The organism is Mesorhizobium sp. WSM4830, from assembly GCF_055811495.1.
The window spans coordinates 177,935-221,779 of record NZ_JBVVQI010000005.1 but is presented as its reverse complement, the minus strand read 5'-3'; the positions used below and the strand labels follow the sequence as shown (position 1 = coordinate 221,779).

The following is a 43,845-nucleotide window of genomic DNA, read 5'->3' as shown; positions in this document are numbered from 1 at the left end:
CTGGGTTATTTTTTCCTGCTTCACTTTCTATTCCCTTGATTTTTGGCGGGGTTTTTGTGTGTTTTACCCGGGCCCCCTACAAAATTTAGCGGGGGGGGGCGGGGGGTTACTCGGGGGCGCCCTTCGTGTATCGGAACGCCCAGTGTTTCGGGGCGCACCGAAACGCGTCACACGCACGATGACGAGGACCAGATGACGGTGAAGCCCCTCTACCGACGTGTCTTGCTGAAAGCATCGGGCGAAGCGTTGATGGGCGAGCAGCATTTCGGCATCGACGTATCGGTGGTCGACCGCATCGCCGCCGACATCGCCGAGGCCCGCGCACTGGGCATCGAAGTCGGTGTCGTCATCGGCGGCGGCAACATCTTCCGTGGCGTCGCGGTTGCCTCGAAGGGCGGCGACCGCGTTACCGGCGACCATATGGGCATGCTAGCCACTGTCATCAACTCGCTGGCGCTGCGCACCTCGCTCAACAAGATCGGCGTCGACGCCGTTGTGCTGTCGGCGATCGCCATGCCCGAGCTTTGCGAAAGTTTTTCGCAGCGTCAGGCGACCGCCTACATGAACCAGGGCAAGGTCGTTATCTTCGCCGGCGGCACCGGCAATCCGTTCTTCACCACCGATTCGGCTGCAGCCCTTCGCGCCGCCGAGATCGGGGCCGATGCTCTGTTCAAGGGCACCCAGGTCGACGGTGTCTATTCGGCTGATCCCAAGAAGGACCCGCACGCGACACGTTTCGAGCGGATCAGCCATGACGAAGTCATCAAACGCGGGCTTTCGATCATGGATACGGCGGCGATTGCACTTGCGCGCGAAAACAACATTCCGATAATCGTCTATTCGATCCACGAGAAGGGTGGTTTCGGCGATATCCTGAGGGGCGGCGGCCGTTGCACGGTTGTCGCAGACGATTGACCGAACCATGAACCCGAAAGGGACCGGTTGCGGATGAGGCTCGAACAGGGCCTAAGCAGTGAACCCGGGTTAACGGGTCGAGGAGACGATGATGAGTGGCGAATACGACGATCTCAAACGGCGCATGGACGGGGCGATCGCCGCGTTCAAGCATGATCTGGCTTCGCTGCGCACCGGCCGTGCGTCGAGCAACCTGCTCGATGCCGTCCAGGTGCAGGCCTATGGCACCACCATGCCGATCAACCAGGTGGCAACAGTGTCGGTGCCGGAACCGCGCATGATTTCGGTTTCGGTCTGGGACAAGTCGATGGTCAGCGCAGTCGACCGCGCCATCCGTGAAGCCAATCTCGGCTTCAATCCTATCGTCGACGGTACCAATCTCAGGATTCCGCTGCCCGAGCTCAACGAACAGCGCCGCAAGGAGCTGGTCAAGATCTCGCACGGTTATGCCGAGAATGCCCGCGTCGCCGCACGCCACGTTCGTCGGGACGGCATGGACTTTCTGAAAAAGGCGGAAAAGGACGGCGACATCAGTGAGGACGACCATCGCAAACGGGCCGACCAGGTTCAGAAACTGACCGACGAGACAATCAGCACCATCGACCACCTGCTTTCCGACAAGGAAGCGGAAATCATGCAGGTCTAGGGTCTGGCCACGCCTGGCCCGGAAGCGAGAATATGGCAACGCCCGCGCATGTCGCGATCATCATGGACGGAAACGGACGCTGGGCCAAGGCGCGCGGCTTGCCGCGGCTGGCCGGTCACCGCGCCGGCGTCGAGGCGCTGCGCAAGACAGTGCGGGCCGCCCCCGGCCTCGGCATCTCCTTCCTGACCGTCTACGCTTTTTCGTCGGAAAACTGGTCACGGCCGAAATCCGAAGTCAGCGACCTCATGGGCCTGCTGAAGCTTTTCATCCGACGTGACCTCGCCGAGCTGCACCAGAGTGGGGTGCGGATCAGGGTCATCGGTGACAGGGCAGGGCTGCAGCCCGACATAAGGGGGCTGCTCGAGGAAGCCGAAACGCTCACTCTCCGCAACGAGGCGCTGACACTGGTCATTGCCTTCAATTACGGCGGGCGCGATGAGATCGTGCGCACCGCGCGCAAGCTCGCAGCGGCGGTGGCGCGCGGTGAGATGGAGAGCGAGGCGATCACGGCCGATTCCTTTGCCAGCTCGCTCGATACAGAGGGCATTCCGGACCCGGAACTGGTCATCCGCACCAGCGGCGAGCTTCGGCTGTCCAACTTCCTGTTATGGCAGGCCGCCTATAGCGAACTCGTTTTCCTGCCTTGCTACTGGCCCGACTTCAGTCGCGAGCACCTGTCCGACGCACTGCGCGATTTCGCCGGCCGCGAGCGCCGCTTCGGCGGACTTGCCGCCCAAGATGTCGCCTCAGGCTGAGGAATGAGCAACCTCCAACTCCGGGTCATTTCGGCGGTCGTGCTTGGCATCGTCACGCTTGCCCTGACCTGGCTCGGCGGACTGTCCTTCCGGTTGCTTTGCGCCGCCATGGCGGCGGTGATCTTTTACGAGTGGACGCGGATGAGCCGCCCCGTTGCTCCGGCAGGTGCTAGTGCTACGGCAGGTCTCGGCTTTCTGCCGGAGGCGCTGATCGTGGTCTTTATTGGTGCCCTCGTCGCCGGCCTGCCTGCATCTTTGCTGCTGCCGCTCGTCGCGGCTCTGGTGGCTATCACTGCCGTCGCTTCCTCCATGCGCAGGGCAGGACCGTGGGAAGCATCCGGCCTTGCCTATGCGGCCGTGTCCGGCTTGTCGCTGGCCTTCTTGCGTGACGGCGACCATTCAGGGCTGCTGGCCATTCTGTTCCTATTCGCCGTGGTTTGGGCGACCGATATCTTTGCCTATTTCGTCGGCCGCTCCGTCGGCGGCCCAAGGCTGGCGCCGTCGATCTCGCCGGGCAAGACGCGGAGCGGGGCGCTCGGTGGGGTGGTCGGCGGCGTAGTGGCCGGGCTGCTTCTGGCCGCCGTAGCCGGAACGGGCAACCTCGTCGTGCTTGGCGTGGTCGCACTGGTGCTTTCGATCGTCGCGCAGGCCGGCGACCTGTTCGAATCATGGGTCAAGCGACGCCACGGCCGTAAAGATTCCGGCACGCTGATACCCGGCCATGGCGGCATCATGGATCGGGTCGACGGGCTTGTCGCGGCGGCTTTCGCCCTATACGTCATCGGCTGGATTTCCGCGACCGCCGATCATCCGGCACAGGGGCTGTTTCCGGTTTGAGCGGCATCGTCGGTGGGCCGGCGCGGGGCTGCGCCATGGATTCGCCCGGATTGATGTCACAGTCGCGGCGTGATCTGTGCCGTGAATGAATTTGAGGGCATGAGTTGAACGAGATTCTTCACGCGGTTTTCAGCACAGAGGGCTTTGTCCTCGGCACGCTGGTGCCTTTCCTGTTCGTGCTGACCGTGGTCGTTTTCGTCCACGAAATGGGCCACTACCTCGTCGGCCGCTGGTGCGGTATCGGCGCAAAAGCCTTTTCGATCGGTTTCGGCCCTGAGATCATAGGCTTCAACGACAGCCGCGGCACGCGCTGGAAGCTTTGCGCCATACCGCTTGGCGGCTACGTCAAGTTCGTCGGCGACATGAACGCGACGTCGAGCCAGCCCAGCTCGGAGGAGATCGAGGCGCTTAGCGACGAGGAACGCAAGGTCGCCTTCCACACGCAGCCGATCTGGAAGCGTGTGGCGACCGTCGTGGCGGGGCCGCTGTTCAACTTCCTGCTGACGATCGCCGTCTTTGCCGTGCTGTTTTCCGTCCATGGCCGGCCCGTGCTGGAGCCGATGGTGGCCGAGGTCACCGTCGGCAGTCCGGCCGCCGCGGCCGGCATCATGCCCGGCGACCGATTCGTCAGCGTCGACGGCAGCAAGGTCGAGACCTTTGCCGACGTCCAGCGTCTGGTCTCTGGCCGCGCCGGCGACAGCATCACCTTCGTCATGCTACGCGGCGGCAAGGAAATCACCGTCACGGCGACGCCGCGCTTGATGGAACAACAAGACGCGCTGGGCAACAAGGTCCAGGTGGCCGTGATCGGCGTCGTCAATAATAAGGAACTCGGCCAGCCGCGGCTGATCACCTACAGTCCGGCCGGGGCGGTCGGGGCAGCGGTCCAGGAAACCGGGCACGTCATCCAGCGCACCGGCCAGTTCCTGCAACGTTTCGTTGTCGGTCGCGAGGACAAGTGCCAGCTGGGCGGCCCCATCAAGATCGCCAAGATGTCGGGTCAGGCGGCAAAGCTCGGCTTTGAATGGCTCGTGCAGCTTGTTGCATTCCTGTCAGTCGGGATAGGGATTCTGAACCTATTGCCGATTCCCCCCCTCGACGGAGGGCATCTTCTGTTCTACGGCGTGGAGGCTGTCATCCGGCGGCCGGTGTCCGAACGGATGATGGAAATGGCTTACCGAAGCGGCCTCATATTGGTGCTCGGCTTCATGGGCTTTGTTTTCTGGAACGATCTGTTTGGGTGCTGAAATCATGAAGGAATTTGGCTTCGGCACAAGCAATGTTGAGACGCCGTTTACCATGCGTGGGGATATGCGTGACGCGAAAGCCACGCCGCAGGGTTAAGTAAATACAAATTAACCAGAAGCCTTGCGTGTAGGGAAAATCCGGTTAATACGGTAGGGGAAATTACCGCACGTCCGGTTTTCTCGCCGTGGGGACTTCGAGAAAAGGTACAAAAGCCCGATGAAGGCAGCATCCAAGTTTCTGAGCGCCGCGTCCGCGGTGGCTATGTCCGCCGCTCTGGTTGTACCAGGCGCGCTCGCAGTGCAGTTCGTTGCCACATCGGCCGCCGAGGCGGCTGTCGTCTCCAGAGTCGAAGTCACCGGCAATCAGCGCGTCGACGCGGACACCATCCGCAATTACGTGACGATCAAACCCGGCAAGGCGTTTTCAAGTTCGGATATCGACGATGCGGTCAAGGCGCTGTTTGGCACCGGGCTGTTTTCGGACGTGCAGATCAACCAGGTCGGATCGACGCTGGTCATCAAGGTTTCTGAATACCAGGTCGTCAACCAGGTCCTGTTCCAGGGCAACAAGAAGCTCAAGGACAACGCGCTTGAAGCCGCGGTGCAATTGAAGCCGCGCGGCACCTTCTCGCAACAGCAGCTCGACGCCGATGTCGAGGCGGTCAAGGCCGCATACCGGCGTATCGGCCGCGACGATGCCGCCGTGACCACCCAAATCATGGATCTCGGCGACAACCGCGTAAACGTGGTCTTCAACATCAACGAAGGCGGCCGCACCCAGATCGCAGCGATCAATTTCGTCGGCAACAGTGCCTATTCGAGCCGCCGGCTGTCGGACATCATCTCCACCAAACGCTCGTCCTTCCTTTCGTTCGTGCTGCGCGACGACGTCTATGACGAGGACAAGCTGCGCGCCGACCAGGAGCTGCTGCGCCGCTTCTATTACAATCACGGCTATGCCGACTTCCAGGTCGTCTCGGCTGTCGGCGAACTCGACGACACAACCAACAAATACACCGTCACCATCACGGTGCAGGAGGGCGAGCGTTATACGTTCGGGGATGTCAGCGTCGAAAGCACGATCCCCGAGGTCGACAGCAAGTCGCTTGAATCGGTGGTCGAGACGCACAAGGGCGATGTCTACAACGCCAAGAACGTCGAGGACACGATCATTGCGCTGACCGAGAAGGTGGCTGGATCCGGCTATGCCTTCGCCCAGGTGACGCCGCGTGGCGACCGCAACTTCGAGAACCACACGATCTCGGTCGTCTATACGGTCGACCAGGGTACCAAGGCCTATATCGAGCGCATCGAGATTCGCGGCAACGATCGGACGCGCGACTACGTCATTCGCCGCGAGTTCGATGTCAGCGAAGGCGACGCTTTCAATCAGGTCCTCATCCAGCGCGCGAAGAGGCGGCTGGAAGCGCTCGATTATTTTGAGAAAGTCGAAATCTCTACTGTTCCCGGTTCCGAGCCGGACCAGGTTGTGCTGGTGGTCGACGTGGTCGAGAAATCGACCGGTGAGTTCACCGTCGGCGCCGGTTATTCGAGCGGGGGTGAAACGTCAGGTCCGTCCGTCGAAGGCTCCATCAGTGAGCGCAACTTCCTCGGTCGCGGCCAATTCATCAAGGTGGCGGCGGGCGGTGGCAAGAACTCGCGCGACTACAGCTTCTCTTTCACCGAACCCTATTTCCTCGGACGCCGCATCGCGGCTGGCTTCGACATCTACAAGCAGAGCCGTAACTACGACCATTACGACAGCGACACGACAGGCGCGACCGTTCGCTTCGGCCTGCCGATCACCGACAACATCTCGACGCAGCTGGCGTATAACATTGCGCAAGAGAAGTACGAGTTCGACGAGGGCTGCGACCCAGCGGCCGGTTGCGACGTGTCCCAGGCGATCCAAAACGGCGTTAACGAGAGCCCATGGCTCAAGTCTTCGGTCAGTCTCGGCCTGGTCTACAATACAATCGACGACATGAAGAACCCGCATGATGGTATTTATGCCAATGTCGGCACCGAAGTCGCTGGCCTCGGCGGTGACGCCAAGTTCATCAAGGTAACGGCGCGCGGCAGCATTTATCAGACGCTGTCCGAACAATTGGATCTGGTGGGCCTCATTTCGGGCGGCGCCGGCCATGTGCAAGGGTATGGCAACGGCGATCTGCGCGTCTTCGACCATTTCCAGAGCAGCGACCGTATGATCCGCGGTTTCGAATACGGCGGCATCGGCCCGGTTGCTTCGGACAACAGCAATGACCATCTCGGCGGCACTACATACTTCAATGCCTCGGCAGAAGCGCAGTTCCCGCTGCCGGTCATCCCCGAAAGCTTCGGTTTGCGCGGCGCGGTGTTCGCCGATGCGGCAACGCTCTACGGCAGCAAAATCGCAAGTGGCCTTGTCAATTCTTCGACAACCGGCATGGAATGGCGCGCTTCCGTCGGTGTCGGTGTGATGTGGGCATCGCCTTTCGGGCCGATCCGCATCGACTATGCGATCCCGGTCAAGAAGGAAAAGACCGACGACGTGCAGGAATTCAACTTCGGCATATCGACCCGCTTCTGATGTGCGGGCAATGATGCTTCCGGCTCGTTTGGATCCGGATGGCAGTGATCCGACACTACAGCGCAGCGCGTCCTATCGGACGCGCAAAGGACGTTGTAGTACATTGATTTGCGCATGATCCTTTCCGAGGGTCGATTTCCGATTTCGGGGTCATGCGCCAGCTGGATATTGCTTCTGGAATGACCGATCCGGTGTTCTTCGCGCCCTCACGCCGGTATACGGCCGGCGAAGTCGCGAATCTGACCGGCTCGACACTTGTCGATTCCGGTCTCTCCGATGTATCGATCGAAGCTCTGGCGCCCGCCAACGAAGGCGGCGAGAACGCCCTTGTCTTCGTCGACGGCAGGCGCAATTTCGCCCTGATGCAGGCACTGCGGGCGGCGGCGGTTCTCTGCCCTGCCGAATTTGCCGGCAAGGCGCCGGCGGGCATCGCGGTGCTGGTGCATCCGCGCCCGCAGCAGGCTTTCGCAATGGTCGGGCGTCTGCTTTTCCCCGCGGCTGCGACGCCTGGACCGATGACCGGCGAAACCGGTATCTCGCCGCACGCCCATATCGATGCGACCGCCCATGTCGAGGCCGGTGCAATCATCGAAGCAGGTGCGGTCATCGGACCGCGCGCTGCCATCGGCAGCGGGACCGTCATTGCCCCGCATGCGGTCATCGGTCCATCCTCGCAGATCGGCCGCGACGGCTATGTCGGTCCAGGAGCCAGCGTGCAATATGCGTTGATTGGCAATCGCGTCATCATCCATGGCGGTGCCAGGATCGGGCAGGATGGCTTCGGTTTCGTGGCCGGCGCCAAAGGTCCGGAGCGGGTTCCGCAGATCGGCCGCGTCATCATCCAGGACGACGTCGAGATCGGGTCGAATACGACCGTCGATCGCGGCGCCATGTCCGACACGATCATCGGCCAGGGTACCAAGATCGACAATCTGGTACAGATCGCCCACAACGTTCGCATTGGCCGCAATTGCATAATAGCCGGGCTTTCGGGTATTTCCGGTTCCGTGACAGTAGGCGACAACGTCACCATGGGTGGCGGCGTCGGCCTTGCGGATCATCTGACCATCGGGTCCGGGGCCAAGCTTGCGGCAAGAAGCGGGTTTATGAGCAACGTGCCTGCCGGTGAGATTTGGGGAGGATATCCGGCGCAGCCGATGGCGGAAGCCATGCGCGAGATAGCGGCCTTGCGCAGACTTGCACGGACGCGCAAACAGGGTGAGGGGGGAAATGGCTGACATCGCAGCGGCGACGCTCGAAGCGGTTGACATAATGCGGCTGATGAAGCTCCTGCCGCACCGCTATCCGTTCTTGATGATCGACCGCATTGTCGACATAGATGGCGACGAATCCGCGATCGGCATCAAGAACGTCACCATAAACGAGCCGCATTTCCAGGGTCATTTCCCGGACCAGCCGGTCATGCCCGGCGTGCTGATCATCGAGGCGATGGCGCAGACGGCCGGCGCCATCTGCATCCGCAGCCTTGGTACGGAAAAGCCGTCGCTGGTTTATTTCCTGACCATCGACAATGCCAAGTTCCGCAAGCCGGTCGTTCCAGGCGACCAGTTGAAAATTCATGTGAAGAAAATCAAGAAACGCGGCAATCTTCTCAAATTCGCTTGCGAGGCCCTCGTCGATGGCGCCAAGGCGGCGGAAGCCGAGATCTCGGCGATGATGGTCGCAAGCGGCTGACAAACGAATGCTAATGAAAATCCAGACAGTCATCCATCCATCGTCGGTCATCGAGCCAGGCGCCCAAATCGGCGAAGGCGCCCGCATCGGGCCCTTCTGTCACGTCGGCCCCGACGCCGTGATCGGCGACCGCGTCGAACTGGTCAGCCATGTCTCGGTGATTGGCGCGACCACCATCGGTGCATCGACCAAGGTCTATCCGATGGCGATACTGGGCGGGCCGCCGCAGAACACCAAGCACAAGGGCGGCCGGACCACGCTGGTGATCGGCGAGAATTGCACGATCCGCGAAGGCGTCACCATGCATGTCGGCACCGATTCCAGCCGCGGCGAGACGACGATCGGCGACAACGGCAATTTCCTTGCCTATGCCCACATTGCCCATGACTGCGTGGTCGGCAAGAACGCCACCTTCGCCAATCAAGCGACGTTAGGCGGGCATTGCGAAGTCGGCGACAATGTCTACATCGGCGGCCTTACCGCGGTTCATCAGTTTGTCCGCATCGGCGATAACGCCTTTCTCGGCGGTTGCTCGGCGATCGTCGGCGACGTCATTCCTTACGCCATCGCTGTTGGCAACCGTGCCAGCCTTCGCGGCCTCAACATCATTGGCCTGAAGCGCGCCGGCCTGCCGCGTTCGGAGATCCACTTGCTGCGCAAAGCCTACAAGACGATCTTCGATCGCTCCCGGACCGTCGGCGAAAACATCGAATTCGCCAAGGCGGAATTCGCCTCGTCGCCGACTGCCATGAAGATCGTCGACTTCATCGCCGGTCGCGGCAAGCGGCACTACGCCGTGCCGTCGCTCAAGGGTACCGACGGCGACGATACCGATGATGAAGACTGAGGGCAGATGACGAAGATTGAGGCTGCCGGAAAGGGCCTTGATCTCGCGCCAGATGCCAAGGTCGGCATCATCGCCGGCGGCGGCAGCCTCCCGGTCGAAATTGCCCGAGCGCTCGCCCGGCAAGGCAAATCGCCCTTCGTCGTGATGGCGGCCGGCGAGGTCGATCGCATAGCCGATTTCGAGCCCTATGAGCAGGCAACCTTGAGGCTGGAAGACGTCGGCTCGCTGCTGCCGATCCTTAAGCGGCATCACGTTACGCATCTCGTAGCCGCGGGTCATATCACGCGGCGCCCCAGGCTGAGCGCCATGCGCCTCAATTTGGGCCTGCTCGCGTGGCTACCCAGCCTGTTCGTCGGTGTAAGCCGGGGGGACGACACGGTGCTGAAACTGTTCGTGCGCAGGATCGAGCGCAGCGGCATCAAGGTCGTCGGCGCTCACGAGATCGTGCCGGAGCTGGTCGCTGCCGAAGGCCTGCTGACCAAGGCGGCGCCACGCAAATCCGACTGGCGCGACATCGAGGCGGCGCACGCGGCGGCAAAAGCCATCGGCGAGCTGGACATCGGCCAAGCGGCTGTTGCGGTCGGCGGCCGCACCATTGCCTTGGAAGGCGTCGAAGGCACCGACGGGCTGCTCGAGCGGACAAAACAATTACGCGGGCACGGCAGGCTGGCTGGCAGGAGCCGTGGTGTTTTGGTCAAATGTGCCAAGCCCGGTCAGGAACTGCGTGCCGATCTGCCCTCCATCGGTCCGCTGACCGTCGAGGCGGCGCATGCCGCCGGACTGGCCGGCATTGCCGTCGAAGCCGGCCGCTCGCTGGTGCTCGAAGGTCCCGCCACCATCGGGCGTGCCAATGCGCTCGGCCTCTTCGTGATCGGGCTGCCTGCTGCGGAGCCGGTGCATGGCGAATGAGCGGCCGTTGAAGATAGCCGTCGTCGCAGGCGAGGAGTCCGGCGACCTGCTTGGCGCCGACCTTGTGCAGGCGCTCAAGCGCATGACCGGGTGCGACGTTCGGCTTGTCGGCATCGGCGGCCGCCATTTGCAGGCGCTCGGCCTAGCGCCATTGTTCGACGGCAGCGAGATCGCGCTGATGGGCCTTAGCGCCATCCTGCGCGACCTGCCGCGCCTGATGCGGCGGATCGGCCAGACGGCAAACGCGATTGCCGGTGAAAAGCCCGATTGCCTTATCACCATCGACAGTCCGGATTTCTCACTGCGCGTCGCCAAGAAGGTGCGTGCCGCCGATCCGACCATCCCGACCGTCCACTATGTCTGCCCGAGCGTGTGGGCTTGGCGGCCGGGCAGGGCGGCGGCGATGAAGCCATATGTCGATCACATCCTTTGCATCCTGCCGTTCGAGATGAAGGAACTCGCTCGCCTGGGCGGGCCGCCCGGCACCTATGTCGGGCATCGCCTTGTACATGATCCGGGCATAATCAGTGCCGCCAGGGCGCAGGCGCAGCCGCGTAACCTGTCCGCAGATCACGTCAAAACATTGCTTGTATTGCCCGGTTCGCGTCGCGGCGAGGTGCGACGCCTGGTTGGGCCGTTCGGCGAGACGGTGTCGATCCTGCGGGCGCGCGGGCACCGCCTGCGCCTGCTGTTGCCAACGGTCCCGCACGTCGCCGACCTGGTCAGGACCTCAGTCGCGAGCTGGGACGAGAAGCCGGAGATCATCCTTGATGCCGAACGCAAATGGCAGGCCTTCGGCAAGGCGGATGCGGCGCTGATCGCGTCGGGGACGGTATCGCTGGAACTGGCATTGGCGGGTGTGCCGATGATCTCCTGCTACCGGCTCGATCCGGTCATGCGCATGGCGCAGCCGCTGATCAAAGTATGGAGCGCAGCGTTGCCCAATCTCATTGCCGACCGGCCGGTTGTGCCGGAACACTACAATCAATATGTGCGGCCGCATTATCTGGCGCGGCAACTGGAGGCGCTGTTCTCCGATACCGCCTACCGCACCTGGCAGAAGCACGGTTTTGCCGACATTGCCGGGCGTATGGCAACCGCCAAGCCGTCAGGCGAGATGGCCGCGGGGGTGGTGATGGGGATGGTGAGTGAATAGTGAATAGTGAATAGTACTCTATAGACAGGAGCGACGCTTCGCTGCTCCAATTCACCATTCACCATTCACCATTCACCATTCACCATTCACCATTCACCATTCACCATTCACCACCTTCACCGCTTCGCGATCGGCACGTAATCCCGTTCCGGCGCGCCGGTATAGAGCTGGCGTGGGCGACCGATCTTCTGGTGCGGGTCCTCGATCATCTCCTTCCACTGCGCGATCCAGCCGACGGTACGGGCGACCGCGAACAGCACGGTGAACATGGTGGTGGGGAAGCCCAGCGCCTTCAGTGTGATTCCGGAATAGAAATCGACGTTCGGATAGAGCTTCTTCTCGATGAAATAGGAATCGGTCAGCGCAATCTTTTCCAGCTCCATGGCGATGTCGAGCAGCGGATCGTCCTTGATGCCGAGCTCGCCCAGGACCTCGTGCGCGGTCTTCTGCATGATCTTGGCGCGCGGATCGTAGTTCTTATAAACGCGGTGGCCAAATCCCATCAATCGGAACGGATCGTTCTTATCCTTGGCGCGCGCAATGAATTCCGGGATGTGATCGACATGGCCGATCTCGCCCAGCATGTTCAAGGCTGCCTCGTTGGCGCCTCCATGTGCAGGACCCCACAGGCAGGCGATGCCGGCAGCGATACAGGCAAAGGGATTGGCACCCGACGAGCCGGCCAGGCGGACGGTTGAAGTCGAGGCGTTCTGTTCGTGGTCGGCGTGCAGGATGAAGATGCGCTCCATCGCGCGGGCCAGCACCGGATTGATCTTGTATTCCTCGCAAGGCACGGCGAAGCACATATGCAGGAAGTTGGCTGCGAAATTCAGCTCGTTCTTCGGATAGATGAATGGCTGGCCGATGTGGTATTTATAGGCCATCGCCGCGATCGTCGGCATCTTGGCGATCAGCCGCATTGAGGCGACCATGCGTTGATAAGGGTCCGAGATGTCGGTGGAATCGTGATAGAAGGCCGACAGCGCGCCGACCACGCCGCACATCACCGCCATCGGATGCGCATCACGCCGGAAGCCGGTGAAAAAGCGCGACATCTGCTCATGCACCATGGTGTGGCGCGTCACCCGGTAGTCGAAATCGTCCTTCTGCGCCTTGGTCGGTAGTTCACCATAGAGCAAGAGATAGCAGACTTCGAGGAAGTCGCCGTGCTCGGCCAATTGGTCGATCGGGTAGCCGCGGTGCAAAAGAATGCCGGCATCGCCATCGATGAAGGTGATTTCCGATTCGCAGCTCGCCGTCGACGTAAAGCCGGGATCGTAGGTAAAGACGCCGGCGGTGTTGTACAGCGAACCGATGTCGATGACGTCAGGTCCTACCGAACCACTTCGTATCTTGAATTCATGAGTTTTGCCGCCGAGTTCCAGCTTTGCCGTCGATGCCTGGGTTTTGCCGCCAAATTCCATTTTTGTCGCAGGTTCGGTCATAGCAAACTCCTTTTTGTTTCCTCAGGCCGGCAAAGGCAAAATATCTGAACCCAACACATCAAAAGCATCGGAATACGCACATTTGCGCCCGCAATTGTATCTGCGCGCCAGATTAGGCCAAGACCCAATGTTGCACTGCGAAACACACCTTTCAATGCCAATCTTCTTGGGCCAGTTTGCTAATCGATTTGATCAGCGATCCGCGCCAGGCTTTCCTCGTGGCCAAGCACGGCTAGCACATCAAAGACACCTGGCGAGGTACTTTTGCCGGTGAGCGCGGCGCGCAAAGGTTGGGCCACGGCGCCGAGTTTATGGCCGCCCGCCTGCGCATAGTCGCGGATCGCGGCTTCCGCTGAAGCGGCAGACCAATCCGAAACCGTGGCTAGTGCCGCATGAGCGCCCCGCAGGATCGCGCGCGCCTCACCGCTGAGCAGCGCCGCCGCCTTCTCGTCCACCGGCAGCGGCCGCTCGACGAACAGGAATGCAGCCCCTTCGAGAAGTTCGACCAGCGTCTTGGCGCGCTCCTTCAGGCCCGGCAAAGCGGCAAGCAGTTGCGCCCTGCGTCTGTCGTCGAGGCGCGCGGCAATTGCCGGGCCGCCTTCCAAATAGGGCAGAGTGGCGATAAAGATGTCGAGCAGCGCCGCGTCGTTCATCCGGCGCATATGCACGCCATTGAGCGCCTCGAGTTTGGCGAAGTCGAAACGGGCGGCGCCCTTGTTGACGTCGCCAATGTCGAACCATGCGATCATGTCGGCGATCGACATGATCTCATCATCGCCGTGGCTCCAGCCAAGCCTCGCCAGATAGTTGAGCAGCGCCTCCGGCAGGTAGCCCATGGCGCGATAGGCCTCGACGCCAAGCGCACCGTGCCGCTTCGACAGCTTGGCGCCGTCGGCACCGTGGATCAGCGGGATATGCGACATCGACGGCACCTCCCAGCCCATGGCCTGATAGATTACGGTCTGGCGTGCGGCGTTGGTCAAATGATCGTCGCCGCGGATGATGTGGGTGATGCCCATGTCGTGATCGTCGACGACGACGGCATGCATGTAGGTGGGATTGCCGTCCGAGCGCAGAATAATGAAATCGTCGAGATCCTTGTTGGGAAAACGCACATCGCCCTGGACGCGGTCATGCACCACCGTCTCGCCGTCTGTCGGCGCCTTGATGCGGATCGCCCCCTTGGCGCCGGGCGGCGCCTCCGACGGGTCGCGGTCGCGCCAGCGTCCGTCATAGCGGGGAGGCAGCCCCTTGGCCCGTGCGCTCTCGCGCATTGTTTCCAGCTCGGCAGGCGTCGCATAACAATAATAGGCCTTGCCCATGCGAACGAGCTCCTCGGCCACCTCGTGGTGGCGCGGAGCACGCTCGAACTGCGACACCGGCTCGCCGTCCCATGTCAGGCCAAGCCAGGAAAGCCCGTCGAGAATGGCCGCGGTTGCCGCATCGGTGGAGCGCTCGCGGTCGGTGTCCTCGATGCGCAGCAGCATCGTGCCGCCTGTGTGCTTGGCATACAGCCAGTTGAACAGCGCCGTGCGGGCGCCGCCAATGTGCAGATAGCCGGTGGGCGAGGGGGCAAAACGGGTGACGACCTTATCGGGCATGGAACTCTCAGGCGGGCGAAGGAAGTGGGTTTGCGGACTTTCGCGCGTCGCGCGTTCATGTAGCATAGGAGGTTGAGGGCGCAAGGGGCAGACCCGATGGCTGTGCGAGGCCGTGGTGCGGGCGAGGGCGAGGACGCTGGCAGCGGCGTCAGCGAACGCTTGCTGTTTGCCGCTCCCCTGCCTGTCCTGCCGGCGCCGGCATTGCTGCCCACTCCACGCTTCGATTCCCGGTCCTTGCCGACAGGTGAATCAACAACGGTTCCGGTGCCCACGGCCGAACCCATCGTGCGCCTGCCCAGGCGTTTGCGCCTCCCGTCACCGTCCCGCATCCGCAACAGCGTAACCTTGGCAGCCGGCCTGGAACTCGACCGTGGCGTCGCCTTCCTGCTGGTGCCGGTGTTCCTCGCATGCGGGGTGGTCGTATATTTCGCGCTGGCGGTGGAGCCGCCCTTTCCACAGCCGATCGCAATCGTGCTCCTCGCGGCCCTTTGTGCCGTCGTCTCGCGGTCATGGCCCAGGACGCGCCTGTGTTTCATGGTGGCGTTACTCTGCGCGCTTGGCGTACTTGCCGCCAAGTTCGAGACCTGGCGTGTCGGAACGCATATGCTCGGTTCCGAAATCTCGACGCGGCTGACGGGTCGCGTTGTATCGTACGAGCCCATGGCGAGCGGCCGCATCAGGCTGACGATCGATGTGATCTCAACCGCCAGGCCGACACTGCGCTACATGCCGGAACGGGTCCGCGTTTCGGCGATGAAGATACCGGCTGAGCTCACCGCCGGTTCCGAGATCACCGGCTATGTGCGGCTGCTGCCGCCGACCGGCCCGGTGCGGCCCGACAGCTATGATTTCTCCTTCGACAGCTATTTCGCCGGTATCGGCGGCAGCGGCTTTTTTCTCGGCAATCCGAAAGTCGTGCCGTCGGGCAGCATGCCGCTTGCCGCGCAGCTTTCTTCCGCGATCGAAGACGCGCGCGAATCCATCGCCGACCATATCCGCAGCCGCATCGGCGGCGCCGAGGGCGAGATTGCCGCTGCGCTGATCGTCGGCGTGCGCGCCGGCATTCCCGAGGAGATCAACGAAGCGATGCGGCGTACAGGCATCTATCACATCATCTCTATCTCGGGGCTGCATATGGCGTTGGTCGCCGGCACCATCATGGCGCTGCTACGCGGCGCCTTTGCGCTGTTTCCCGATTTCTCATCGCGACGGCCGGTCAAGAAATATGCCGCGGCCGCCGCGCTTTTTTCGATTGCGGCCTACCTCGTCTTTTCCGGCATTGTGGTAGCGGCCGAACGCAGCTTCATCATGCTGGCGGTGATGCTTATCGCCGTGCTGTTCGACCGGGCCGCGCTCACCATGCGCAACCTGGCGATCTCGGCCATCGCGGTCATCCTGGTGTCGCCGCACGAGGTGGTCGGTCCGAGTTTCCAGATGTCCTTCGCCGCGACGGCGGCCCTTGTCGGCGCCTATGCAGGCTGGTCCGATTACCGCGCCGGCAGGGCCGCCACGCCGCCGCTGCGGCGGTCGCCGCTACGCTTTGCCACGCGAAAGGTCCTGCTGGGCATGGGCGGCCTAGCGATGACCTCGATCATTGCAGGGAGCGCCACGGCGCTTTTCGCCATATGGCACTTCCAGCGCGTGGCGCCGCTCAGCCTGTTCGCCAATCTGGCCATCATGCCCATCGTCTCACTGGTCGTCATGCCCTTCGCCGTTCTCAGCGCGCTGGCGATGCCGTTCGGTGCGGATGGGCCGTTCCTCTATGTGATGGGCAAGGGGCTAACGGCGATGATCGCCCTGTCCGGGTGGATCTCCGAGCGCTCGCCGATCGATGCGGTCGGGCTGATTTCGCTGAGATCCGTCCTTCTGGTGACGATCGCCCTCGTCATTGCCAGCATGGCGACGACCTGGTTGCGGCTCGCGGCACTTCCTTTTGCGCTCGCCGGCTTGCTGACGACAACGCAGACGCGCGTACCCGATGTATTGATCTCGGAGGACGCACGGCTGGTCGCGCTGCCGATTGGGAGCGGTGAACTCGCGATCAACCGGGCACGCCCGAATGAGTTCACCATCGACAACTGGAAACGCGCGCTCACATCAGAGGCTATCGTCGCGCCGGAAACACCTGGAAAGAACGACCCGCAATTCGACATTGCCGATCCGGCCGAACTACCGCCGGGCATGCCGTTCATTTGCACGGACGGCCTCTGCCTTGCCAGGCATCCATCCGGCGCGATCATCGCGCAAGCCAAGGACCGCAATACTGCGCGGCCAGCCTGCGCCTTTGCCAGTTTGATCGTCATCGACGACGCCACCGCCCATAACCCCTGCTACTACGACCGGCTGGTCCTCGTCGTCACCAAACGGCAACTGGCGCGCGCGGGAAGTGCCGCCGTCTATTTCGATCCACAAGCGGCAACACGCGCCGAAATCCGTTTCGCAGTCGAAAAATCATACCGGCCCTGGCACGTGCAGCGGAAATTTTCACGCGCGGCGCGGGGCCTGCCGCCATACCGCAGGGCCGACAAACCCAAAGCCGGCGCCAAGGGCGGAGCTCAGTAGCGGCGGATCAGTCCGACGAGCTTGCCTTGCACCTTGACCCTGTCTGGTCCGAAGATGCGCGTCTCGTAGGCCGGATTGGCGGCTTCCAGGGCGATCGAAGCGCCCTTGCGGCGGAACCGCTTCAGCGTCGCTTCCTCCTCGTCGACCAGTGCCACCACGATCTCACCGGGGCTCGCCGTATCGGCATTGCGGATGATCACCGTGTCGCCGTCGAAAATGCCAGCCTCGATCATCGAATCGCCTTTGACCTCGAGCGCATAATGCTCGCCGCCCATGATCATATCCGGCGGCACCGAAATCGAATGCGTCTGGTGCTGGATGGCGTCGATCGGCACACCGGCGGCGATGCGGCCCATCACCGGGATCGAAACGGCGGCGACGACATCGTCGTCATTTCCGGCCGCAGGGACGCGCGACGATGTCGGCTTGCCTTGCCGCGGACCGCCTTGCCCAAGACTGCCCTGGATGACACTCGGCGAGAACTTGCGTGCCGCATTGAGGCCGGGGGCGATCGAGTCAGGCAGGCGCAGCACCTCCAGCGCACGGGCCCGGTTGGGCAAACGGCGAATGAAGCCGCGCTCCTCCAGTGCCGTAATAAGCCGGTGGATTCCCGATTTGGAAGCCAGGTCGAGCGCTTCCTTCATCTCGTCGAAGGAAGGCGGGATACCGCTTTCCTTCAATCTTTCGTGGATGAACATAAGCAGTTCGTGTTGTTTGCGTGTCAGCATAGCGACCCCCAACAGAATCAGAAAAACAAACCCAGAACAAACACTATCTGTTCCAGTTGTGTTCCGCAACTGTTTAAAGTTTAATGAATGCGTTAAGGCTCGGGAAACAAACGACGTCCCCTAACCGGGGTACCGCACTTTCACCGTCGCGAGCCTCATCGCCTTGATTCTGCTTTCGTTTGCGCCCTTCTGGCTTCCCGGAAGGCCACATTGGCATCGGCCGTCGGTCGGCAAATGGCACGGAAGTGAACCCTATCGAGTGTGCGGTTTGGTCAATGCACCGTGAACGAAACGAACTCAAAACGCCAACCTCGGGTTAGGTCCTGGTTTCCATCGCCTGGTCAGGCTGCTTCTCGCCGGTGGAGTCTTGCTGCGCGCAACCAGGTAATGGAAGAACAGTCGATGCGTGTCCGGCGTTGCGTTGGATCTTGGGGGAGCAGGCAAATCATGACAGGAATTCCCGATCTCGTGGCCGTAAAGGCGATGGATGCCGCGGATCCGCTGCGCGCGATGCGCGACCGCTTTGTGTTGCCGCAAGGAGTGATCTATCTCGACGGCAATTCGCTAGGAGCTGCTTCACGTGCCGCTTTCGATGAATTGCGCAAGGCCGCGACCGAAGAATGGTCGCATGATCTTATCCGCGCCTGGAACGTGGCCGGCTGGTTCAACATGCCGCTCGAACTCGGCGACCAGCTCGGGCGCCTGATTGGCGCCGCGGCCGGCCAGACGGTGGTCTGCGACACGACGTCGGTCAACATCTACAAGCTGCTGCACGCCGCCATGGCTATGCGACCGGAGCGGCAGGTCATCGTCGCCGAGGGCGATAGCTTTCCGACGGACCTCTACATGGCTGAGGGTGTGGTTTCGACGCGAAAAGATACGCTGCTGCGCCTCTCGGGGGTCGACGCGCCGAGCATCGAGGAGCTGATCGACGCACGCACCGCCGTGGTGCTGGTCAACCACGTCAACTACAAGTCGGGCGAACTGCGCGACATGCCGGCGCTGACGCGCAGGGCCCAGGAAGCCGGGGCGATGATCGTCTGGGATCTCTGCCACACCGCCGGTGCGATGCCAGTCGAGCTCGACAAGGCAAAAGCCGATTTTGCCGTTGGCTGCACTTACAAATATCTGAATGGCGGACCGGGCGCGCCTGCCTTCATCTATGCGGCTGAGCGGCATCTTGCCGACATCCAGCAGCCGCTCACCGGCTGGTGGGGCCATGCACGGCCCTTCGCCTTCGAGCCAGGCTATGCGGCCGGCACCGGCATCCGCCGGTTTCTGTGCGGCACCCAGCCGATCCTGTCGATGCGCACGCTGAAGGGCGCGCTCGACATCTGGAACGATGTCGACATGACGGCGGTGCGCAAGAAGAGCATTGCGCTGGCCGATCTGTTCATCGAGCTTGTCGAGGCAAAGTGCGGCACTTACGGGCTCACGCTCGAAAGCACGCGCGACGGGGAAAAACGCGGCAGCCAGATTTCATTCATGCATGAGCATGGCTACCAGATCATGCGCGCGCTGATCGAACGTGGCGTGATCGGCGATTTTCGCGCGCCATCGACCATGCGCTTCGGCTTCACCCCGCTCTATGTCGGCTATGCCGATGTCTGGCAGGCCGTCGAAGTGCTTGAGGACATCCTGCGCACCGGTGCGTGGAAGGATGCGCGCTTCGCCATCAAGGCGGCTGTCACTTGAGATTGATGCGAGAGCTGGAGCCGTGAGGCTGGCGACGACGCGCCGCGCGATGCTTTGCGTTGCAAGGCCATATTGCCAGGGGAGGGCGCAGGGTGTTCGAACGTCACATTGCCGATTGGGATAACGCCTATGCCAACGGCGCCAATATAGCCGGCAGCGATCGCTGGCCGGCGGCCTGGATCGAGCCAGCGCGGGTTTTCCGCGACGTGCTTTCGACCGAGGGCAGGGCGCGGCTCGACTTGGCCTATGGCGATAAACCACGCAACCGTCTCGATCTTTTCCTGCCGGCCACCAAGCCCAAGGGGCTCGTGGTGTTCGTCCATGGCGGCTACTGGATGGCATTCGACAAGAGTTTCTGGTCGCATCTTGCCGCTGGCCCTGTTGATCGCGGCTATGCGGTTGCGATGCCGTCCTACACGCTCTGTCCGCAGATACGCATTGCCGGCATCGTCAAGGAAGTCGGCGCGGCGATCGGCACAGCGGCGGCGATGGTCGCAGGGCCGCTGATGCTGACCGGACACTCGGCCGGCGGCCATCTTGTTAGCCGGATGGTTACGGCGACGACGCCGCTGGCGCCCGAAGTGGTCCGGCGCGTTCGTCGCGTGGTGTCGATCTCGGGAGTGCACGATTTGCGCCCGATCATGTGCACCGGCATGAACGAGACGCTGGCGATCGATGAGGCCGAGGCGCAGGCCGAAAGCCCGGTGCTGCTGCGCCCGATGGACAAGGCCCGCCTGACCTGCTGGGCCGGCGGCGGCGAGCGCGCCGAATTCCTGCGCCAGAGCGCGGTGCTGGCCAACATCTGGATCGGCCTAGGTGCCTCGACCAGCTCTGTGGTCGAGCCTGACCGGCACCATTTCAACATCATCGACGGTTTGGCCGATCCAGACCATCGGCTGACCCAGGCCTTGATCTCGGAGTGAGGCAGGTTCAGCGTAGCATCAGCACGTCGCAGGGGGAGCCCGCCGCCGCGGCAGGCGCGAACGGCGCGCGGACGATCAATCCGTTGGCATCGGCCAGCATTTTCAGCATCGAGGAGTCCTGGATGCCGAACGGCGTCGCCGCGAGGGTGCCGGCGTCGTCTGTGACAACAGCCCGCACATAATCCTGCCTGAGATCGTTGGCCGGCATGGCAGCACCGAGCCGTGCCCGACGCATATCCTGCTGAAAGGCGCGGCCGCCGAGCCGCGCCAGCAGCGGCTTCAGGAAGAGCTGAGTGCAGACCAGGCTTGCCACCGGATTGCCGGGCAGGCCGATGCAGCGAATGTCGCCCAGCCGCCCGAACATCAGCGGCTTGCCCGGCCGCATGGCGATCTTCCAGAAATCGAGCGTCATGCCTTGCCCGGTCAGCACGTCATGGACGAAGTCGTGGTCACCGACCGAGGCACCGCCCAGCGTGACGATGACGTTCGCGCCAGCCTTCACGGCCTTTTCAACCAATGCGGCGATCGCCTCCCTGCGGTCCGGTGCGATGCCAAGGTCGAGCGCGCGCGCACCGACCGACTGTGTGGCAGCGGCGACACCATAGGCGTTGGAGGAGATGATCTGGTCGGGGCCAAGATTGCTGCCCGGCGGCAGCAATTCGTCGCCGGTTGCGATGATGGCGACCAGCGGCCGTTTGACCACGCGGACCTCGGGGTGGTTGGCCGACGCAGCCAGCGACAAGGCCGCCGGATCGAGCAGGCGGCCCTTGGGCAGCAGGACATCGCCCTTGGCGAAATCGAGCCCGAGGCGGCGGATGTTGCGCCCCTGCACCGTCGGCTCCGTCACTTCTACGACACCGCCGCCGAGATCGCGGACGTTCTCCTGGATGACGATGGTGTCGGCGCCTTCGGGAAGCGGCGCGCCGGTGAAGATACGCACGGCCTGCCCCTGCTGCACCGTTCCGGCAAAGCCGCGTCCGGCCGGCGCCACGCCGACCACCGAAAGCTTTGCCGGTACGGACGCGATATCGGCCGCCCGCACGGCATAGCCGTCCATGGCGGAAGCGTTGAACGGCGGCTGGGTGCGGAGCGCCACAACCGGCTCCGCCAGCACGCGGTCGGCGGCATCCAGCAGTGCGACGCGTTCGCCCGGCAGCGCTGCTGCGCCGTCCAGCAGGCGCTCGAGCGCCTCGGCAACCGGGACCAGCGCCATTATCGGCCTGCCCCGGTGGCCCCGCCTCCGGTGATCTTGTAGTCGCCGGATTTGCCGCCGGTCTTTTCAACCAGCCTGATGCCCGAGATGACCATGGCGCGGTCGACCGCCTTGGCCATGTCGTAGATGGTCAGGCAAGCGACCGAGACGGCACTCAGAGCCTCCATCTCAACGCCGGTCTTGCCGGTGACGCGGGTCAATGCTGTCACCTTCAGGCCGGGCAGCGCGGCGTCCGCCTCGATATCGACAGATATCCTGGTCAGCAGCAGCGGATGGCAAAGCGGGATCAGTTCGTGCGTCTTCTTGGCCGCCATGATGCCGGCAATGCGCGCGGTGCCGAGCACGTCGCCCTTCTTGGCATCGCCAGCGAGGATCATGTCCAGCGTCTCGGACCGCATCGACACGAAGCCCTCGGCGACTGCCGTCCGCACCGTCTCAGCCTTGTCACCGACATCGACCATGTTGGCTTCGCCCTGCGCGCCAAGATGGGTGAGGGCGGCCGCCATCGTCAGATCGCCTCTGCCGGCGCCTTGCCCGTCAACAGCAGGCGCGTTGCCGCGGCCACGTCCTGCTGGCGCATCAGGCTCTCGCCGACCAGGAAAGTCGCAATGCCGCTCTGCTCCAGCCGGCGGCAATCGTCGTGCGAAAAGATACCGCTCTCACTGACCAGATGGCGGTCGGCCGGCACCATCGCTACCAGCCGCTCCGAGGTCTCGAGGCTGGTTTCGAAGCTCCGGAGATTGCGGTTGTTGATTCCAATCAGCCGCGACGACAGCTGCAGCGCGCGTTCCATTTCAGCTTCGTCATGCACTTCGACCAGCGCGTCCATGCCGAGCCCGAAGGCTGTCGCTTCGAGTTCTCTTGCCAACGCGTCGTCGACGCTGGCCATGATGATCAGGATGGCATCGGCGCCCCAGGCCCTGGCCTCGTAGATCTGATAGGGGTCGAACAGGAAATCCTTGCGCAAGGCAGGCAGGTCGACGGCAGTGCGCGCAGCAGTGAGGAATTCGGGCGCGCCTTGGAAGGAGGGTGCGTCGGTCAGCACCGAAAGGCAGGCGGCACCGCCTTCCGCATAGGCCCTGGCCAGCGCCGGCGGATCGAAATCGGCGCGGATCAGGCCTTTCGATGGGCTAGCCTTCTTGATTTCGGCAATCAGCGCGAACCCGCCGGATTTGCGCTTTGCCTCAAGGGCGGAAAGAAAGCCGCGCGGCGCGTCGGCATCCGTCGCCTGTGCCTTGATTTCGGCAAACGGCACTTGCGCCTTGGCCGCCGCGATCTCGTCGCGCTTGTAAGCCTCGATGTTGCGCAGGATGTCGGACATAATTCTAACCGTTCGAAATCTCGACCAGCCTGTCGAGCACTTTCAGCGCGCGGCCGCTGTCGATGGCCTGCGCCGCCGTCACCATGCCGTCGGCAAGTGTCGTCACCTTGCCGGCCACCACCAGCCCGGCGCCGGCATTCATCAGCACCGTATCGCGAAAGGCGCCGGCAGCGCCGCCCAGCATGTCGCGCAGTGCCTGGGCGTTGTGGGCGGCGTCGCCGCCGCGCAACTCGTCCTTGGTGTGACGCTTCAGCCCGACGGCTTCCGGGGTCAGCGTAAAGCTGCGGATCTCGCCGCCGGCCAGTTCGGCGACAAGTGTCTCGCCGGTGGTGGTGATCTCGTCATATCCGTCGCCATGGACGATCCAGGCATGGTCGGCACCAAGTTCCTTCAACGTTTCTGCCACCGGCATGATCCATTCGGGCAGGAACACGCCGACCATCTGCCGTCTGACACTGGCCGGATTGGAAAGCGGGCCCAGCAGGTTGAAGATGGTGCGGGTTCCGAGCTCGACCCGGGTCGGGCCGACATGCTTCATCGCCGGGTGATGCGCCGGCGCGAACATGAAGCCAACGCCGGCCTCTTGGATGCAGCGGCCGATCGTCTCCGGAGGGATGTCGATCTTGACGCCCAATGCGATCAGCACATCGGCGGCGCCAGTCAGCGAGGACAGTCCGCGATTGCCGTGCTTGGCGACGGGCACGCCGCTGCCGGCGATGACGAAAGCGGATGCGGTCGAAATGTTGACGCTGTGCGAGTTGTCGCCGCCGGTGCCGACAATGTCGATGGCGCCCTCGGGAGCTTCGACGCGCAGCATCTTGGCGCGCATGGTGGCGACGGCGCCGGCGATCTCGCTGACGGTCTCACCGCGCACGCGCAATGCCATCAGGAAGCCGCCGATCTGGCCGGGGGTGGCATCGCCCGACATGATAATGTCGAAGGCCTCGCGCGCCTCCTCGAAAGAAAGGGCGCTGCCGGCGGCGACCTTGGCGATGTGGATCTTCAGCGCGCTCATCTGGCCAGGGCTTGGGTTACGGCCGCCTGATCGATGCGGACGTCATATTGCGTCTGCAGCTGCGCCACCAACTGGTCGAGCAGGTCGTCGGACATACCGGAGGTGAAGGATTTCTGAGCGTCCTCGGGTACTGAGCTGGCATCGGCCCCGGCAGGCTCGAACACCTCGGCAACCTTGAACAGGATCTGTCCGTCGCCTGTAGGTGAGGGGATCAGCCCGGTGCCTCCTTCGCCGACGCCGAACATCGCGGCAGCCCCTTCCTTGCCGAAATCGACGTCGTCAGCATCGCGCTTGACGCCGCGCTTGGTCTGCTTTTCGAGCTTGAGCTCACCGGCGATCACCTCGAGCGTGGCGCCGGCCTTGAGACGCTTCTCGAGCTCTTGTGCCTTTGCGCTAAGCCGTTTGGTAGTCTCAGCCGCGGTCCAGTCGGCCACGACCTTCTGGCGGACTTCGTCCAATGTGCGGTCACGGGCCGGCGTGATCGCGCTCACATCGTAGAAAACGAAGCCGTTATCGGCGGTGGTGAGGCCTTCATTGTCGGTTCCGGGTTCGGACTCGAACACCGCCTTGATGAGTGCCGGCGATTCCGGCAGGTCTTTGACGATGCTTTCATCCGGCCTTCGGCCGGTGCGGTCGATAGCGTCGATGGTGACGACCTTCAGCTTCAATTTGGCGGCGGCCTCGGCGAGCGAACTGCCCGAGGCGCGCGTATCCTCGTAATTGTCGTGCACGTCCAGCAAGATGCGGCTTGCCTCGCCCAGTGCCAGGTCCTTGCGGATCTGCTCGGACACTTCGGCCAGCGGCTTCACCACTTCGGGCTTGATCTCGGTGACGCGCAGCAGAACGGGGCCAAAGGCGCCTTGCACGACCGGGCTGACTTCATTGACGTTGAGCTTGAAGGCAGCATCGGCAACCGCCTTGTCGGCGATCTTGTCCTTGGCCAGCGTGCCGAGCAGCGTGTCGGCTGGTGTCTTGCCTTCAGCGGCGACGATCTTGTCGAAGGTCGCGCCGGTCCTGAGCGAATCGAGCGCCGCCTTTGCGGCATCAGGCGTCTTGAATACAAGCTGCTCGATGGTGCGCATCTCCGGCGTGGTGTAGCGCGCCTTGTTCTTGTTGTAGTCGTCGCTGACCTGTTGGTCGGTCACCGCGCTCAAATCCATGATGTCTTCCGGTTCGAGCCTAACATAGGAGAACTTGCGGTATTCGGGTGCGGCGTAGGTTTTCTTGTTTTCCTCGAAATAGGCCGAAAGCACGCTGTCGGACGGCGCTTCTATCGGCTCGACAAGCGATTTCGGCAAGGTCAGGTAGTCGATGGTGCGATCTTCGCCGCGATAGAGCGCGACCGCCTTGAAGAATGTATCCGGGGCCTTGAGGCCATCCGAAACCGCCTCGACGATCTGCTGGCGGACCGCGACCTGGGCTCGGTTCTTCAAATAGTCTTCCGGCCGCATGCCGATCTGCCGAAGCAGGTACTCGAAGGTTCTCCTGTCGAAGGTTCCGGCAGGCCCTTTGAACGCCGGGTCCTCACGCGTCAGTTCGGCAAGCCGGTCCTTTGACAGGCCGAGGCCGAGCTTGCGGGCCTGCTCGTCGAGGACAGCGCCTGACACGAGTTGCGCCAGCACCTGGTTGTCGATGCCGAGCGCCGTCGCCTGCTCACGGCTGATGCGCTGGCCGAATTGCTGCGACATGACACTCAACTGGCGATCGTAGGCGAGGCGGTATTCGTTGATCGAGACCTTGGTGCCTCCGGCCGTAATCACGGCGTCATGGCCGGCAAGACCGCCCATCAGCCGTCCCGAGATGCCCCAGATGGCGAAGCTCAACACCAACAATGACAGCAGCAGTTTCGCGACCCAGGTCCCCGCCGCGCTTCTCAACATACCAAGCATGAGTACTTCCGATTTTTGCGCATTTTCGCATGCGCCGAGTCTGAAACAAGCGCAATAGCGCCCTTCCTGCCCACTGTCGATTGCTTTGTGGCCTGATTTTGATAGTGAGGGCCAGCTTGAAATTGCCCGGAGAAACAAATCCCATGACGCCTGGAATCCGCCCGCTCGTCGCCGGCAACTGGAAAATGAACGGCACCAGCGCCTCGCTCAACGAGCTCAGGATGATCGGCAACGGCTTCATGAGTGGGCTCGACGCCGAGACCGAAGCGGTGGTCTGCGTGCCGGCGACCCTGCTTGCGCACGCCGCCGAGATTCTGTCGCGCACGCCGGTGCGGGCCGGCGGAGAGGATTGCCACACCGAGGAAAGCGGCGCCTATACCGGCTGCATTTCGGCCGAGATGCTGAAGGATGCAGGTGCCAGCCATGTCATCGTCGGCCATTCCGAATGCCGCGCCGATCGCAAGGAGGACGATGCCTTGGTGCAGGCCAAGGCCTCCGCCGCATGGCGCGCCGGGCTGGTGGCCATCGTCTGCATTGGTGAGACAAGAGCCGAACGCGAAGCAGGAGCCACGCTCGACGTGCTGTCGCGCCAGGTCGCTGGCTCGGTCCCGCCAAACGCCACGGCTTCCAACACCATTATCGCCTATGAGCCAATATGGGCGATCGGCACGGGCTTGACCCCAACCGCCGCCGACGTCGCCGAGGCACATGCGCATATCCGCGAAGAACTGGCGCGGAAGCTCGGCAATACGGCGGCCAAGATGCGCATTCTCTACGGCGGCTCGGTCAAGCCGTCCAACGCCGTCGAGTTGCTCGGCGTGAGGAATGTCGATGGCGCGCTGGTCGGCGGCGCCAGCCTGAAGGCGGCGGACTTCCTCGGCATCGCGGAAGCCTATCGAAACATCGCTTGATACAGGAGCTGCTTGCTGCATTTGAGCGGACGGCCGGCGCCGAAATCGTTGCAAAGGACGCATTGCTTCCCATATTCCGGCCACGGGCTTGGAAATGCCGTCAAAGCATTGTATTGAGCCGCCTCCAAATCAGCGGCCGCGCAAGGCCTTGCCAGGATAAATTATGGAAACCGTACTGATCGTCGTCCACCTCATGGTCGTGCTCGCGCTTGTCGGCGTGGTGCTGCTGCAGCGCTCCGAAGGCGGCGGCCTCGGCATCGGCGGCGGATCGGGCTTCATGACCGCGCGAGGCGCCGCCAATGCGCTGACGCGGGCGACGGCGATCCTGGCTGCCGCTTTCTTCGTCACTTCGCTGACACTGTCGATCGTAGCGCGCTATGGCGAGAAGCCGATCGACATTCTCGATCGCGTGCCAGCGACCTCGGACGGGGCAGGCAAGGGCGTACTCAACCAATTGCCCGGAACCACGACGCCGACGCCGCCTTCGGGCACCACGGCGCCGACCCCGCCGTCCGGCAATGGCGCGGCAACGACGCCGCCGGCAACCGCTCCGGCGACGCCGCCAGCGACAAACGGCGCCACCGCGCCGGCCACGCCGCAGGTCCCCAACCAGTAATCGGGCATCTTATGCCGCGATCTGTTGTCGTTTGAACACAGTCGCGGCAAATGCCGCACGATCACGAAGATTCGACCGCGCCCTACGCTTGAGGCGCTTCCGGCTAATCGATTATAGATTGCGCGCGGCATTCTCGGCGTCCTTGGGGGGCGCCGGGCGACGCCGTGGGCAACAAGCATTGAACGATCGGATCTTCCCCATGCAGCTTCGCAGCTTCATTTTTGCCGGCCTTTGTGCCGTGCTCAGCCTAGGTGCGCCCGCTTACGCGGCCATGCCGACGGCAAATTCGGCCCATAAAGCCGCGACAACAACCAACGTCGTCAACGTCGCTGCCAAAAGCGATGCGGCGCAATTGAAGCTACTCAAGAAGAAGAAAGATCCGACGCCGGACGACCTTGCACAGATCCGCAAGATCGAAGCCAAGATCGTAGCCGACAAGGAAGCCGCTCGCGCCAAGGCACTTGAAGCCAGGAAGCTGGCGATGCGCGAGGCGGCGAAAGCCAAGGCCGATGCGGAACGGCAGGCATTCCTTGCCAAGAAGAGCCAGCCGGTCGCGGCGGTCAAAGTGGCTGATGCCAAGCCGGCCAAGAAGAAGACCCTCAACATTATCGAACCTATTGCACCCATTGCGCCGATCCAGTCGGCCGAGCCGATCCCGGCCGAGGCGATGAACGTTGCGCTGACCGGCAACAATGGCGAGTTGCGCAGCGAACCGGTCGGGCAGAAGCCGCAAAGCGTCGGGCTGTTCGCGGGACTGTTCGGCGGCACATCCTCTTCGTCGATGTCGCTGCTTCCGGAAACACGCGCGCTCGACGCCGCGCTCGAAAGGAAGCAAGCCAAGCGGCAGTTCAAGGTCAAGCCGGAGTTCGTGCCGCAGGAGGTCGAATTCACCGGCTACAACCCCGGCACCATCGTCATCGATACCAGCGCCCGTCGTCTCTACCTCGTCGAATCATCGTCAACCGCCCGCCGTTATGCCATCGCGGTCGGCCGGGAAGGCCTGCAGTTCAAGGGGACGGTTGCCGTCGGCGACAAGCAGGAATGGCCGCGCTGGATTCCGACGCTGGATATGCAAAAGCGCGAACCCAAGCACTATGGCCAGTACAAGGACGGCATGCCCGGCGGCGGCGACAATCCGCTCGGTGCGCGCGCCATCTATCTCTACGACGGCAAAAAGGACACCCACCTGCGCATTCACGGCACCATAGCGCCGCAGTCGATCGGAACCAGCGCCTCCAATGGCTGCTTCCGCATGATCAACGAGCACGTCATGGACCTTTACCGCCGGGTGAAAGTAGGCACCAAAGTCGTCATCATCTGACGCTTTGACAGATCGTGCCAAAAGGGCCGGCCTCGCCGGCCCTTTTGTTTTGATACGCCAACGACCAGAGCGCCTTCTTGGGAAAAAGCCTTCGCGGCGGTTTTTTCTCTGGCGGAATCAATTCGGCCGCGTTAAGCGATGACTCCCATGGCGCGATATGTATTCATCACAGGCGGCGTGGTTTCCTCACTTGGAAAAGGCATTGCTGCAGCGGCCCTTGGGGCTCTCTTGCAGGCGCGAGGCTATCGCGCACGCATCAAAAAGCTCGATCCCTATCTCAATGTCGATCCCGGCACGATGTCGCCCTATCAGCACGGCGAAGTCTTCGTGACCGATGACGGGGCCGAGACCGATCTCGATCTTGGCCATTATGAGCGCTTCACCGGCCGCTCGGCCAACCAGCAAGATAACATCACCACCGGCCGCATCTATAAGAACATCATCGAGCGCGAGCGGCGCGGCGACTATCTCGGCGCCACCGTGCAGGTCATTCCGCACGTCACCGACGAGATCAAGAACTTCGTCCTCAACGGCAACGACGACTACGATTTCGTGCTGTGCGAGATCGGCGGCACCGTCGGCGACATCGAAGCGATGCCGTTCCTGGAGGCGATCCGCCAGCTCGGCAACGACCTGCCGCGCAACAACGCCGTCTACGTCCATCTGACCTTGATGCCTTACATCCCGACGGCAGGCGAACTGAAGACCAAGCCGACGCAGCATTCGGTCAAGGAGTTGCGCGGCATCGGCATTGCGCCCGACATACTGCTGGTCCGGGCCGACCGGCCGATCCCCAAGGAAGAGCGCAGAAAGCTGTCGCTGTTCTGCAATGTCCGCGAAAGCGCCGTCATCCAGGCGCTCGACGTCCCGCATATCTACGACGTGCCGATGGCCTATCACAATGAAGGGCTCGACTCGGAAGTTCTGGCCGCGTTCGGCATCGATCCGGCGCCGAAGCCGCGCATGGAACGCTGGCAAGCAGTATCCAACCGCATCCACAATCCGGAAGGCGAAGTAACCATTGCCGTCGTCGGCAAATATACCGGTCTCAAGGACGCCTACAAATCGCTGATCGAGGCGCTGTCGCATGGCGGCCTCGCCAACCGGGTCAAGGTCAAGCTCGACTGGATCGAAAGCGAGATATTCGAGAAGGAAGACCCGGCGCCGTGGCTGGAAAAGGTCCATGGCATTCTCGTCCCCGGCGGCTTTGGCGAGCGCGGCTCGGAGGGCAAGATCCTGGCGGCGAAGTTCGCGCGCGAGCGCAAGGTGCCGTATTTCGGCATCTGCTTCGGCATGCAGATGGCCTGCATCGAGGCGGCGCGTTCGCTGGCTGGTGTCGAGCACGCATCATCGACCGAGTTCGGCCCGACCGCGGAGCCGGTCGTCGGGTTGATGACCGAATGGCTGAAGGGCAACATGCTGGAGAAGCGCAGGGAAACCGGCGACCTCGGCGGTACCATGCGGCTCGGTGCCTACCAGGCCGACCTCGCCAAGGGATCGAAGATCGCCGAGATCTATGGCGATACGCAGATTTCCGAACGCCATCGCCACCGCTACGAGGTCAATGTCGACTACAAGGAGCGGCTCGAGGATTGCGGCCTGGTGTTTGCCGGCATGTCGCCGGACGGCGTGCTACCGGAAACGGTCGAATATCCCGACCACCCCTGGTTCATCGGCGTGCAGTACCATCCCGAGTTGAAAAGCCGGCCGCTCGATCCGCACCCGCTGTTTGCCAGCTTCATCGAAGCGGCGGTAGAGCAGTCGCGGCTGGTCTAGACTAGCCGCCCATGCAAACTTACGTCGCGCTGCTCTACAGCATTGTCCTGGGCGAGGGGCGGCGGGTCGTCATGTCCGATCTCAAGGCGATGGCGGAAGGCCTGGGTCTGAATAACCCGCGCACGCTGGTGGCGACCGGCAATCTGGTTTTCGAGGTGCAAGAAACAGAACTCGCGGCATTGGAGCAGCGGCTGGAGGCGGCGTTCGCAAAGACTTTTGGCCGCCACGTCGACATCATCGTGCGCGGCGCGGATGATTGGCTGAAGCTCGCGGCCGGCAATCCATTTCCAGCCGATTCGGTCGCCGCTGCCGATCAAGTCGCGGTACGCGTGATGCGGGCGCCCGTTCCCGCGGAGGCCGCAGCGGCGCTTGAGGCCTATGCCGGCACGGGCGAGAAGCTGCGGATTGTCGGCGGCGACATCTGGATCGTCTTTTCCCGCGAGACGCCGAGTTCGCCGCTGCTTGCAGCGGTCAGTCACAAACGTCTCGGCATCGGCACCTCGCGCAACTGGAACACCGTGCGCCGCCTTGCCGAAATGGTCGCAGAATGAACGGGGCGGCTTGCGCCGCCCCGAATCCGCTCAAGCCTTCGCTATCCTGGCTCCAGCACCGAGTGCCATCGTGCGCAGCACGTAATAGATGACGCCGGCAATTGCCACGCCGAAGAACCAGCCATAGACGCCCCACCATGACGGCAGCAGGCTGGTGAAGTTGGGCAGGATCGAGGAGAAAACCGCGCCGATACCGGCGGCGATGAAGGCATTGACATGCCAGCCGCCTTGAAAGCGGAATTCGCCATTCTCCCTGTAGAGTGCCTCGACGTCGACCTCGCCCTTCCGGATCAGGTAGTAGTCGACCATCATCACGCCGAAGATCGGCCCCATCGTCGCGCCAATGATGTTGACGAAGGAGGCGGCACCGCCTTCCCAGGGCGCGAATGGATAGAGCACAAGCGCGATCAGCGCCGCGATGTAGCCGCCTTTCTTGAAGTCGATCTGGCGTGGAAAGACGTTGGAGAAGTCGAACGCCGGCGACACGAAATTCGCCACCACATTGATGCCGAGCGTCGCCACCGCAAAGGTCAGGGCTGCGAGCGCCGCCAGGAACCAGCTGTCGAATTTCGCCGAGATCTGGTCGGGATGCAGCAGCACCTCGCCATAGACGTCGAAGGCGGCGATCGTGGTGACGCCGGCGACCAGCGAGAACAGGATAAGATTGACCGGCAGGCCCCAGATGTTGCCCTTGCGCAGCGATGCCTTGTCCGGGGCGTAGCGCGCGAAATCGCAGAAGTTGAGATAGAGTGCGGAGAAATAGGTCACCCAGATCGCCGCCACCGCAAACAGCGAGGTCCAGGAGCCCGGCGTGCCCGGCACGCCCGCGTCCTTTGTCTTTTCCAGCAGCACATCCATCGGGATGTCGCTGGTGAAGGCGAAGGTGCCTGCCTTGATGCAAAGATAGATCGCCAGGATCAGCATCATCACCCACACCGCCGGTCCGGCCCAATCTTGGAAGCGGCGCACCGTTTCCATGCCCTTCTGGATGATCAGGAGCTGCAGCGCCCAGATGACGACGAAGCAGATCACCTCGAGCCCGGAGTGGCCGAGGAAATGTGTGCTCTGGTTGAAGTCGGCGAACCATTGCGAGCGGATCAGCAGGGCTACGATCGCGCCGGAGGCGGCCGCCGTCTGCGCACCGTACCAGAAGCAGGCGACGATGGCGCGCACCAGCGCCGGTATGTTGGCGCCCCAGATGCCGAAGGAGGCACGCGCCAGGACAGGGTAGGGCACCCCGGTCTTCACGCCGGCATAGCCGACCATGTTCATCAACGCATAGATGATCAGCGAACCGATACCGATGGCGATGATGAAGTTGACGAAGCCGCCGCAAAACAGGAACAGGCTGGCCGCCAGATAGTAGCCCCACAGGCTGTGGACGTCCGACGTCCAGACGTTGAAGATCGAGAACGGTCCCCAGTTTCGAACCTTCGCCGGGGCGAGATCCTCATTGTACAGGTCCGGTGATGCGCCTTGTATGGTCATTGCTATGTCCTCCCCTTGCAACCGCACGCGCCTCCACGCATGGCACGCAGGTTAAGCCTGACGCAGGGGAACCGGCAAGCAGACGATTTGCCGGCTTTGGACTCAAAGGCCTTCAATGAGAAACGCGCTTATCGGTCGGACGATGCCGTGGCTGCGATATTGAGCTTCGCCGCTGATTCGGTCGCTGCTTGCTTGCCGGCCGGTCGAGCACCGGCCACCGCCGACGTCTCGAAACTGGCTTCGAGCCAGGCTATCGCGCCGGTCACGTCATCGAGGGCATAGTTTGCGGCCGTCGGTCCGTTCGGCTTCACGCGGATGGAGATGCCGCCGATTTCATTGATCGCCTCGAAACCGTGTTCGTCCGATGTATCGTCTCCGAGGAATATCGGCCGCCGGCCGACAAAGGGCGGAATGTCCATAAAACGCCGGATGGCAGCACCTTTGACGGCCTCCAAAGGCATGAGCTCGACGCCGGCGTTTCCCGGAAGCACCCGATAACCCTTCGGAAGCCGGGCCAAGGCCTGCTCGACCAGCTGGATTGCGGGCGCAAGCAGTTGCGGTGCTGCTCTTGTATGAACGGCAAGGACCGGCCCCTTGCGCTCGACATAGACCTTGCCGCTGCCCAGTTCGGCCTCGATCTCGTCGGCAAGGGCGGCGATGTCGGCCGGCGCGTCGGCGGCATCGATCGGACCGCTCGGCGTCAGCCGGTGCTCCAGGCCATACAGTCCGGCGATCCGCAGCTTCAGCGGATGGAACAGCTTGTCCACGGCGGGAATCGATCGGCCGGTGATGAAGGCGACCGCACCATCCAGCCGCCGCTCTATGCGTCCGAGCAGATTGCGCAATTCCTCGCCGACGAACACTGCGTCGGGATGGGCAGCGTGCTCCAGCAGAGTTCCGTCGATGTCAAGGAAGAGCGCCCATTGCCCTGCCGACAGGTTCAACGCCGGCGGTTGTTCAAAGCTTTTCACGATGCTGCCTTCCGTGCCCGCTCGAACATCGAGATGACGTTGTTGGTGTTCGATGGCGGGCGCTCGCCGGTTCCGGTCACCCTGTCGAGATCGCCGCGTTTGCGCAGGCGCGCCGCATCCAGCAGCATGCTGCCGGCCCAGCGGTAGACATTGTTGTCGCGGACCATCTCGCGCATCGGCCGCAAACGCTCGCGCTGCTCGTCCGGCGTCATCGTCAGCGCCTGCAACAGCGCCTCACTCATCATGGCCGCATCGTAGGGGTTGACGATCAGTGCTTCCAGCAGTTCGCGCGAGGCACCGGCAAAGGTGCTGAGCAAAAGCACGCCCTGTTCGTCGTCGCGCGCCGCGACGAATTCCTTGGCGACGAGGTTCATGCCGTCATGCAGACTGGTGACCATGCAGATGTCGGCGGCGCGATAGACCTCGTAGACCTGCTCCTGCCGATGATGTTCGGCGACCATCAGGATAGGGCTGTATGTCTCGCTGCCATAGCGCCGGTTGAGTTCCTCGGCACAGCGACGGCATTCGTCATGGAGTTGCTGGTAGGCGGGCAATGTCCCCCGGCTCGGCGCCGCGATCTGCAGGAAAACCACCTTGCCTATCCATTCGGGATATCTCGTGAACAATTCGTCCAGGGCATGGAAGCGATCGAGAATGCCTTTCGTGTAGTCGAGGCGCTCGACGCCAACGCAAAGTTTGGTATCCGCAGACAGGCCGAATCTGTCGCGCACGCTGGCGCGGCACTCCTCCACAGACGGCAGTTTTGCCAGCAATTGGGCCGGCCATTCTATGGAAATGGGATAGGCGTGGACCAATGTGGTCTGCCCACCATAGGAGATTGCCGCGTCTGCCCGTTCGATCCGGCTCTCCAGAAAGCGGTCGACACTTTCGGTGAAGTTGTTGGCATGGAATTGGGTATGAAAGCCGATGATCGAACTGCCTAGCAGTCCTTCCAGGATCCGCTCACGCCACGGACAGATGCTGAACACTTCCGAATTGGGCCACGGGATATGCCAGAATGTGATGACGATGGCGTCCGGCAGGCGCTGGCGAATCATGCGCGGCAGCAGCGCGAAATGGTAGTCCTGCACCAGCACGATCGGCCGTTCGTTGCGGGCTTCGGCAACCACCGTATCGGCGAACTTGCGGTTGACAGCCTCGTAGGCGTCCCAGTCCGAGGCGCGAAACACGGGGCGGGTGAAGGCGATATGGCAAAGCGGCCATAGGCCCTCATTGGCGAAGCCTAGATAATAGCCTTGATATTCCTCCTCCGTCAGCCAGACCCTGCGCAGCGTGTAGGACGGGTTGCCGGGCGGCACCTGCACCCGGTCGTCCTTGTCGACGGTGAGGCGGTCTGCGGTGCCGCCGCCATAGGCGATCCAGGTGCCGGCACAGGCGCGGGTGATGGGTTCGAGTGCCGACACCAGCCCGCTGGCCGGTACCAAAAGTTGCACCCCGTCATCCTTGATGTTGTGGATGTAGGGTTCGCGGTTGGACACCACGATGACCTGTGCGTCCGGCAGGTCGTCGGCCAGGATCTTGCGCAAGGTGTCGGGCGACCATGTGACCAGTGCCGCATCGGCCGACTGGCCGTTCTTTTCGAACTCGCGCAGCACCTTGCGTGCCGCTTCCGACGCGACATCCTCGCTCGGCGTGTATGCGGCCGCCGTTGCGCGGCCGCGGCGCTGGCGGGATATCGATAGGAGAATGGCAAAAGCGGAAAAGCCAAAACTTGCAATCAGCAAAACCCAGAGCAGGTTTACGGTATAATCTGACATGGAATGTGATCTCGCCTCCGGCCGGCCGATAGCCGTTTTTTATTTGTTTTTCTGGTTCGCTGCCGCGTGACGACGACAGCATCCCCCGCTGCCCCTTTTTGCAACGCACAAAGAGGCTATCGGTTCCGGACGATTGCAATGCCGGGCGTCATTTTCGACGCGCCGCAGCGCGCCGGCATCAAGTGCGCACGATGAGCGGCACCATCCCTTCATACCGATCGGCGAGAAAGGCGACGACCCGGTCGCCGACACGCTGGAATGTGAGGTCGACCACCGTCGAGCCGACACCCAGATGCCGCAATGTCAACGTGTCGATGCCGATCGGCAGCCTTGGGCGGGTGACCCGGATTTCGCTGTTCCAGCCGTCGATTTCGAGGCCAAGGCAGGCCTGCATCAGCATGAAGGCCGATCCCGCCGACCAGGCTTGCGGCAGGCACGCGACCGGATAGGCGATGGGCGCTTCGCCCGGCGACCGGGTAAAGCCGCAGAACAGTTCCGGCAGCCGCATGTTGAAATGGACAGCCGATTCGAACGTGCCGCTCATCAGCCGGACCACGCTGTCGCGCACGCCATAACGTGCCAGGCCGGCACCGCACATGGCGGTGTCGTGCGGCCAGATCGAGCCATTGTGGTAGGACATCGGATTGAAGAATATCGCATCGTCGGCCAGCGTCCTCACTCCCCAACCAGAGTGGAACGACGCTGAGAGCAGCTGATCGGCGACCATCTGCGCCCGTTCCGGCTCGGGCAGCCCGACATAGAGGAGATGGCCGGCATTCGACGTCCGTACCTTGCAGAGCTCGCCCGCACCATCGATCGCCAGTGCATAGAAATTGAGATCGTCCATCCAGAAATGGCGTTCAACCGCGGCGCGCATGGTTTCAGCGCGTTCCTCCCAGTGATCGGCCTTGTCGTCCTCGCTGCGGCGGCGGGCGAGCGCCGCCAGCCCACGGAACGCGGCAAAGACGTAGCCTTGCACCTCGACCAGGGCGATCGGCCCCTTGGGCATGCGGCCATCGGCATGGAAGACGGAATCGAAACTGTCCTTCCAGCCCTGGTTGGCGAGGCCGGTCTCGGCGCCGCGCTGGTAGGTAACGAAGCCGGTCGCGCGGCTTGTCTCCTCCGTCCATTCGGCCGCTGCACAGAGCGATGGCCACAGACTGTCGACGAACGCCATGTCGCCGGTACGATCCGCATAGGCGCAAGCGAGATGAATGTAGAGCGGCGTGGTATCGACACCGCCGTAGTAGCGGCCGAACGGCAGCTCCCGCAGCGCTGCCATCTCGCCCTTGCGGGTCTCGTGCATGATCTTGCCCGGCTGCGAATCGCTGAACGGCGACGTTTCGGTTGCCTGATGCTGTGCGAGAAAGGCGAGTACGCCGCGCGCCAGCCCGGGATTCAGCCACAGCATCTGCAGTGCGGAGATCACCCCGTCACGGCCAAATGCCGTCGAGAACCAGGGTATACCGGCATAGGGGTAAGGTCCGGTTGCAAGCTCGGTGGTCAGCAGCGCCACATCCGCGCGCGCGCGTTCGATCCAGTCGTTGAAGACGCGGCCGGAGCTGTGCACCGTCGCACCGTGGCGGCGTTTGGCGCGCATGCCGAAGCGAGCGCGGGCGGCGGCAGCCCGAAAACGGTCGCGGTCGGGTGTCTCCGCCACTTCCGGGCCGACCTCGATATAGAGGACCTCGCTGCTGCGCTTCGTCACTGCAACCAGGAAATCCGCACGGCTGGCGGTCAAATTGTCCGGCGCCTGCGAGAACGAGATCGCCGATAGGCGCACGAGCTGGTCCAGACCGTCATATCGAAGCACCACCGATGTCGGACTGGTCTCGGCGGCGTGGGCAATCCCGCGCTTGAGCCGGGTCGAACCGCGCACCTCGAACATGTCACGGAAATCCGCTGCGAAATGCAATGAAACCCGAATGGCCGACGATTCCTGGCTGTAGTTGGAAAGGGTGATGCGCTCGAACAGCCGGTCCTGCCAAAGCAGCCTGACGCGTTCTATGTGGATCGCGCCCTGCGGAATGTCGCGACCACCGACACTCTGGATCGGCAAATTGGTCAGGTTCGAGGTGAAAAGCACATTGTCCTGGCTGAGCGATGCGCCCAGCAGCGACATTTGCCGGCCACCGACCGTCAGCCGGAATTCCGAAAGCACACGCGTGTCGTCCCGGAAAAAGCCATCGCCGGCGCCGCGGATGTCGCCATAGGCGTCGGCCACCGCGAAGCAGTCGCCTTGCTTGAGGGCGAACAGCCGGTGCGGCTCCCGGGGCGCAACCTCGTCGAGGGAGGCAAGGGCTACGGCGGGATCAAGCTTACGCTCGTCGAGTTGATTCATATGTCACAAGCTCTGTCGTTTCGTTCCAACGTCCACAATAACGCCGATCAGGATGCTCTCGCTTCACCGGGAGCGCCGATCAGGCGCGAATAGGCAGCCACATAGTCGTGGGCCATTCTCGTGGCAGAAAAACGGTTTTCGAATACGGCTCTCACCTGTCGCCGGTCGAGGCGCAGCAATTCCGGGATCGAGGCGACCGCAGCATCGACCGTATCGACAAGGAAACCGGTCACGCCGTGGTCGATGATCTCCGGCAGGGCACCGCATTTCCAAGCGACTACCGGCGTGCCGCAGGCCATGGCCTCTATCGCGGCAAGACCGAACGGCTCCGGCCAATCGATTGGAAACAGCAGGCCGGCCGCCTTGCCGAGGAATTCCGCTTTTCTGTCCTCTTCGATCTCGCCGATATAGTCGACGCGGTCGCCGTCGATCAGTGGCTCGACCGTGTCGTGGAAAAAAGCACGGTCGTCGTCGCCGATCTTTGCCGCAAGCTTCAGTTTCAGCCCGGAGCGCAAGGCGATCTCAATGGCACGGTCCGGGCGCTTGTCGCGCGACAGCCGGCCGAGAAAGGCCAGATACGGCTCGTCTGCATCCGTCTCGAAAGTCGGCTCGTACATATTGATCGGCAGCCCGTGATGGATGGTCGCCAGCCAATTGGCCCTGGGTAAGCCGGTTCTCTGGCTGCGCGAAATGGAGATCATCGGAAAGCGCGGAAAACGCTCGTAGGCTGGGGCCAGGTCGACATAGTCGAGCCTGCCATGCGGTGTCGTCACCGTCCGGTCGGGCATGTGTTCGAAGAAAGGAAAATGCAGGAAGTGGCTGAGATGGAAATGGATAATGTCGAACTGTTGCGCTCGGTTCCTCACCTCGGCCAGCATCGCCAGATGCGCCGCGGTTTCGGATTTGTGCGGGCGCGGATCGAGACGGAGCGCCCGCTCGCGACACGCTACCAATTTCGCCGACGTGTTGGTATCGCCGCTGGCGAACAGGGTCACGTCATGGCCAAGCTCGACCAATCCCTCGGTCAGATAGGAGACGATGCGCTCCGTCCCTCCATAGAACCGGGGTGGCACGGATTCATGGAGCGGCGCCACATGGGCTATTCTCATGTTTTGGCATTTCCCTCAAAAAGACGGCTCGTGGCATCGAAATGCATCAGCCGCGCGAACGTTCCCGTACAATGGCGAGATGTCACTCAATTGGGGCAAAGATGTCACCCAATTGGGGATGCCGGGCGCTTCCACCGCTGCTCGTCTGGTCCAGCCAACATTTTCCAGGCCAAGCCCTCTTTTGCCGGGAACCAAAGTCGGGTTCGCGAGTTTAGTGGGGTTCGATCGCACGCATCCGGTCGACGGGGAGGAAACGATGGACCGCTTGCAATTCTTTTCGCCCGTGCGGATTTTGCGCGGACAGGGACAGCCCGTGGAAGAGATCGACAACGTTGCCGAAGCTATGGCATTCTTGCGAAAATGGCCGGCCGGGCGGCGCGGGCCGGTTTACCAGTGCGCCGTGAATAGCTGCGCTGCGGCCATGGCCGGCCGGATGTCGGCCGAGGAAGCGCGAAAGGCTTTTGCCGGCTTCGCCCGGATCACCCGGCTGCTCGAGGGCGATAGGCCGTTGCCGATGAGCGGCGAGGATCGGCATGGCGATCACGCGTTGAGGCGATAGGCCAGTTGCCGCAGATCGTCAGAGCAAGGGTGGCATTCAGCCTGAACGCCCGATCGGCGACCGACTCGCTTTCGCGAACAGTCGTTTGAGCTGAGCAACGGCGCCGTTTTCGCTGATGTAATCGCAATAGGTGATGTAATCGGGGTCGCATGACAGATGGCGTTCCTCGGTGATGGCGCGGAGTGCGTAGACGGCGTTGAGGCCGAACAGGATGGCGGAGTGCCGCAGCGCTTCAGCGGGTCCTGCGGCGGTGAGGAAAGGCACGGAGATCAGCCACCAGGAGAGGTTTTTCGAAACATAGGCCGGATGCTTGATCCAGCGATACGGTCCGCAGGTGACGATTCCGCGATTGGTGAGATTGGAAAATCTCAGGCCAAAGCTCACGGTGGACCAGACAAAAATCAAGATGCAGAAGAGGATCGCCGATCCCCAGAAAACCTGGAGCGCCGGTGAGGGCATCACCGCCGTCCAGTTGGCGCCCGTTTCGTAGTTCAGGTAGGCACGGGTGGCGGCGTTGATGGGTTCATAACAGGCAAGACAAACCAGCCAGCCGAACACGGTGGGTTCGACGCTGCGGATATGGTTGTCGAGGACGCGCAGCGTGAAGACGTAGCCGACGACCGCGACAAGAACATCCACCATGAACAGGAGATCGATTGCAAAAGCGTGCCAGCGCGTGATGTCGAATCGATACGGTTGTTCCAGCCCGGCCAGGATCGAACCCAGTGTGGAGCACAGATAGACGAACATCAGCGGCAGGAAGAAGCCTTTGACGATCCAGCCCCGCACATGCTGGCGTATCTGCTCGGTTCGCTGCGGCACGGCGCCGCTGAGGACGAATGCACCGATTTCGGCATATGAATCTTCCGGATCGGTCTGCCTGCGGTCGACATAAGCAACATAAAACGGCGCGGCGACGAGCAGCGCCGGCAAGGTGTCGTAGAGCGCTGCCCAGTAGGGGGCGTAAAACTCACGCCGGTATTCCGGCACTATTCAGTAGACTGCGGCAATGGTCGTGAGCGTAACGATCAAGCCGATGAGCTTGCGCACGACACGCTCGACTTCAAGCGCTCGCATCGGCTTCGCCTGCAATCCCGTTGAACGCCTTCGAAACGTCTGGAAATAGGCCGTGTCGACCGCGATCATCGCTGCCGCGGTAGCTGCAATGACAGTCATGGCCTGCAAATGCACAGGCCAGCTTCTGTCGACGAGCATCGCGACGGTCAGCGCAAGACCAAGCAATCCTGCAAGGCCGGTGAGGGGCGCGGTCGCCGATTTCGGTTGGAGCGTCATACTACTACTCCCGTTGTCGTGAGGATCGATCGTCGTTGCCGGCCGCGTGGTCGCCGCCACGGTTCAACTCGAGTGGCGCCGCCACCGGAGCCGCTTGAGCAGCCGCTACACTCCGCCGCTGCCGTTAGACCCGCCGCTGCTTGTTCCGTCGTTGCCGCCACTGGATCCGCTACTGCCGCTCGAACTGCTGGTGCCGCTAGAGCCGCTGCTGCCGCTGGAACCGCTGCTGCCACTGGAACCGCTGCTGCCGCTCGAAGTGCTGCTGCCGCTGGAGCCGCTGCTGCCGCTCGAAGTGCTGCTGCCGCTGGAACCGCTGCTGCCACTGGAGCCGCTGCTGCCGCTTGAGCCGCTGCTGCCGCTGGAACCGCTGCTGCCGCTTGATCCGCTGCTGCCGCTGGAGCCGCTGCTGCCGCTCGAACCGCTGCCGCCGCTCGAGCCGCTGCTGCCGCTTGAGCTGCTGGAACTGCTGGTGCCGCTCGAACTGCTGCCGCTTGAGCTGCTGGCGCCGCTCGATCCGCTGCTGCTTGAGCCGCCGATGGGCCCCTTGTTGACGTTGCGTGGGGAGGGATGGTTGTTGGCGCCCTCGCTTAGATTTTCGCAGGTGCACTTGCGCTGATACTTGGTGCCGAAGGCACTGCCTTCATTACTCGCCTGCTGGCAGACCAACCTATGGCAAATCAAAGTCGCTTCGGTTGTCTCGGGGGTAAGGCCCGTGATGACTATTGCGGTTGTCGTGGCCGCCATGCCCGTGATCGTGAACCGGAGTAAATTCCGAAAATTGTGCATAGATACCTCGCTTTCTGACGCCTCGCTTCTCGGGCTCACGCCCAAGCTTCCTCGTTGTCGAGTGGGTGTTTGCGACAAGGCCGCATACGGATCGCTTACGCCTCAGCGGTCGGGGCTCAGTGGCGGCATAAAAAGTTGGACGAAGCGCAGACAATGGTGCCGCATTGCGGTATTTCGACCGGAAAAGGCCAAAGATGCACTTTTGGGGGAATGGATAATGTCGAAACGGCTTAGACTGGTGCTGGGAACCGCCGGCGCAATTGCCGTCGCCATTGTCTGGGGGATCGTCGCCACGTCGATGGGCGTGCCATCGATTCTGATCACAGTAGGAGCGGTCGCGATCGGCGCGGGCATTTACAGCTATCAAAACCGGAACTGATCCGGTACCGGCGACGCGGCATAGCCCAAAACTCCCACGGTCGCAGACTGCCTGCGGCAATGCTCAGTGTACGAAAATTACCAACGACAGCGTTCTGTGGAACGAGTGGCCTGCCGAAGCTATTGTGGTGGCGGTCCGAGACACCCCCGCCTCGGGCCACTGGCTCACCCAGCCGAGTGGTCCGCTGCTATCCAATGGCAGCGGACCCTTCACCCGGAGGACGGACCCCGGAAGACGGACATTGTGCCGAATCGAGGGAGAACGATGGTCGTTGACGAGATTGCAGCGCGGCGCCTGAAAATTCTGATCGAGCAATATATGGAGACCAGGAAGAGGCGCCACGATGTGGTTTCTACCGCAGCGGCTGAGATCGCGATCAGGGCTGTCATACCGAATTGCCCGGTCTCCGGAAATGCCCTTGACGAAATGATTGCGGCATGTGCGTTCGAACATGGGCTGGGGGTGCTGTTCGATCGACCTGACGCATGAAGGCCTAAACGGCATGAATCCCAACGCCAAAATCGCGCGGTGCTGTCGTGTACGAATTCGAGGCTGCTCCTGAGGCGCTTGCGACTAAGGCGCGTCGCGTCGATCGGCCTCATGCGATGCGCTTTAGGTTCTTGTTTTGATACATGTTGTTATCGCAAAACCGCTGCACATTTTTGCGCGACATGCATTAGAGAAACCGACCAACCGGAGCAGCCATGCCGAGATATTTTTTCCATTTCCGAAACAATGAGGGCCGCTTGACGGAAGATTTCGAGGGTCAGGAGTTGGACGGTTTGTCCGCGGCTCAGGATAACGCCATGGCTTCGGCCAAGGAAATCCTGGCCGAGGGCCTGCTCAGCGGCAGCCCGGTCCTGACAGGTCTTTCCTTCGAAATCTGCGACGAGAACCGGAAGCTGCTTTTCCGATTTCCCTTCTCGGAAGCTGCCGAAAAGGCTGGCACTCGACCGTGATGGCCAAAAGCGCCGCAATGCGGGCGAGCTTTGATCGAGCCTGGCTGAAAAAACCGCATATCGCGGCAAACAGTCGTCAGTGCAAATCAGCACCATGGGAAAATTAGTAGCATAGCTGCCGGCACAAAGCAAGAACAAACATGGCTTACCATGCCGAAAAGACGTGCGTTTCAGGAACTCGAGGGCAGGCCCGGGTAGGGGCGCCAAGCGACATTGCGATTTCCAACCGATGTGTCGATTTGTCGGGCCGGGTGTTCGTCAACTTCCCGAAACGGCTTGGCAGGATGCTGTGATCAGGAGTTCCTTTCTCCCGCGGTTACGTTTACAGGACGCTCTGGACAGTGTCGTTTGCGCGCCAGCAACTGGACCGGGCTAGGCCCGGCGCACAGTCCTCTTCCGTAGAGGAACCAGTGCGGCGTCGTTTTTGGAGAACAATGATTTGTGGTGGTCAAATAAGCAAAAGAGATTCAAGGGAACGTGGGATGACCGACTGGACGGGCTATTCTCAGCAGAGGTCGACTACGCCGGGAAATCCATTCTCGATGTTGGCTGCAACATGGGTGTTGTCGCCTATGAGATATCCAAGCTAGGACCGAGTTCGATCCATGGGATCGACATTCTCAAGCCGCATATCGAGACGGCCAGGATGATCTTCCTGGGTTGTCCAGTCCAAAGCCGGTTCGATTGTCTCGATCTTGGCAGCCGGAAGCTGCAAAATGTTCTCCAACCGCAGTACGACATCGTCATGCTGCTGGCGGTCTACCATCACATGCAGTGGAGCCTCGGCGCGGACAAGGCGCGAAGCGTGCTGTGCGATATCGCCAGGCGTGCTCAAACGATCGTTGCCCGCGTCCCTCCTGGCAAGGATAAGGAGATGATCGCGGTGCTTTCGGATGTGGGCTTTTCAATTAAAAGCAATCACACATCGCCTCTTGGAAGCCATCTCATGGTCCTCGCGAAACACTGACCAGCATAGCGCGGCCGACGACGATTGGCGCAAGAGCCGCGTGGCTGGGGTCCGCTACGCTCGCATGCG

Annotated in this window: 40 protein-coding genes; 25 read left to right on the top strand and 15 right to left on the bottom strand. The window is 62.4% G+C overall.

Annotated features, from left to right (window positions below; translation table 11 throughout):
- Window positions 1-192: 192 nt before the first annotated feature.
- From pyrH to lpxB, 11 genes are all read left to right on the top strand, one after another.
- On the top strand, window positions 193-915 hold the full coding sequence (gene pyrH / locus AC0L2Y_RS09750; RefSeq protein ID WP_023674934.1) for a UMP kinase: 723 nt from the start codon (window positions 193-195) through the stop codon (window positions 913-915).
- 91 nt (window positions 916-1,006) lie between these two features.
- Window positions 1,007-1,561 (top strand): ribosome recycling factor, encoded by a 555-nt coding sequence (gene frr / locus AC0L2Y_RS09745; RefSeq protein ID WP_084640965.1) that lies wholly within the window; start codon window positions 1,007-1,009, stop codon window positions 1,559-1,561.
- Window positions 1,562-1,593: 32 nt separating this feature from the next.
- Window positions 1,594-2,316: an isoprenyl transferase gene (locus tag AC0L2Y_RS09740; RefSeq protein ID WP_352492017.1), complete on the top strand. Its 723-nt coding sequence runs from the start codon at window positions 1,594-1,596 to the stop codon at window positions 2,314-2,316.
- A gap of 3 nt (window positions 2,317-2,319) precedes the next feature.
- A complete protein-coding gene (locus tag AC0L2Y_RS09735; protein WP_352492016.1) occupies window positions 2,320-3,153 on the top strand; it encodes a phosphatidate cytidylyltransferase in 834 nt (277 codons plus the stop codon).
- A 104-nt stretch (window positions 3,154-3,257) separates the two neighbouring features.
- Entirely contained in the window at window positions 3,258-4,400 is a 1,143-nt protein-coding gene (gene rseP / locus AC0L2Y_RS09730) for an RIP metalloprotease RseP (protein WP_473555697.1), read from the top strand.
- A gap of 217 nt (window positions 4,401-4,617) precedes the next feature.
- A complete protein-coding gene (gene bamA, locus AC0L2Y_RS09725) occupies window positions 4,618-6,972 on the top strand; it encodes an outer membrane protein assembly factor BamA (RefSeq protein ID WP_473555695.1) in 2,355 nt (784 codons plus the stop codon).
- A gap of 179 nt (window positions 6,973-7,151) precedes the next feature.
- Window positions 7,152-8,210, top strand: coding sequence for a UDP-3-O-(3-hydroxymyristoyl)glucosamine N-acyltransferase (gene lpxD, locus AC0L2Y_RS09720; protein ID WP_292653516.1), 1,059 nt, complete (start codon window positions 7,152-7,154; stop codon window positions 8,208-8,210).
- A complete protein-coding gene (fabZ, locus tag AC0L2Y_RS09715; RefSeq protein WP_023674942.1) occupies window positions 8,203-8,667 on the top strand; it encodes a 3-hydroxyacyl-ACP dehydratase FabZ in 465 nt (154 codons plus the stop codon). Before lpxD ends, fabZ begins: the two co-directional genes overlap by 8 nt.
- Before the next feature lie 13 nt (window positions 8,668-8,680).
- Window positions 8,681-9,514, top strand: a complete 834-nt coding sequence (gene lpxA / locus AC0L2Y_RS09710) for an acyl-ACP--UDP-N-acetylglucosamine O-acyltransferase (protein WP_473555693.1) — start codon at window positions 8,681-8,683, stop codon at window positions 9,512-9,514.
- 6 nt (window positions 9,515-9,520) lie between these two features.
- On the top strand, window positions 9,521-10,423 hold the full coding sequence (locus AC0L2Y_RS09705; RefSeq protein WP_473555691.1) for an LpxI family protein: 903 nt from the start codon (window positions 9,521-9,523) through the stop codon (window positions 10,421-10,423).
- Window positions 10,413-11,579, top strand: coding sequence for a lipid-A-disaccharide synthase (lpxB, locus tag AC0L2Y_RS09700; protein WP_473555689.1), 1,167 nt, complete (start codon window positions 10,413-10,415; stop codon window positions 11,577-11,579). Before AC0L2Y_RS09705 ends, lpxB begins: the two co-directional genes overlap by 11 nt.
- A gap of 116 nt (window positions 11,580-11,695) precedes the next feature.
- On the opposite strand, the gene gltA is transcribed toward lpxB, so the two are convergent.
- Window positions 11,696-13,024, bottom strand: a complete 1,329-nt coding sequence (gltA, locus tag AC0L2Y_RS09695) for a citrate synthase (protein ID WP_254817305.1) — start codon at window positions 13,022-13,024, stop codon at window positions 11,696-11,698.
- Window positions 13,025-13,203: 179 nt separating this feature from the next.
- On the bottom strand, window positions 13,204-14,625 hold the full coding sequence (gene gltX, locus AC0L2Y_RS09690) for a glutamate--tRNA ligase (protein ID WP_473555686.1): 1,422 nt from the start codon (window positions 14,623-14,625) through the stop codon (window positions 13,204-13,206).
- A gap of 96 nt (window positions 14,626-14,721) precedes the next feature.
- Between gltX and AC0L2Y_RS09685 the strand changes: the two genes are divergently transcribed.
- Window positions 14,722-17,187, top strand: a complete 2,466-nt coding sequence (locus AC0L2Y_RS09685) for a ComEC/Rec2 family competence protein (RefSeq protein ID WP_473555683.1) — start codon at window positions 14,722-14,724, stop codon at window positions 17,185-17,187.
- Here the strand turns inward: AC0L2Y_RS09685 and lexA are convergent.
- Window positions 17,181-17,915, bottom strand: a complete 735-nt coding sequence (lexA, locus tag AC0L2Y_RS09680) for a transcriptional repressor LexA (protein WP_352448829.1) — start codon at window positions 17,913-17,915, stop codon at window positions 17,181-17,183. The two genes, AC0L2Y_RS09685 and lexA, sit on opposite strands and share 7 nt — an antisense overlap.
- A gap of 447 nt (window positions 17,916-18,362) precedes the next feature.
- Between lexA and kynU the strand changes: the two genes are divergently transcribed.
- Both kynU and AC0L2Y_RS09670 read left to right on the top strand, forming a co-directional pair.
- Entirely contained in the window at window positions 18,363-19,610 is a 1,248-nt protein-coding gene (kynU, locus tag AC0L2Y_RS09675; RefSeq protein WP_473555681.1) for a kynureninase, read from the top strand.
- A 92-nt stretch (window positions 19,611-19,702) separates the two neighbouring features.
- A complete protein-coding gene (locus AC0L2Y_RS09670; RefSeq protein WP_473555678.1) occupies window positions 19,703-20,533 on the top strand; it encodes an alpha/beta hydrolase in 831 nt (276 codons plus the stop codon).
- A 7-nt stretch (window positions 20,534-20,540) separates the two neighbouring features.
- Here AC0L2Y_RS09670 and AC0L2Y_RS09665 read toward each other — a convergent pair whose 3' ends face one another.
- Genes AC0L2Y_RS09665 through AC0L2Y_RS09645 form a run of 5 tightly spaced genes read right to left on the bottom strand, consistent with a single transcriptional unit; the run spans window position 20,541 to window position 25,971 of the window.
- Window positions 20,541-21,746 carry a molybdopterin molybdotransferase MoeA gene (locus tag AC0L2Y_RS09665; RefSeq protein ID WP_473555676.1) on the bottom strand — a complete coding sequence of 402 codons (1,206 nt, stop codon included), beginning with the start codon at window positions 21,744-21,746 and terminating at the stop codon, window positions 20,541-20,543.
- Window positions 21,746-22,252: a cyclic pyranopterin monophosphate synthase MoaC gene (gene moaC / locus AC0L2Y_RS09660; protein WP_352492005.1), complete on the bottom strand. Its 507-nt coding sequence runs from the start codon at window positions 22,250-22,252 to the stop codon at window positions 21,746-21,748. Before moaC ends, AC0L2Y_RS09665 begins: the two co-directional genes overlap by 1 nt.
- A gap of 2 nt (window positions 22,253-22,254) precedes the next feature.
- On the bottom strand, window positions 22,255-23,067 hold the full coding sequence (gene trpC / locus AC0L2Y_RS09655; RefSeq protein ID WP_473555674.1) for an indole-3-glycerol phosphate synthase TrpC: 813 nt from the start codon (window positions 23,065-23,067) through the stop codon (window positions 22,255-22,257).
- Between the two features lie 4 nt (window positions 23,068-23,071).
- Window positions 23,072-24,082: an anthranilate phosphoribosyltransferase gene (trpD, locus tag AC0L2Y_RS09650; RefSeq protein WP_473555671.1), complete on the bottom strand. Its 1,011-nt coding sequence runs from the start codon at window positions 24,080-24,082 to the stop codon at window positions 23,072-23,074.
- The gene (locus AC0L2Y_RS09645) at window positions 24,079-25,971 is read right to left on the bottom strand and encodes a SurA N-terminal domain-containing protein (RefSeq protein ID WP_473555669.1); all 1,893 of its coding nucleotides are present in this window, start codon (window positions 25,969-25,971) and stop codon (window positions 24,079-24,081) included. The genes trpD and AC0L2Y_RS09645 overlap by 4 nt, the downstream gene beginning before the upstream one ends.
- 143 nt (window positions 25,972-26,114) lie before the next feature.
- Here AC0L2Y_RS09645 and tpiA point away from each other — a divergent pair, with 143 nt between their 5' ends.
- The 5 genes from tpiA (at window position 26,115) to AC0L2Y_RS09620 (ending at window position 31,146) form a co-directional block, all read left to right on the top strand.
- On the top strand, window positions 26,115-26,882 hold the full coding sequence (gene tpiA / locus AC0L2Y_RS09640; protein ID WP_352492002.1) for a triose-phosphate isomerase: 768 nt from the start codon (window positions 26,115-26,117) through the stop codon (window positions 26,880-26,882).
- Between the two features lie 163 nt (window positions 26,883-27,045).
- Entirely contained in the window at window positions 27,046-27,498 is a 453-nt protein-coding gene (gene secG / locus AC0L2Y_RS09635; protein WP_254817294.1) for a preprotein translocase subunit SecG, read from the top strand.
- A 199-nt stretch (window positions 27,499-27,697) separates the two neighbouring features.
- Window positions 27,698-28,819, top strand: coding sequence for a L,D-transpeptidase (locus tag AC0L2Y_RS09630; RefSeq protein ID WP_473555666.1), 1,122 nt, complete (start codon window positions 27,698-27,700; stop codon window positions 28,817-28,819).
- A gap of 147 nt (window positions 28,820-28,966) precedes the next feature.
- A complete protein-coding gene (locus AC0L2Y_RS09625) occupies window positions 28,967-30,595 on the top strand; it encodes a CTP synthase (protein WP_292653532.1) in 1,629 nt (542 codons plus the stop codon).
- A gap of 11 nt (window positions 30,596-30,606) precedes the next feature.
- Window positions 30,607-31,146, top strand: a complete 540-nt coding sequence (locus AC0L2Y_RS09620) for a DUF1697 domain-containing protein (protein WP_473555664.1) — start codon at window positions 30,607-30,609, stop codon at window positions 31,144-31,146.
- 30 nt (window positions 31,147-31,176) lie between these two features.
- Here AC0L2Y_RS09620 and AC0L2Y_RS09615 read toward each other — a convergent pair whose 3' ends face one another.
- The 5 genes from AC0L2Y_RS09615 to AC0L2Y_RS09595 all read right to left on the bottom strand — a co-directional run bounded on the left by AC0L2Y_RS09615 (window position 31,177) and on the right by AC0L2Y_RS09595 (window position 38,833).
- Complete coding sequence (locus AC0L2Y_RS09615; protein ID WP_352491999.1) at window positions 31,177-32,634, bottom strand: NCS1 family nucleobase:cation symporter-1; 1,458 nt, start codon at window positions 32,632-32,634, stop codon at window positions 31,177-31,179.
- A gap of 128 nt (window positions 32,635-32,762) precedes the next feature.
- Window positions 32,763-33,605 (bottom strand): trehalose-phosphatase, encoded by an 843-nt coding sequence (otsB, locus tag AC0L2Y_RS09610; protein ID WP_473555661.1) that lies wholly within the window; start codon window positions 33,603-33,605, stop codon window positions 32,763-32,765.
- Window positions 33,602-35,383 (bottom strand): alpha,alpha-trehalose-phosphate synthase (UDP-forming), encoded by a 1,782-nt coding sequence (locus AC0L2Y_RS09605; protein WP_352466252.1) that lies wholly within the window; start codon window positions 35,381-35,383, stop codon window positions 33,602-33,604. Before AC0L2Y_RS09605 ends, otsB begins: the two co-directional genes overlap by 4 nt.
- Window positions 35,384-35,561: 178 nt before the next feature.
- Window positions 35,562-37,724, bottom strand: a complete 2,163-nt coding sequence (locus AC0L2Y_RS09600) for an amylo-alpha-1,6-glucosidase (protein ID WP_352491996.1) — start codon at window positions 37,722-37,724, stop codon at window positions 35,562-35,564.
- Window positions 37,725-37,771: 47 nt separating this feature from the next.
- Window positions 37,772-38,833: a glycosyltransferase family 4 protein gene (locus tag AC0L2Y_RS09595; protein WP_473555658.1), complete on the bottom strand. Its 1,062-nt coding sequence runs from the start codon at window positions 38,831-38,833 to the stop codon at window positions 37,772-37,774.
- Between AC0L2Y_RS09595 and AC0L2Y_RS09590 the strand changes: the two genes are divergently transcribed.
- Window positions 38,832-39,392, top strand: a complete 561-nt coding sequence (locus AC0L2Y_RS09590; protein ID WP_473555657.1) for a DUF982 domain-containing protein — start codon at window positions 38,832-38,834, stop codon at window positions 39,390-39,392. The genes AC0L2Y_RS09595 and AC0L2Y_RS09590 overlap by 2 nt on opposite strands.
- 36 nt (window positions 39,393-39,428) lie before the next feature.
- On the opposite strand, the gene AC0L2Y_RS09585 is transcribed toward AC0L2Y_RS09590, so the two are convergent.
- Together AC0L2Y_RS09585 and AC0L2Y_RS09580 are read right to left on the bottom strand one after the other, a co-directional pair.
- Window positions 39,429-40,382 carry a methyltransferase family protein gene (locus AC0L2Y_RS09585; protein WP_473555656.1) on the bottom strand — a complete coding sequence of 318 codons (954 nt, stop codon included), beginning with the start codon at window positions 40,380-40,382 and terminating at the stop codon, window positions 39,429-39,431.
- Between the two features lie 3 nt (window positions 40,383-40,385).
- Window positions 40,386-40,685 (bottom strand): hypothetical protein, encoded by a 300-nt coding sequence (locus tag AC0L2Y_RS09580; RefSeq protein ID WP_473555653.1) that lies wholly within the window; start codon window positions 40,683-40,685, stop codon window positions 40,386-40,388.
- Between the two features lie 94 nt (window positions 40,686-40,779).
- On the opposite strand from AC0L2Y_RS09580, the gene AC0L2Y_RS09575 reads away from it, so the two are divergent.
- The 5 genes from AC0L2Y_RS09575 (at window position 40,780) to AC0L2Y_RS09555 (ending at window position 43,776) form a co-directional block, all read left to right on the top strand.
- Window positions 40,780-41,301 carry a hypothetical protein gene (locus AC0L2Y_RS09575; protein WP_473555651.1) on the top strand — a complete coding sequence of 174 codons (522 nt, stop codon included), beginning with the start codon at window positions 40,780-40,782 and terminating at the stop codon, window positions 41,299-41,301.
- Between the two features lie 6 nt (window positions 41,302-41,307).
- Window positions 41,308-41,850 carry a hypothetical protein gene (locus AC0L2Y_RS09570; protein ID WP_352491992.1) on the top strand — a complete coding sequence of 181 codons (543 nt, stop codon included), beginning with the start codon at window positions 41,308-41,310 and terminating at the stop codon, window positions 41,848-41,850.
- A 264-nt stretch (window positions 41,851-42,114) separates the two neighbouring features.
- Window positions 42,115-42,339, top strand: coding sequence for a hypothetical protein (locus AC0L2Y_RS09565; protein WP_473555649.1), 225 nt, complete (start codon window positions 42,115-42,117; stop codon window positions 42,337-42,339).
- A 215-nt stretch (window positions 42,340-42,554) separates the two neighbouring features.
- On the top strand, window positions 42,555-42,809 hold the full coding sequence (locus tag AC0L2Y_RS09560; protein WP_352977186.1) for a DUF6894 family protein: 255 nt from the start codon (window positions 42,555-42,557) through the stop codon (window positions 42,807-42,809).
- Window positions 42,810-43,233: 424 nt separating this feature from the next.
- Window positions 43,234-43,776, top strand: a complete 543-nt coding sequence (locus AC0L2Y_RS09555; protein ID WP_352491990.1) for a class I SAM-dependent methyltransferase — start codon at window positions 43,234-43,236, stop codon at window positions 43,774-43,776.
- Window positions 43,777-43,845 lie beyond the last annotated feature (69 nt).

Coding starts and splice junctions, on each gene's coding strand:
- pyrH (WP_023674934.1), top strand. CDS start 193: ATGACGGTGAAGCCCCTCTACCGACGTGTCTTGCTGAAAGCATCGGGC.
- frr (WP_084640965.1), top strand. CDS start 1,007: ATGAGTGGCGAATACGACGATCTCAAACGGCGCATGGACGGGGCGATC.
- AC0L2Y_RS09740 (WP_352492017.1), top strand. CDS start 1,594: ATGGCAACGCCCGCGCATGTCGCGATCATCATGGACGGAAACGGACGC.
- AC0L2Y_RS09735 (WP_352492016.1), top strand. CDS start 2,320: ATGAGCAACCTCCAACTCCGGGTCATTTCGGCGGTCGTGCTTGGCATC.
- bamA (WP_473555695.1), top strand. CDS start 4,618: ATGAAGGCAGCATCCAAGTTTCTGAGCGCCGCGTCCGCGGTGGCTATG.
- lpxD (WP_292653516.1), top strand. CDS start 7,152: ATGACCGATCCGGTGTTCTTCGCGCCCTCACGCCGGTATACGGCCGGC.
- fabZ (WP_023674942.1), top strand. CDS start 8,203: ATGGCTGACATCGCAGCGGCGACGCTCGAAGCGGTTGACATAATGCGG.
- lpxA (WP_473555693.1), top strand. CDS start 8,681: ATGAAAATCCAGACAGTCATCCATCCATCGTCGGTCATCGAGCCAGGC.
- AC0L2Y_RS09705 (WP_473555691.1), top strand. CDS start 9,521: ATGACGAAGATTGAGGCTGCCGGAAAGGGCCTTGATCTCGCGCCAGAT.
- lpxB (WP_473555689.1), top strand. CDS start 10,413: ATGGCGAATGAGCGGCCGTTGAAGATAGCCGTCGTCGCAGGCGAGGAG.
- gltA (WP_254817305.1), bottom strand. CDS start 13,024: ATGACCGAACCTGCGACAAAAATGGAATTTGGCGGCAAAACCCAGGCA.
- gltX (WP_473555686.1), bottom strand. CDS start 14,625: ATGCCCGATAAGGTCGTCACCCGTTTTGCCCCCTCGCCCACCGGCTAT.
- AC0L2Y_RS09685 (WP_473555683.1), top strand. CDS start 14,722: ATGGCTGTGCGAGGCCGTGGTGCGGGCGAGGGCGAGGACGCTGGCAGC.
- lexA (WP_352448829.1), bottom strand. CDS start 17,915: ATGCTGACACGCAAACAACACGAACTGCTTATGTTCATCCACGAAAGA.
- kynU (WP_473555681.1), top strand. CDS start 18,363: ATGACAGGAATTCCCGATCTCGTGGCCGTAAAGGCGATGGATGCCGCG.
- AC0L2Y_RS09665 (WP_473555676.1), bottom strand. CDS start 21,746: ATGGCGCTGGTCCCGGTTGCCGAGGCGCTCGAGCGCCTGCTGGACGGC.
- moaC (WP_352492005.1), bottom strand. CDS start 22,252: ATGGCGGCCGCCCTCACCCATCTTGGCGCGCAGGGCGAAGCCAACATG.
- trpC (WP_473555674.1), bottom strand. CDS start 23,067: ATGTCCGACATCCTGCGCAACATCGAGGCTTACAAGCGCGACGAGATC.
- trpD (WP_473555671.1), bottom strand. CDS start 24,082: ATGAGCGCGCTGAAGATCCACATCGCCAAGGTCGCCGCCGGCAGCGCC.
- AC0L2Y_RS09645 (WP_473555669.1), bottom strand. CDS start 25,971: ATGCTTGGTATGTTGAGAAGCGCGGCGGGGACCTGGGTCGCGAAACTG.
- tpiA (WP_352492002.1), top strand. CDS start 26,115: ATGACGCCTGGAATCCGCCCGCTCGTCGCCGGCAACTGGAAAATGAAC.
- secG (WP_254817294.1), top strand. CDS start 27,046: ATGGAAACCGTACTGATCGTCGTCCACCTCATGGTCGTGCTCGCGCTT.
- AC0L2Y_RS09630 (WP_473555666.1), top strand. CDS start 27,698: ATGCAGCTTCGCAGCTTCATTTTTGCCGGCCTTTGTGCCGTGCTCAGC.
- AC0L2Y_RS09625 (WP_292653532.1), top strand. CDS start 28,967: ATGGCGCGATATGTATTCATCACAGGCGGCGTGGTTTCCTCACTTGGA.
- AC0L2Y_RS09620 (WP_473555664.1), top strand. CDS start 30,607: ATGCAAACTTACGTCGCGCTGCTCTACAGCATTGTCCTGGGCGAGGGG.
- AC0L2Y_RS09615 (WP_352491999.1), bottom strand. CDS start 32,634: ATGACCATACAAGGCGCATCACCGGACCTGTACAATGAGGATCTCGCC.
- AC0L2Y_RS09605 (WP_352466252.1), bottom strand. CDS start 35,383: ATGTCAGATTATACCGTAAACCTGCTCTGGGTTTTGCTGATTGCAAGT.
- AC0L2Y_RS09600 (WP_352491996.1), bottom strand. CDS start 37,724: ATGAATCAACTCGACGAGCGTAAGCTTGATCCCGCCGTAGCCCTTGCC.
- AC0L2Y_RS09590 (WP_473555657.1), top strand. CDS start 38,832: ATGTTTTGGCATTTCCCTCAAAAAGACGGCTCGTGGCATCGAAATGCA.
- AC0L2Y_RS09595 (WP_473555658.1), bottom strand. CDS start 38,833: ATGAGAATAGCCCATGTGGCGCCGCTCCATGAATCCGTGCCACCCCGG.
- AC0L2Y_RS09580 (WP_473555653.1), bottom strand. CDS start 40,685: ATGACGCTCCAACCGAAATCGGCGACCGCGCCCCTCACCGGCCTTGCA.
- AC0L2Y_RS09565 (WP_473555649.1), top strand. CDS start 42,115: ATGGTCGTTGACGAGATTGCAGCGCGGCGCCTGAAAATTCTGATCGAG.
- AC0L2Y_RS09560 (WP_352977186.1), top strand. CDS start 42,555: ATGCCGAGATATTTTTTCCATTTCCGAAACAATGAGGGCCGCTTGACG.